Source organism: Gordonibacter sp. 28C, assembly GCF_003339845.1.
In the GTDB taxonomy this organism is placed as follows: domain Bacteria; phylum Actinomycetota; class Coriobacteriia; order Coriobacteriales; family Eggerthellaceae; genus Gordonibacter.
The window spans coordinates 343,687-401,357 of the sequence record NZ_PPTR01000003.1 but is presented as its reverse complement, the minus strand read 5'-3'; the positions used below and the strand labels follow the sequence as shown (position 1 = coordinate 401,357).

At 66.3% G+C, this 57,671-nt stretch carries 50 protein-coding genes (2 of these 50 only partly in view); 37 read left to right on the top strand and 13 right to left on the bottom strand.

Going from position 1 to position 57,671, the window contains the following annotated elements; all coding sequences use genetic code 11:
• From C1878_RS05895 to C1878_RS05870, 5 genes are all read left to right on the top strand, one after another.
• Positions 1-2,169, top strand: partial view of a YhgE/Pip domain-containing protein gene (locus C1878_RS05895; RefSeq protein ID WP_114600751.1) — the 3' portion only. Its footprint begins 375 nt before the window's first position; the window shows 2,169 of its 2,544 coding nt (coding positions 376-2,544); its start codon lies beyond the left edge, outside the window; its stop codon occupies positions 2,167-2,169.
• A gap of 73 nt (positions 2,170-2,242) precedes the next feature.
• Positions 2,243-3,136 carry a TetR/AcrR family transcriptional regulator gene (locus tag C1878_RS05890; protein WP_241963629.1) on the top strand — a complete coding sequence of 298 codons (894 nt, stop codon included), beginning with the start codon at positions 2,243-2,245 and terminating at the stop codon, positions 3,134-3,136.
• Between the two features lie 80 nt (positions 3,137-3,216).
• Positions 3,217-5,043, top strand: coding sequence for a glutamine--fructose-6-phosphate transaminase (isomerizing) (gene glmS, locus C1878_RS05885; RefSeq protein ID WP_114600750.1), 1,827 nt, complete (start codon positions 3,217-3,219; stop codon positions 5,041-5,043).
• A gap of 262 nt (positions 5,044-5,305) precedes the next feature.
• Positions 5,306-5,887: a holo-ACP synthase gene (acpS, locus tag C1878_RS05875; protein ID WP_241963628.1), complete on the top strand. Its 582-nt coding sequence runs from the start codon at positions 5,306-5,308 to the stop codon at positions 5,885-5,887.
• A gap of 189 nt (positions 5,888-6,076) precedes the next feature.
• Positions 6,077-7,675 (top strand): L,D-transpeptidase family protein, encoded by a 1,599-nt coding sequence (locus C1878_RS05870; protein WP_241963627.1) that lies wholly within the window; start codon positions 6,077-6,079, stop codon positions 7,673-7,675.
• A gap of 389 nt (positions 7,676-8,064) precedes the next feature.
• Here C1878_RS05870 and C1878_RS05865 read toward each other — a convergent pair whose 3' ends face one another.
• Positions 8,065-9,087: a hypothetical protein gene (locus C1878_RS05865; RefSeq protein ID WP_114600748.1), complete on the bottom strand. Its 1,023-nt coding sequence runs from the start codon at positions 9,085-9,087 to the stop codon at positions 8,065-8,067.
• A gap of 447 nt (positions 9,088-9,534) precedes the next feature.
• On the opposite strand from C1878_RS05865, the gene C1878_RS05860 reads away from it, so the two are divergent.
• The 13 genes from C1878_RS05860 to moaC all read left to right on the top strand — a co-directional run bounded on the left by C1878_RS05860 (position 9,535) and on the right by moaC (position 25,369).
• Positions 9,535-10,410 carry an NAD(P)H-hydrate dehydratase gene (locus C1878_RS05860; RefSeq protein WP_241963626.1) on the top strand — a complete coding sequence of 292 codons (876 nt, stop codon included), beginning with the start codon at positions 9,535-9,537 and terminating at the stop codon, positions 10,408-10,410.
• Positions 10,411-10,596: 186 nt separating this feature from the next.
• The gene (locus C1878_RS05855) at positions 10,597-11,121 is read left to right on the top strand and encodes an HdeD family acid-resistance protein (protein WP_114600747.1); all 525 of its coding nucleotides are present in this window, start codon (positions 10,597-10,599) and stop codon (positions 11,119-11,121) included.
• A 187-nt stretch (positions 11,122-11,308) separates the two neighbouring features.
• Positions 11,309-13,441 (top strand): NAD-dependent DNA ligase LigA, encoded by a 2,133-nt coding sequence (gene ligA, locus C1878_RS05850; protein ID WP_114600746.1) that lies wholly within the window; start codon positions 11,309-11,311, stop codon positions 13,439-13,441.
• 443 nt (positions 13,442-13,884) lie between these two features.
• Positions 13,885-15,531: an ABC transporter substrate-binding protein gene (locus C1878_RS05845; protein WP_114600745.1), complete on the top strand. Its 1,647-nt coding sequence runs from the start codon at positions 13,885-13,887 to the stop codon at positions 15,529-15,531.
• 413 nt (positions 15,532-15,944) lie between these two features.
• Positions 15,945-16,928 (top strand): ABC transporter permease, encoded by a 984-nt coding sequence (locus C1878_RS05840; RefSeq protein WP_114600744.1) that lies wholly within the window; start codon positions 15,945-15,947, stop codon positions 16,926-16,928.
• Positions 16,921-17,808, top strand: a complete 888-nt coding sequence (locus tag C1878_RS05835) for an ABC transporter permease (protein WP_114600743.1) — start codon at positions 16,921-16,923, stop codon at positions 17,806-17,808. The genes C1878_RS05840 and C1878_RS05835 overlap by 8 nt, the downstream gene beginning before the upstream one ends.
• 9 nt (positions 17,809-17,817) lie before the next feature.
• Complete coding sequence (locus C1878_RS05830) at positions 17,818-19,050, top strand: ATP-binding cassette domain-containing protein (protein WP_241963625.1); 1,233 nt, start codon at positions 17,818-17,820, stop codon at positions 19,048-19,050.
• Entirely contained in the window at positions 19,043-19,669 is a 627-nt protein-coding gene (locus tag C1878_RS05825) for an ABC transporter ATP-binding protein (protein WP_114600742.1), read from the top strand. Before C1878_RS05830 ends, C1878_RS05825 begins: the two co-directional genes overlap by 8 nt.
• A 235-nt stretch (positions 19,670-19,904) precedes the next feature.
• Entirely contained in the window at positions 19,905-20,834 is a 930-nt protein-coding gene (locus C1878_RS05820) for an extracellular solute-binding protein (protein WP_114600741.1), read from the top strand.
• A gap of 77 nt (positions 20,835-20,911) precedes the next feature.
• Positions 20,912-22,441 (top strand): molybdate ABC transporter permease subunit, encoded by a 1,530-nt coding sequence (gene modB / locus C1878_RS05815; protein WP_241963624.1) that lies wholly within the window; start codon positions 20,912-20,914, stop codon positions 22,439-22,441.
• A 205-nt stretch (positions 22,442-22,646) separates the two neighbouring features.
• Positions 22,647-23,759, top strand: a complete 1,113-nt coding sequence (locus C1878_RS05810) for a sulfate/molybdate ABC transporter ATP-binding protein (protein ID WP_114600739.1) — start codon at positions 22,647-22,649, stop codon at positions 23,757-23,759.
• Positions 23,760-23,868: 109 nt separating this feature from the next.
• A complete protein-coding gene (gene moaA / locus C1878_RS05805) occupies positions 23,869-24,870 on the top strand; it encodes a GTP 3',8-cyclase MoaA (protein ID WP_114600738.1) in 1,002 nt (333 codons plus the stop codon).
• 1 nt (position 24,871) lies between these two features.
• Positions 24,872-25,369, top strand: coding sequence for a cyclic pyranopterin monophosphate synthase MoaC (gene moaC / locus C1878_RS05800; RefSeq protein WP_080144795.1), 498 nt, complete (start codon positions 24,872-24,874; stop codon positions 25,367-25,369).
• Between the two features lie 196 nt (positions 25,370-25,565).
• Here moaC and C1878_RS05795 read toward each other — a convergent pair whose 3' ends face one another.
• Positions 25,566-27,380, bottom strand: coding sequence for an FAD-binding protein (locus C1878_RS05795; RefSeq protein WP_114600737.1), 1,815 nt, complete (start codon positions 27,378-27,380; stop codon positions 25,566-25,568).
• Positions 27,381-27,650: 270 nt separating this feature from the next.
• Between C1878_RS05795 and C1878_RS05790 the strand changes: the two genes are divergently transcribed.
• Positions 27,651-29,117 carry a LuxR family transcriptional regulator gene (locus C1878_RS05790; RefSeq protein ID WP_114600736.1) on the top strand — a complete coding sequence of 489 codons (1,467 nt, stop codon included), beginning with the start codon at positions 27,651-27,653 and terminating at the stop codon, positions 29,115-29,117.
• Between the two features lie 167 nt (positions 29,118-29,284).
• On the opposite strand, the gene C1878_RS05785 is transcribed toward C1878_RS05790, so the two are convergent.
• The gene (locus C1878_RS05785; protein WP_114600735.1) at positions 29,285-30,208 is read right to left on the bottom strand and encodes a hypothetical protein; all 924 of its coding nucleotides are present in this window, start codon (positions 30,206-30,208) and stop codon (positions 29,285-29,287) included.
• A gap of 218 nt (positions 30,209-30,426) precedes the next feature.
• Positions 30,427-33,279, bottom strand: a complete 2,853-nt coding sequence (locus C1878_RS05780) for a LamG-like jellyroll fold domain-containing protein (RefSeq protein ID WP_114600734.1) — start codon at positions 33,277-33,279, stop codon at positions 30,427-30,429.
• A 222-nt stretch (positions 33,280-33,501) separates the two neighbouring features.
• On the opposite strand from C1878_RS05780, the gene C1878_RS05775 reads away from it, so the two are divergent.
• Together C1878_RS05775 and C1878_RS05770 are read left to right on the top strand one after the other, a co-directional pair.
• Positions 33,502-33,729, top strand: coding sequence for a type II toxin-antitoxin system Phd/YefM family antitoxin (locus tag C1878_RS05775; RefSeq protein ID WP_114600733.1), 228 nt, complete (start codon positions 33,502-33,504; stop codon positions 33,727-33,729).
• Entirely contained in the window at positions 33,714-34,133 is a 420-nt protein-coding gene (locus C1878_RS05770; RefSeq protein WP_114600732.1) for a PIN domain-containing protein, read from the top strand. The genes C1878_RS05775 and C1878_RS05770 overlap by 16 nt, the downstream gene beginning before the upstream one ends.
• Positions 34,134-34,266: 133 nt before the next feature.
• Here the strand turns inward: C1878_RS05770 and bfr are convergent, their stop codons facing one another.
• Positions 34,267-34,731 (bottom strand): bacterioferritin, encoded by a 465-nt coding sequence (bfr, locus tag C1878_RS05765; RefSeq protein WP_080144799.1) that lies wholly within the window; start codon positions 34,729-34,731, stop codon positions 34,267-34,269.
• A 71-nt stretch (positions 34,732-34,802) separates the two neighbouring features.
• Positions 34,803-36,554: a LuxR C-terminal-related transcriptional regulator gene (locus C1878_RS05760; RefSeq protein ID WP_158539739.1), complete on the bottom strand. Its 1,752-nt coding sequence runs from the start codon at positions 36,552-36,554 to the stop codon at positions 34,803-34,805.
• A 329-nt stretch (positions 36,555-36,883) separates the two neighbouring features.
• On the opposite strand from C1878_RS05760, the gene C1878_RS16550 reads away from it, so the two are divergent.
• The 16 genes from C1878_RS16550 (at position 36,884) to C1878_RS05685 (ending at position 51,856) form a co-directional block, all read left to right on the top strand.
• Entirely contained in the window at positions 36,884-37,252 is a 369-nt protein-coding gene (locus C1878_RS16550; RefSeq protein WP_158539738.1) for a hypothetical protein, read from the top strand.
• An 80-nt stretch (positions 37,253-37,332) separates the two neighbouring features.
• Positions 37,333-38,472, top strand: a complete 1,140-nt coding sequence (locus C1878_RS16545) for a hypothetical protein (protein ID WP_158539737.1) — start codon at positions 37,333-37,335, stop codon at positions 38,470-38,472.
• A 390-nt stretch (positions 38,473-38,862) separates the two neighbouring features.
• Complete coding sequence (locus C1878_RS05750) at positions 38,863-41,202, top strand: molybdopterin-dependent oxidoreductase (RefSeq protein WP_114600729.1); 2,340 nt, start codon at positions 38,863-38,865, stop codon at positions 41,200-41,202.
• Positions 41,203-41,217: 15 nt separating this feature from the next.
• A complete protein-coding gene (locus C1878_RS05745; protein WP_114600728.1) occupies positions 41,218-41,577 on the top strand; it encodes an oxidoreductase in 360 nt (119 codons plus the stop codon).
• A 61-nt stretch (positions 41,578-41,638) separates the two neighbouring features.
• Positions 41,639-41,857, top strand: coding sequence for a hypothetical protein (locus tag C1878_RS05740; protein WP_080144805.1), 219 nt, complete (start codon positions 41,639-41,641; stop codon positions 41,855-41,857).
• A gap of 65 nt (positions 41,858-41,922) precedes the next feature.
• Complete coding sequence (locus C1878_RS05735; protein ID WP_114600727.1) at positions 41,923-42,147, top strand: hypothetical protein; 225 nt, start codon at positions 41,923-41,925, stop codon at positions 42,145-42,147.
• Between the two features lie 158 nt (positions 42,148-42,305).
• The gene (locus tag C1878_RS05730) at positions 42,306-43,583 is read left to right on the top strand and encodes a CynX/NimT family MFS transporter (protein WP_158539736.1); all 1,278 of its coding nucleotides are present in this window, start codon (positions 42,306-42,308) and stop codon (positions 43,581-43,583) included.
• Between the two features lie 349 nt (positions 43,584-43,932).
• Complete coding sequence (locus C1878_RS05725; protein ID WP_114600725.1) at positions 43,933-44,733, top strand: YebC/PmpR family DNA-binding transcriptional regulator; 801 nt, start codon at positions 43,933-43,935, stop codon at positions 44,731-44,733.
• A gap of 187 nt (positions 44,734-44,920) precedes the next feature.
• Positions 44,921-45,451, top strand: coding sequence for a crossover junction endodeoxyribonuclease RuvC (gene ruvC, locus C1878_RS05720; RefSeq protein ID WP_114600724.1), 531 nt, complete (start codon positions 44,921-44,923; stop codon positions 45,449-45,451).
• Entirely contained in the window at positions 45,448-46,047 is a 600-nt protein-coding gene (ruvA, locus tag C1878_RS05715; protein WP_114600723.1) for a Holliday junction branch migration protein RuvA, read from the top strand. The genes ruvC and ruvA overlap by 4 nt, the downstream gene beginning before the upstream one ends.
• Positions 46,048-46,106: 59 nt before the next feature.
• Positions 46,107-47,174, top strand: a complete 1,068-nt coding sequence (ruvB, locus tag C1878_RS05710) for a Holliday junction branch migration DNA helicase RuvB (RefSeq protein WP_114600722.1) — start codon at positions 46,107-46,109, stop codon at positions 47,172-47,174.
• Between the two features lie 49 nt (positions 47,175-47,223).
• Positions 47,224-47,703, top strand: coding sequence for a hypothetical protein (locus C1878_RS05705; protein ID WP_114600721.1), 480 nt, complete (start codon positions 47,224-47,226; stop codon positions 47,701-47,703).
• Positions 47,704-47,831: 128 nt separating this feature from the next.
• Positions 47,832-49,127, top strand: a complete 1,296-nt coding sequence (locus tag C1878_RS05700; protein ID WP_114600720.1) for a Bcr/CflA family efflux MFS transporter — start codon at positions 47,832-47,834, stop codon at positions 49,125-49,127.
• Positions 49,128-49,320: 193 nt separating this feature from the next.
• On the top strand, positions 49,321-49,524 hold the full coding sequence (locus tag C1878_RS05695; protein WP_102375198.1) for a cold-shock protein: 204 nt from the start codon (positions 49,321-49,323) through the stop codon (positions 49,522-49,524).
• A 182-nt stretch (positions 49,525-49,706) separates the two neighbouring features.
• Complete coding sequence (locus C1878_RS05690; RefSeq protein WP_158539735.1) at positions 49,707-51,065, top strand: sensor histidine kinase; 1,359 nt, start codon at positions 49,707-49,709, stop codon at positions 51,063-51,065.
• Positions 51,062-51,856: a response regulator gene (locus C1878_RS05685; protein ID WP_114600718.1), complete on the top strand. Its 795-nt coding sequence runs from the start codon at positions 51,062-51,064 to the stop codon at positions 51,854-51,856. The genes C1878_RS05690 and C1878_RS05685 overlap by 4 nt, the downstream gene beginning before the upstream one ends.
• Here the strand turns inward: C1878_RS05685 and queA are convergent.
• The 7 genes from queA to C1878_RS05650 all read right to left on the bottom strand — a co-directional run.
• Entirely contained in the window at positions 51,853-52,932 is a 1,080-nt protein-coding gene (queA, locus tag C1878_RS05680; RefSeq protein ID WP_114600717.1) for a tRNA preQ1(34) S-adenosylmethionine ribosyltransferase-isomerase QueA, read from the bottom strand. The genes C1878_RS05685 and queA overlap by 4 nt on opposite strands.
• 83 nt (positions 52,933-53,015) lie before the next feature.
• Complete coding sequence (locus C1878_RS05675) at positions 53,016-53,429, bottom strand: type II toxin-antitoxin system VapC family toxin (RefSeq protein WP_114600785.1); 414 nt, start codon at positions 53,427-53,429, stop codon at positions 53,016-53,018.
• A 9-nt stretch (positions 53,430-53,438) separates the two neighbouring features.
• A complete protein-coding gene (locus C1878_RS05670) occupies positions 53,439-53,672 on the bottom strand; it encodes an antitoxin (RefSeq protein ID WP_114600716.1) in 234 nt (77 codons plus the stop codon).
• Positions 53,673-53,741: 69 nt separating this feature from the next.
• A complete protein-coding gene (locus C1878_RS05665; RefSeq protein ID WP_147272914.1) occupies positions 53,742-55,367 on the bottom strand; it encodes a hypothetical protein in 1,626 nt (541 codons plus the stop codon).
• 241 nt (positions 55,368-55,608) lie between these two features.
• Entirely contained in the window at positions 55,609-56,121 is a 513-nt protein-coding gene (locus tag C1878_RS05660; protein WP_114600714.1) for an RNA polymerase sigma factor, read from the bottom strand.
• A gap of 40 nt (positions 56,122-56,161) precedes the next feature.
• Entirely contained in the window at positions 56,162-56,722 is a 561-nt protein-coding gene (locus tag C1878_RS05655; RefSeq protein WP_147272913.1) for a hypothetical protein, read from the bottom strand.
• Positions 56,723-57,092: 370 nt separating this feature from the next.
• Positions 57,093-57,671, bottom strand: the 3' portion of a protein-coding gene (locus C1878_RS05650) for an epoxyqueuosine reductase QueH (RefSeq protein ID WP_114600712.1). The gene runs 192 nt beyond the window's last position; only the last 579 of its 771 coding nucleotides appear in the window; the start codon falls outside the window, past its right edge — the gene reads right to left on this strand; the stop codon is at positions 57,093-57,095.

Genomic DNA, 57,671 nt, shown 5'->3' with positions numbered 1-57,671 from the left:
GATTCGAGCGCGCCCGAGAAGGCGCAGCTGAACATCGAGTACAACCAAAGCGAGAACATGCTGGCCTCGCAGATCGGCGAAACGGTGTGGAAAGAGGTGCGCCAGCGCGTGAGCGACTCGGTGGCCGCCGAGTACTGGACCACGGTGCTCGACCGCGTGGCCGACTCCGGCAAGGACATCCAGACGGCGGCCGACGGCGCCGGCACGCTCAAGGACGGCCTGGTTACGGCCCAGGACGGCAGCCAAACCATCACGGCTAACCTCGGCACGCTGGCCGACGGCGCCACGGCGCTCGACAGCGGCCTGGGCGCTCTGGAGAGCGGCGCGTTCACGCTCAGGCAGGGCACGCTCTCGCTTGCGTCGGGCGCGAACCAGCTGAAGGCCGGCGCGGGCCAGGTGGCGGGCGGCGCCGGCAGCGTGGCCTCCGGCGCGGCGCAGCTGAAGTCCGAGGGCACGAGCGCTCTGGCCGCGGGCGCGGGCGAGCTGAAAGATCAGACGGCTACGCTGCCCGACCAGGCGAGCCAGATGGCAAGCGGATCCAGTCAGATCACGAGCGGCCTCGCAACGGCAGCGGCGAGCATCGGCTCCTCAGACGTTCCGGGTCAGACGCTCGCGTACACGTCGAACACCGTAACGAGCGGGCTCGGCACGTTGGGAGCGCAGCTGGGATCAGCCCAGACGGGCGCCGCGGCGGTCAACGGCGGCCTGGTTGGCATGAAGAGCGGGCTTTCGATGGCGCAGGTCGGCGCCCAGGGGTACGAGCAGGCCCTCGTGACAGCCATTCCGGCGATGCAGAACAGCACCGATCCCGCGACGAAGTCCCTCGGCGACCAACTTGCCGCCAGCGTGCTGGAGCAGGCGCAGTCCGGCGCCGTTTCGAACGGGCTGGACGGCGCCCTCGCGAGCTTGGGCGACGATGCGAGTCCGCTCACGCTTATCGGCGGATCGAAGGCCGTCGCCGTCGGCTTATCGGAAGCCGTCAACAGCATCGGGGATGCAGGCACTCCCGGCAACACGCTCGCGTACGGTTCGGCTTCCGTCACCGGCGGTCTCGAAACGCTCGGCAGCAGCTTGGCTGTCGCCCAGGCGGGCTCGCAGAAAATCACCGACGGTGCAGGCCAGCTTGCCGCCTCAGCACCGAAGCTCGTGGATGGAGTTCAGAAGCTCGACGCCGGCGCCAACCAGGTGAACGGCAAGATGTCCGAGCTCGCCTCGGGCGCCTCGCAGGTGGCCGACGGCGCATCGCAGGTCGATGCGGGCGCCTCGTCGGCCGTCTCCGGCGCGAACCAGCTGAACGACGGCGCCGCGCAGCTGGTTTCGGGCGCGGCGAGCGCCAAGGACGGCTCCGCGCAGATCGCGTCCGGTGCGGGCCAGCTCAAGGACGGCAGCGCCGCGCTCACGTCGGGGCTGACCGACGCCGTGGACGGCTCGGGCGAGCTTTCCGCCAGGCTGGCCGAAGGCGCGCGGACGGCGGCCGACCAGACCTCGAACATCGCGGGCAAGTCCGAGGTCATGAGCGATCCCGTCGAGCTGGTGAACGAGTACTACACCACCGTGAAGAACTACGGCACCGGCTTCGCCCCGTACTTCATGGCGCTGGGCCTGTGGGTGGGCGGCCTGGTGGCGGGCTTCGTGTTCAAGCCGCTCAACAACCGCCTTATCATGTCGGGCGGAAGCCCCCTCACGGTGGCGTTCGCGAACTACCTGCCGGTGGCGTTCTTCTCGCTCATCCAGGCCACGCTGCTCATGGTGGTCCTGCAGTTCGGCTTGCAGCTGCAAATCGACAACGTGCCCGCGTTCTACGCCATGGGGTACCTCACGGCGCTCGTGTTCGCGGCCATCATGCAGATGCTCATGGCGGCGTTCGGGTTCCCCGGCAAGTTCGTGGCCATCATCCTGCTCATGCTGCAGCTCACGGCCTGCGCCGGCACGTTCCCCATCCAAACGACGCCGGACTTCTTCCAGGTCATCAACCCGTACATGCCCATGACGTACGTGGTGCAGGGCATGCGCCAGATCATGACGGGCCTTGATTACGGCATCGTGGGATTCGACTGCTTCGTGCTGTTCGCCATAGGGGCGGTGTGCTTCGCGCTCACGTGCCTCGTGGCCTGGCGCAAGCGCACGGTGCGCATGGACGACCTGCATCCGGTGCTGCAGCTGGGTTGACGCGCGCGGGGTGCCGGTGACGTATAATGGAGCGGCCCGCCGCGCGAAGCGCCGGGCCGCGGAGGTGATGATCATGGGGAAGAAAAAGGCAGGTGCGGGTTCCGCGGCGAGGGCCGCAAGGGCGGAATCGCCGACGGGTCGCGCGCGCGACGATGAGACGGCGTCGCGCGCGGAGCGGGCGGGAAAGCCGTCCAAGCGCGGCGGCAAGGCGGACGCGACGCGGAAGCTGCTGCTCGAGGCGGCGCTGGGCGTCATCGGCGAGAAGGGGTACTCGGCCGCCACGGTCGACGAGATCGTGGAGGCGGCCGGCGTGTCGAAGGGCGTGGCGTACTACCACTTCAAAAGCAAGGCCGCCATGGCCGAGAGCATCTTGGAAGAGGGCATCAACGAGCTCATCGAGGATTTCGAGGCCATCGCGGCCAAGGCTTCCAACGCCCCCGAGGCGCTCACGGGCATGATCGAGCGGTTCGCCACGCGCATCTTCGAGAACAAGGCGTTCGGGCGCTTCTTCGTATCGGAGCTGTGGCGCGAGGGGCGCGCCTGGTCCGACGCCATGCGCGGTTTCGAGGACCGGCTGCTGCACCTGCTGGAAGGCCAGCTGAAGCGCGGCCAGGACGAGGGCTTCATCCGCCTCGAGATCGACCCGGCGTTCGAGGCCGTGGCGCTGGTGGGGCTCGTGCTCACCACCGCGCTGTACTATCTGGGCGGCTCGATGAGCGGCGCGCTCGCCGACGGCGCGCGCGGGGTAGCGGGAGGTCCCGTTGCCGACGGCGCACGCGGAACGACGGAGGGGTCCGGCCCGGCCGGCTCCCCCGCGAACGCGTCGGGCGCCCACGGCGACGGCGAACCGTGCTCGGTGGCCGAGGCCTTCTCCCATGCCGACCAACAGCGCGCCAAAGATGCGTTTATTGAGCGAATTTGCGACTTCGTCCGCCATGCGAACGCCCGTCCGGGGCTGTTGCCTTAAAATTTTGGCGAAAGCAACCCCGGTCGCTCCGGTTCTTCGTGCCGCGCGACGCGGCGGCAAAGCGGAGAAGGAGCGATCGTATGTGCGGAATCGTCGGATACACCGGAGGGCGCCCTGCCCAGGACATCCTCATCGAGGGCCTGCGACGGCTCGAGTACCGCGGCTACGACTCGGCGGGCATCGCCGTCGAGCAGGGCGGCAAGCTCGAGGTCGTGCACCGCAAAGGCAAGGTGGGCGGGCTCGCCGAGACCGTCGCCAACCTTGATATCGCGGGCACCTGCGGAATCGGGCACACGCGCTGGGCCACGCACGGCAAGCCGAGCGAGCGCAACGCGCACCCCCATACGTCCTGCGGCGGCCATATCGCCGTCGTCCACAACGGCATCATCGAGAACTACGCCGAGCTGCGCGACGAGCTGACGGCGCGCGGTCACGAGTTCACGAGCGACACCGACACCGAAGTGGTGGCCCACCTGGTGGAGGAAGCGTATGTGGACGACCTGCTGCAGGCCGTCCACGAGGCCGCCGCGCGCCTTGTCGGCGCCTACGCGCTGGCCGTGGTGTGCGATTCCGAGCCGGGCGTCATCGTGGCCATGCGCAAGGATTCCCCGCTTGTGGTGGGGCAGGGGGCCGACGGTGCCTACGTGGCCTCGGACATGATCGCGCTCATCGACGCCACGCGCGACGTGGTGGTGCTGGGCGACGGCGAGGCCGCCAAGCTCGCGCCCGAGGGCATCCGCTACTTCAGCGCGTTCGGCGAGGAGATCTACGAGCCCAAGGTCACGCATGTGGATTGGGACGTCGACCTGGCGGAAAAAGGCGGCTATCCCGACTTCATGATGAAGGAGATCCACGAGCAGCCCCGCGTCATCCGCGACACGCTGGCAGGCCGTCTGGTGGACGGGCATCTGGCCATCGACGAGCTGGACCTGTCGCACGAGGAGCTCAACCTCATCGACCGCGTGTACGTCATCGCCTGCGGCACGTCGTACCACGCCGGCCTCATCGCGAAGAATCTCATCGAGGGCTGGGCGCGCATTCCCACGGAAGTGGAAGTGGCCAGCGAGTTCCGCTATCGCAATCCCATCATAACGCCGTCGACCCTGGTGGTGGCGGTGTCGCAGTCGGGTGAGACGGCCGACACGCTTGCCGCCATCCGCGACGCGCGCGTGAAAGGCGCCAAGGTGTTCGGCATCACGAACGTGGTGGGCTCGCCCGTGGCGCGCGAGAGCGACGGCGTTATCTACACGAAGGCCAACAAGGAGATCGCCGTGGCCTCCACGAAGTCGTTCTTGGGCCAGGTGGTGAGCCTCACGCTGCTAGCCATGCTGTTGGCGCAATCGAAGGGCAAGCTCACCACGAACCAGGTGCGCCTGCTGTTTCGCGAGCTGGCCGACACGGCCGAGCAGGTGGAGGTGATCCTGTCCGACACCGCCGCCATCGACGAGGCGGCGCTCGCCTGCAAGGACGCGCGCAGCGCGCTGTTCATCGGGCGCGGCATGGGTTCGGCCATCAGCAAGGAGGGCGCGCTCAAGCTCAAGGAGATCAGCTACCTGCACGCGGAAGCCTACCCGGCCGGCGAGATGAAGCACGGCCCCATCGCGCTTCTGGACGACGGGTTCCCGGTCATCGCCATCGCCACGCAGAGCCCCGTGTACGACAAGCTGGTGTCGAACCTGCAGGAGAGCAAGGCCCGCGGCGCCATGGTGGTGGCCGTCGCCACCGAGGGCGACGAGGACATCAAGCAGCACGCCGACCATGTGATATACATCCCGAAGGTGCGCGACGCGTTCTCCGCCATCACGGCCAGCGTGCCGCTGCAGCTGTTCGCGCGGTCGATCGCCGTGGCGCGCGGCTGCGACGTGGACCAACCGCGCAACCTGGCCAAGTCGGTGACGGTGGAATAGCGCTCGTTCGACCCGCGAGTCCGCGCAAGACGCCGGCGGCGTTCGGGCGTGCGACCTGCGGGACCGCGAAAGGGGCCGGCGGTGTCCAGTCGCTCGGACAGTCCTCGCTGCGCTGCGGAACTCGCTTGGTGAACGCCGCCGGCCCCTTTCGCTCCAAGGTGGGAGCGGGCGACGGTGAATCCGGCCGGTTCGAGGCGGGTGGAGGCGTGGCCATCGGGCCGGAGCGCCAGGTTTCGGCGAGGAGAGAAGAGAGGGACAACCGGTGAGTGAAGATATTGCTGAGACGTTTGGCGACGCTCTTGAAGGCCAGGTGGGACTGGGCGTGGATATCGTGGAGATCGCGCGGATGAAGGCCATCCTCGCGCGCACGCCCAGCTTCGCGACGCGGGTGTTCTCCGACGATGAGCGGGCGTACTGCGAAAGCACGACGTCGCCCGAGGTTCACTTCGCCACGCGCTTCGCGGCGAAGGAAGCCGTGGTGAAGGCGCTCGGCACCGGGTTCTCGCGCGGGATCGGGGTGCGCGACATCGAGGTGCGGCGCAACGCCAAGGGGCGCCCCTACGTGGTGCTGTCGGGCCGCGCGAAGGAGATCGCCCGTGAGCAGGGCGTGCGTGAGCTGCCGGTCTCCCTGTCGTTCACGCACACGGAGGCCGTGGCCTGCGCCATGGCCATCACCGAGGACTCCCTGCGTGCCGCCGAGAAGCGCGTCGACCCCATGGAAGAGCTGTCGAAGCAGTTCAAGGAAGCTCGCAGCATGCTCGACGAGATCGGCGAGCAGCCCGCGCCTTCTGCTGACGAGGTGCCCGCGAAGACTTCCTCCGACGAAGAGGTTGCCGCGCGCTGACGCCTGCGGGTTCTTCGTCGGGTTTTCCGCTTCGACTCGACGCTTTTCGGCGATCCGGGCACTCGGGCTTCCTTTCGGCGTCTCCGGTTGACCGTTTCTTTCGGTTAATTAACGCAAAGCGTTGAACTTCGCGACGGAACCGTCTAAGTTGGGTTGAAGCATAACGCATGGTGAGAGGCGAGGAGGCGCATGGTGACGCCAGAACACGATACGCGCGGCGAGCACGGATCCCATCGGAGCGCTGCGCGCCCGGAGCGCCCTGCGGGCACCGTCGATCCCGGTGCTACCGACGGTTACGCATCCTTCGTGCCGGCCGCTCAGAAGGCCCGCCACGGGCGCGTCGACCAGCACGGCCCGTCTGCCAAGAGCCCGAAGCTGCCGCCGAAGAAGGCGGCCCTCGTGTTCGGCGGAGCCCTCGCCGCCGTCCTGCTGATCGTCTACGTGGCAGGTGCGGTCGTGTTCATGGACCGCTTCATGCCCAACACCACCGTCATGGGCAAGGACGTGTCGCTTAAAACGTCCGCCGAGGTGCAGGACATGCTGGTGGATGTGGCCAAGAGCTACACGCTCGACGTGTCCGGCCAGGGCTTTTCGCTGAAGCTCACGGCTGCGGACATGGGCACGGGGGTCAACAGCGAGGGCGTGACGGACGCTATGCATGCCGACATGAACCCGTGGGCCTGGCCGGTCGAGGTGTTCGGCACGCACGACGAGACCGACAAGTTCGCCACCTCGAACGGCAAGCTCGACGACGCGGTGCGCAAGGCCGTGGAAGCGTTCAACGAGACCGCCGAACCGCCGCGCAACGCCGGGCTCGATTACGACGGGAGCGGCAAGAAGTTCGTGGTGCGCACCGAAACCGTCGGGCAGGCGCTCGACGCCGACCGCGTGGTCGAGACGGTCAACGCTGCCGTCTCGAAGCTGGAGCCCGCTGCGACACTCGCCGAAGACGCGCTGCAAAAGCCCACCCTGCTCTCCACCGACGAGCGCTTGGCGAAGGCGGCCGACGACGCGAACGCGCTGCTCAAAGCCGACTTCTCTCTGAAGCTGGCCGACGCGACCGTCGCCCAGGTGAACGCCGACCAAATAGCCGACTGGATGCGCTTGAAGGAGGACGTGTCGGTGGGCGTCGACGACGATCTGCTGGCAGCCTGGGTGCAGGACATCGCCTCCCAATGCAACACGTACCAAGCGCGGCGCACCTTCACGCGCGCCGACGGCAAGGAGGTCACCGTGTCGGGCGGCGTGTACGGCTGGATCGTCGACAAGGACAAGCTGAAGGACGCGGTGGCGAGCGGCGTGCAGTCGGCCCAGACCGGCGACGTGCCCATCCCCTGCGAGCAGAAGGCGGGTGCCTTCAACGGCCTGCACGGCCGCGATTGGGGCAACCGCTACATCGACATCGACCTGACCGAGCAGCACGCGCGCTTCTACGACGACAACGGCAATTTGGCGTGGGAGTCCGACGTGGTCACGGGCACGCCCGACGGCGAGCACGACACGCCCGAGGGCGTCTACGTCATCAACAGCAAGGAGAGCCCCTCCAAGCTGATCGGCCAGATGGAGCCCGAGACGGGCAAGCCGGCGTACGAGACGGAGGTGAAGACGTGGATGCCGTTCGTTGAGAACTACATCGGCCTGCACGACGCCGAATGGCAGTCGGCCTTCGGCGGCTCGCGCTACTCGTCGGGCAACGGCAGCCATGGCTGCGTGAACTTGCCGGTGGACAAGGCTACGGCGCTGTACGACCTCATCGCCATCGGCGACGTGGTGGTGTGCCACTGGTAGATCGCCGCGCCCGCGCGGCCGTCGATTCCGCAGGGGACGCGCCAAGCGGGCCGCCTGCGCCGCTTCGCGCGCCGACCTCCGTGCGATCCGCGACGAGTCGGTGCACCCTGCCTGCGAGCCGATAGGGGAGGCGTTTGGCACGCTCTCATCGCGGACATGATTCGACGCGTCGCCCATGCATGAGCGTCGGCGGGTCGAGTGCATGCGGAGTGCCAATTCCCGAGCAAAATTGACGGTTGGGTACGGACTCCGCAGGTCCAAAACCCTCCGAACGGCGTTTTCGAATGCTGTTTGCTCGCTTCGTTGATGCGTGAATTTCGCGATCTGGGAAAACGCGCCTCGATGCGCTGCGATTCCTCCCGCCTCGCGTTCCCAACCGTCAATTCTGCTCAAAAACCGGGGTCCGATTTACCTTGCGGCGAAATTGGCGCGGCGTTGCCTCGAGTGGCTGGCACGCTCGTGGGGCGGACGAGCTCCGACAGCAGAACCGATCGCAACTCGAGTTGGCGCGTCGCGAAGTTGTCGTTGCGCGGCTGAATGCGTTCGCCGAGGCGCTTCGCTATTGTTTGGGCCGTCTTGTTGAACTCTTGGAAGTTGAACAGCTGGCCCGACGTGACCGTGACCACGGTCACGCCCAATTCCAAAAGCTCGTCTCGGCGCTTCGAGTCGTGTGCGATCCTTCCGGCCCCCGTGTGGCAGAGGTTGCTGTCGTACTCGATGGCGAGATCGGCCTTATCCCAGAAAAGGTCACATCGATAATAGTTCTGGCTCACGTTCTTGCGGGCGTGTTTTCCGGGGTCGATGCGATAGTTGAGCTGCGGATGCGACAGCGAGCATCCTCCTTGCTGGTATGGCAAGGTGAGTAGCATTGAAAGGACCGTCTCCGCGGGAGAAGCCGAATTTGGTAGCACGTGCCGGAGCGCCCTCCTTGCTTGGGCGACGCCGCGCATGGTGCCGGCTTTCTCAAGGTAGGAGCTCAGCCTTGCCGGGTTTGTTTGGGGAAGCTGGTCGAAATCCCTTTCCGAGGGCGTCTCTGAGGGTGTGTACGTTCCGCATAACTCGTATCCTACGTCGACAAGTTCCACGAATCCTTCGTTGGCTTTTTGCAAGAAAGCAAGGTCGGGCGAGACGAGGAAGAGCCCGTCGTCGACAATGGCGAGTGAACCCTGCGGCAAAAGCTCGTCGCGTGCGTGGTAGACGACGTTGGGCGTGCGGAACCTCCGCTCGCTTTTCGGAACCAGCAGGTGGAGGGGGAGGCTCAGGGCGTGCGCTTGGCACAGCGCGAGAACCTCGGTATTGGGGATGCGGTCGCCCGGCGTGCGGGCGCGCGTGGGCTTGGGGCGGGGCAGGCGAAGCGTGCTGACCGACCTCCAATATTCCAAGGCGCTCCTATGGCTGAGGACGAGTTTCATGCGGGGAGTTTACCATGCGATTGAACAGGATAAACGAAGAATTTTTTCGCGTTGGATCCGTGCAAGTTCCAGGCGGTTCGCGCACGGTTTTGCGACGGCGCTCCCGCAAGGTCCGCGCTGCGTTCGTGCAAGGTTCGCACGGCGCTCCCGCAAGGTTCTCGCGACGATTGCGCAGGTTCTGCGCGGCGCTTTCACGCGTCTGCCGACATTCCCCCTCGGCTCCTGTTTGGCTCGTGCCGGGATCGTTTCGCGGCGTGACCGCTTTCGCGACGGGTTGCGTTTAGCACGGCGCGCTGCGACGCGTGCGGTGCAGACGACGCTATAATGGACGCGGGAGCTGCATTCCGCGACTCCGGCTTGGGCAGTGCGCTTCGGTATGGCGAAGCGGCGCGCCCGCGCAGCCGGCCGAGCGGGCGCGCTGCGGCATCGATGGGAAGAGGTGCGGTTATGGACGTTCGCGAATACACGGCCGACGAGCTGGTGGCTTTGCTGCCGCTCCCCGACGAGGATGCGAACAAGTACACGCGCGGCACGCTCGTGCTCGTGGCGGGTAGCGCCCGCTATCCTGGCGCCGCGTGCTTGGCGGCTGCGGCGGGCCAGCGCATGGGCGCAGGCTATACCGAGGTCGTCTGCGCGCCCGACGCCGTGCCGCTCGTGCGCGGATTCCGCCCCTCGTTGGTCGTGCGGTCCTGGGAGGGGTTCCAAAGCTCCGACATCGCGCCCGCGCGCGTCGGCAAGCCGGTCGCCTACGCCGTGGGATCGGGCTTCGATGCCGGCGATGCCGCATCGGCCCGCCTCGTCCACCTGGTGCTGAAGCACGCGCAGGTTCCCGTGCTCGTGGACGGCGGGGGTTTGGCGGCGCTCGCTTCGAAGAAGGGGCAGCGCCTGCTCAAGCGCCGCTTCATCCACGGATGGCCCACCGTCGTCACGCCGCACGGAGGCGAGGCGGCTCGGCTCGCGCGCGCCTTCGAGCTGCCGGAGGAGGAACCGGCGCGCTTGTCGCAGCTGCTGGCGCAGGCGTACGGAACGACGGTGGTTCTCAAGGGCCCCGACACGTTCGTGTCCGACGGCGACGAAACCGTGCGCATGGGCGAGGGCACGGCGGCGCTCGCCAAGGCCGGCACGGGCGACGTGCTCGCCGGCATGGTGGGCGCGCTGCTGGCCCAGGGCATGGAGCCGGTGGACGCCGCCGTGCTCGGGGCGACCTTGCACGCGCGCGCCGGCGCGGCCGCGGCGGAGCGCCTCACGTCCATCTCCGTGGCGGCCGAGGACGTGGTCGACGCGATTCCCTGCGCCATCGCATCGTTGGCGGCGGAGGCCTAGCTCGCCCGGCCCGTGCCGTTCAAGGGGTCTTCTGGCGCGAAAACCCGTAACCATGCGTAAACGGATCATAGGGCGGCTCGACGCGGGCGTTCGGTGCGCTAGAATGGAGGCAACCATGACGGCGCCACGCACCGCTCGCTTTTCGGGGATGCGCCGAGCCGTCCGACCGACCAAGGAGCGTGAAGCGTGGATTCGACGAAAAAGCATGACTGGGGTTTGATCGTTGCGGGCGTCCTGCTCGTTCTATGTGCGTTCTTCTTTCTGGTGGCGCCGGGACTCACGCTCGTAACCATCACGGCCATCGCGGGCGCGGCCTTCCTTGTGTCCGGCGTCTTCGACATCATCAACTACGCACGGTTCCACAAGGTCATGAACCTTTCGGGCTGGGCCATCGCCTATGCGGTGCTCGACATCATCATCGGCCTCATGTTCCTGGTGCATCCGCTGGCGTTCGCCGCCGTTATCCCGTGGGTCATCGGCGCGTTCTTCATCGTGTTCGGCGTGTTCGAGATCATCGGTGCGTTCCGCGTGCGCAAGACGGGCATTTCGATGTGGGGCTGGATGCTGTTCTCGGGCATCGTGGGCGCGCTGTGCGGCCTGACGTTCTTCGTTTCGCCGGCGTCGTTCAGCATCTTCCTGTCCGTGTTCATCCTCATGCGCGGCGTGTCGCTCGTGTTCTACGGCTGGAACACGAACAAGGCGCTCATCTAGCGAGCGCGGCGCCCGGTGCGGCGTGCGAGCCTCAACCGCTTGCATGCGCAAACCTTGGGCATTCGGCGCGGTGCGGCCGCGACGTGATAAAATCGCTTCGAACCCACGAGAAGGCCCCGGTAGCGGGGCCTTCTTCCCGATAGGCACTCCGCGATGGGCGCCACGTTTCAGAGGACGGCGGAACTTTATGGCAGACGAACAGCGAACCTTGCTCGACGAACGCGCGCTGGCCGAGGCGACGAGCGACCCGGCGGCGCGCATTGAGGCGCTTCGGCGCGAGATCGAGCACCACACCTACCTCTACTACGCCCAGGACGCGCCCGAGATATCCGACGGCGCGTTCGACTCCCTCATGCGCGAGCTGCGCGAGCTGGAGGCGGCCCACCCCGAGCTCATCGATCCGGCCAGCCCCACGCAGCGCGTGGGCGGCTACGTGGGCGAGCAGTTCTCGGCCGTGCGGCATGCCCGGCGCATGTACTCGCTGGACAACGCCATGGATCTGGGCGAGCTGGACGCGTGGATCGACCGCGTGACGGAGGCGTTCGGACGCATGGTGCCCGTGGTGTGCGAGCTGAAGATCGACGGCTCGTCCATCGCGCTCACGTACGAGAACGGCCGCTTGGTCCGGGCCGCCACGCGCGGCGACGGCACGACGGGCGAGGACGTGACGGCGAACATGCGCACGGTGAAGGACGTGCCCCTGCGCCTGCGCGCGGAGGCCCTGGCGGGACTGCGGGACGCGGAGGCGCCGGTCGAGCTGCGCGGCGAGGTGTACATGCCGAAGGCGAGCTTCGACGCGCTCAACGCCTCCGCCGAGGCCAACGGAAAGGCCGCGTTCGCGAACCCGCGCAACGCCGCCGCCGGCAGCCTGCGGCAGAAGGACCCGTCCATCACGGCGATGCGCGACCTGTCCACGTTCCTGTATGCCGTGGCCGACGAGCGCGCCCTCGCCGCCGACGGCCAGTGGGAGCTTTTGCGGTGGCTGCGCGAGGCGGGCTTCCACGTGAACCCCGACGTGGAGCTGTGCGAGACGCGCGAGGCCGTCCACGCGTTCTGCGAGCGCGCCATCGAGCGACGCGACAGCCTGCCCTACGAGATAGACGGCGTGGTGGTGAAGGTGAACTCGTTTTCGCAGCAGGAGTCGATGGGCTACACGGCCCGCGCGCCGCGCTGGGCCGTCGCGTTCAAGTTCCCGCCCGAGGAGAAGACCACGCTTCTGCGCGACATCACCGTGCAGGTGGGGCGCACCGGCAAGCTCACGCCCGTGGCCGAGATGGATCCCGTGGTGGTGGCCGGCTCCACCGTGGCGCGCGCGACGCTGCACAACGAGGACGAGGTGCAGCGCAAGGACGTGCGCGTGGGCGACACCGTCATCGTGCGCAAGGCCGGCGACGTGATCCCCGAGGTGCTGGGGCCGGTGCTGGCGCTGCGTCCCGCCGACGCGCAGGTGTGGCACATGCCGAAGGAGTGCCCGAGCTGCGGCAGCCCCGTCATCCGCGAGGAGGGCGAGGTGGACTTCCGCTGCATCTCCATCGACTGCCCGGCGCAGGCGCTGGAGCGCTTGCTGCACTGGGCCAGCCGCGGTGCCATGGACATCGACGGCATGGGCGAGGAGATCGTGTCGCGCCTGGTGGAAAGTGGGCGCCTTGCCGACGTGGCCGACTACTACACGCTCGACGAGGTGGAGCTGTCGCTGTTGGACATGGGCCGCGTGAACAAGGAGGGCGAGCCCATCCGCCTGGGTCAGACGATGGCGAAGAAGCTCGTTGCCGCCATCGACGCGAGCCGCGGCCGCCCGTTCGCGCGCGCGTTGTTCGGGCTGGGCATCCGCCACGTGGGCAAGACCATCGCCGAGCTTTTGGCGGCGGCGTATCCGAGTATCGACGAGCTGCGCGCGGCCGACGAGGAGGCCCTGGCCGCCGTCGACGGCGTCGGCCCGAAGATCGCGCACAGCGTGTTCCTGTTCCTGCGCACGCCCGACAACGTGGCCGTCATCGAACGGCTGCAAAAGCGCGGCGTGGCGCTGGCCGACGAGGCGGCCGACGCGGGCGAGCAGCTGCCCCAGACGCTCGAGGGCCTCACGTTCGTGCTCACGGGAAGCCTGGTGGAGAGCGGCATGACGCGCGACGAGGCCGGGGCCGCGCTCAAGGCGATGGGCGCGAAGGTGTCCGGCAGCGTGTCGAAAAAGACGAGCTTCGTGGTGGCCGGCGAGGCCGCCGGGTCCAAGTACGACAAGGCCGTCGCCCTGGGCGTGCCCGTGCTGGACGAGGCCGCCCTCATGCGCATCCTGGAAACCGGCGAGGCGCCGGAAATGTCCTGAAAGGGGACTGTTCCCTTTCAGGACATTCCTCGTTTTGATGCCGAACGATGCCTTCGGCGGCTTTGATCGGCACGGTTTTCACCGATTCTGTGCAAGCTGGGGGCGGAAGGCGCTTTCGCCCTCTCGCGTCGACGGTGTGCGGCGGTTGTTTATGCAGGTCGCGAGTTTTGGAAAAGACCCGCGCGTCCCTGCGGGAAGCAGGTTGTGTCGGGAATCGGTGAAAACCGTGCCATAAGAAGTGCATATACCGTTGATGCACGTCAATGTGCAATGCGCGCCGCTCGCCCTTGCCCCCTCGTCAACGCCGTTCGCCGATGGGGTTACGAAAAATCTCATCGTAACATCCTTTGCGCCTTCCTTCTGCTATAGTGTGTTACGCAATTTAAGTACGTAACACCATCGGCGCGACAACGATGTCGGTGCGAGGGAAGGGAATCAACGGCATGACGGTATTGACGCGTCGCGATTTCGCGAAACTGACGGGTGCGACGGCTGCCACGTTGTCGCTGGGCGGTCTGCTGGCAGGCTGCGCGAGCGACGAGGCGAGCAAGCCCGCCGAAGGCGAGGCGAACGGGAGCGGAGAGGCTCCCTCGCAGGTCATCGTGTCCATGACGACCGGCTCCGAGCCGGCGGCCGGCTTCGACCCGATGGTGTCGTGGGGCTGCGGCGAGCACGTGCACGAGCCGCTCATCCAGTCCACGCTCATCACCACCACGACCGAGCTCGAGTTCGCGAACGATCTGGCCACGTCGTACGAGTGCTCCGAGGACGGCATGACGTGGACCTTCACCGTCCGCGACGACGTCAAGTTCACCGACGGCGTGCCCCTCACGGCGCGCGACGTGGCGTTCACCATCAACGGCATCTTGAACTCCGAGGCGTCCGAGTGCGATATGTCCATGGTGAGGGAGGCCGTGGCCACCGACGACGCCACCGTCGTCGTGCACATGGAGAAGCCGTTCAACGCCCTTTTGTACACGTTGGCCGTGGTGGGCATCGTGCCCGAGCACGCTTACGGGGATGCGTACGGCGACAACCCCATCGGCTCGGGCCGCTACCTGCTGGAGCAGTGGGACAAGGGGCAGCAGGTCATCCTCAAGGCCAACCCCGACTATTACGGGCCGGCTCCGAAGATCGAGCGCGTGGTGGCGGTGTTCATGGAGGAAGACGCGTCGCTCGCCGCGGCCCAGTCCGGCCAGGTGGACGTTGCCTACACCTCCGCGACGTTCGCCGACAAGCTTCCGGGCGGCTACGATCTGCTGAACTGCGCGTCCGTCGACTCGCGCGGCATCTCGCTGCCGGTCATCCCGTCGGGCGGCACGAAGACCGACGAGAAGGGCGAGGCGGCCGCCGGCAACGACGTGACCTGCGATTTGGCCGTGCGCCAGGCCATCAACTACGGCGTCGACCGCGACAAGATGATCGACAACGTGTTGAACGGTTACGGCACCGTCGCCTACAGCGTGGGCGACGGCATGCCGTGGTCCTCGCCCGACATGAAATGCTCGACTGACGGCGCGTTGGCGAAGAAGCTGCTCGACGACGGCGGCTGGGCGGTCGGTTCGGACGGCATCCGCGAGAAGGACGGCAAGCGCGCCGCGTTCAACCTGTACTACTCGGCCAGCGACACCGTGCGCCAGGCCATCGCGTCCGAGTTCGCCAACCAGATGAAGGAGCTCGGCATCGAGGTTGCCATCAAGGGCGCCAGCTGGGACGACCTGTACCCGCACCAGTTCACCGATCCGGTGGTGTGGGGTTGGGGTACGAACGCCCCTACCGAGACGTACAACCTGTTCTACTCCAAGGGCACGGGCAACTACGCCTGCTATGAGAACGCGACGACCGACGCGTACCTGGACGAGGCGCTGGCCCAGCCCAAGGTGGAGGATTCGTTCGAGCTGTGGCAGAAGGCCCAGTGGGACGGCCAGACCGGCATCGCCCCGCAGGGCGCGGCGCCGTGGGTGTGGTTCGCTAACATCGACCACTTGTACTTCGCGAAGGAGAACCTGAAGGTCGCGGAGCAGAAGCCGCATCCGCACGGGCACGGCTGGTCGCTCGTGAACAACGTCGACCAGTGGTCGTGGGCGTAGTCTGACGTTGCCGACGCGGGAGGGGCGGGCTGTGCCCAGTCGCTCGGCGGTTCGACCTGCTCGGCGGGGCTCCGAAGGGGGCCTGCTGCTCGGGCAGTCCTGGGCTCGCGCGAACAGCCCGCTGGGCTGTTCGGCTCGTGCGGAACTCGCAGCAGGCCCCCTTTGGAGCCCCGCCTGCTTGTAGGGCGCTTGGTGGGCACAGCCCGCCCCTCCCGCTGACCGTCACGGGAACGCGGCGGGGCTGGTCGGCGTTTTCCCTCGTTGGGGAAAGGGCGGGGTGCTGGTGGGTTGTGTTTTGTAGGGGCGCTCTCCAGAGCGCCCGGTCGCGCGAAGCGCGAGAACGTGAATTCTGGTAGAGTTATCCGGCTTCGCCGGATTGGGCGATGGACGGGAGGGGCGGTCGAGGAAACAGGGTGGCAAACTTCATCCTTCGAAACATAGCGAAGTTCGTGCTGCTCATGATCGCCGTGAGCATGGTGACGTTCGTGCTGGTGAGCATCTCGCCGGTCGACCCGGTGCAGGCCAACGTGGGACAGACGGCCTACATCAACATGAGCGAAGCGAAGCGCGCGCAGCTGGCCGAGTACTGGGGCGTGAACACTCCTTTGTGGGAGCGTTACGCCAACTGGTTCGGCGACCTGCTGCACGGCGATCTGGGCACGTCGCTGCGGTTCAACGCGCCGGTGGCCGACGTCATCGCCACGCGGGCGGTGAACTCGCTCGCGCTCATGGCCACGGCTTGGGTGGTGAGCGGCGTCCTGGGCTTCGCGCTGGGCATCCTGGCGGGCGCGAACCGCGGGCGGCCGGTCGACCGCGTTGTGAAGGGGTACTGTTTCCTGTTGGCGTCCGTGCCCACGTTCTGGCTGGGTCTGGTGTTCCTCATCGTGTTCTCGGTGTGGCTGGGATGGTTCCCGTTCGGCTTCTCAGTGCCCATCGGGGTGTCGGCGGCCGACGTGACCTTGGCCGACGCGCTGCACCATCTGGCTTTGCCGGCGCTCACGCTGTCGGTGGTGGGCGTGGCCAACATCGCGCTGCACACGCGCGAGAAGACCATCGACGTGCTGGAGAGCGACTACGTGCGCTTTGCCCGCGCTCGCGGGCTTTCCACCTGGGGCGCGCTGCGCCACCACGGGCTGCGGAACCTGGCGCTGCCGGCGCTCACGCTGCAGTTCGCGTCCATTTCGGAGATATTCGGCGGATCGGTGCTGGTGGAGCAGGTGTTCTCGTATCCCGGCCTGGGGCAGGCGGCCGTCACGGCGGGCCTCGGCGGCGACGTGGCGCTGCTGGCGGGCATCGCCCTGTTCTCGGCGGCGTTCGTGTTCGGCGGCAACCTGATCGCGAACGTGCTGTACGGCGTCGTGGACCCGCGCATACGGAAAGGGGAGGCCCATGCGTAGCAAGGATGCTGCGGCGTTGGCGGGCGGCCTTGCCCCCGTGCTGTATCGTCCGCGCAAGGCGCGCGTGGCCAACCGCAAGCTGACGCTCGCCGCGTTCGTGGCGGCCGTGGCCGCGCTGGCCGTTGTGGTGGTGGCCGGTATCGCCGTGACCGACGCGGCCACGGCGACCGACTTCTCCATCAAGAACCTCGCTCCCAGCCTGCAGCATCCGTTCGGCACGGACTGGATGGGCCGCGACATGATGCTGCGCACGCTGGCGGGTCTGTCCACCAGCGTGCTGGTGGGGCTGTTGGCCGCCGGCGTGTCGTCGATCATCGCCCTGGTCATGGGCGCGGTGGCGGCGCTCGGCGGCAAAAAGGCCGACGCGGTGGTCACGTGGCTCATCGACCTCATGATGGGCGTTCCGCACATCGTGCTGCTCATCCTTATATCGTTCGCCCTGGGAAAGGGCTTCTGGGGCGTGACCATCGGCGTGGCCGTGACGCACTGGCCGAGCCTCGCCCGCGTCGTGCGCGCCGAGATACTGCAGTGCAAGCAGTCCGCGTTCGTGGCGGCCGCGCGCAAACTGGGCCAGGGGCCGGCCAGCGTCGCCGCGAAGCACATGATGCCCTACGTGCTGCCGCAGTTCCTCGTGGGCCTTATCCTGTTGTTCCCGCACGCCATCCTGCACGAGGCGGCCGTCACGTTCCTGGGCTTCGGCCTGCCGCCCGAGCAGCCGGCCATCGGCGTCATCTTAAGCGAGTCGATGGGCTACCTGTCGGCCGGCATGTGGTGGCTCGCGGTGTTCCCGGGCCTGGCGCTTATCGCCACGGTGCTGCTGTTCGACGCGGCGGGCTCGAACCTGCGCAAGCTCATCGACCCGCACAGCTCGCAGGAGTAGGGGGCAGACGTGGAAGACGGCAGCATGACGCAAGGCGAATCGCAGGCATTCCGTGCGACCGAGTCCGACGCGGCGCCGGACGCGCGCCTCGACGCGCGCGACCATGAGCGCACGAGCCATGCCGACGTCCAAAAGCACCACCACCACACGCATGCCCCGGTATCGCATCACGAGCACGGGCACCATCTGCTGCAAGTGGAGGACTTGAGCGTGGGCTTCCGCATGTACGACGAGGGCGCCCCGTTCTTTCGCGCGCGGCAGCGCGTGGTGGAGGTCATCCACCGCTTGAGCATCTCGGTGCACGTGGGCGAGATCGTGGCCGTGGTGGGCGCGTCGGGTTCGGGCAAAACGCTTCTAGCCGACGCCATTTTGGGACTGTTCGAGCCGAACGCCACCGTGACCGGCCGCATCTGGTACGACGGCGAGCTCCAGGACGCCGGGTCGCTCGCGGAGCGCCGCGGCAACGGCATCTCGCTCGTGCCCCAGAGCGTGAACCATTTGGACCCGCTCATGAAGGTGGGGCGGCAGGTGGAGGGTTTCGCGCGCTCGGACGTTCCGCGCGCCGAGCGAAGCCTGCGCCGCGAGAGGCTGTTCGCGCGCTACGGGCTTTCGGAAGACGTGGCGGACTTCTACCCGTTCGAACTGTCGGGCGGCATGGCGCGCCGCGTGCTGCTGTGCTGCGCGCTCATGGACGACCCCCGGCTCGTCATCGCCGACGAGCCCACGCCGGGCCTCGACCTCGATCTGGCCGTGCGCGCCCTCGGCGATTTCCGCGACTTCGCGGACGCGGGCGGCGGCGTGCTGCTCATCACGCACGACATCGAGCTGGCTTTGCGCGTGGCCGACCGCGTGGCGGTGTTCAAGGAAGGCACCGTGGTGGAGGAGACCGCCGTGGCGAACTTCGCGTCGCCGGACACGCTGGAGCATCCGTTCTCGCGCGAGCTGTGGCATGCGTTGCCGGAACACGACTTCGCTGTTCCACCTGCGAGTCCGCTCGCCGGGGGCGGGGTCGCCCAGTCGCTCGGGCAGTCCTGCTCGCACGAAACGCCCACTGGTCGTTTCGGCTCGTGTGGAACTCGCTTGGTGGGCGGCCCCGCCCCCGGCGAGCTCCAAGGGGAGTCGAAGCTTTCCGAGCACGAAGGCCTCCTCGGGGAAACCCTTGAACCTGCACGTGAGAGGTGCGAAGTTCGCGTCGAGGCTGGAGGAGAAAAGGGCGGCGGCAAGGAGGAGGATCGTGCTTGAGGCTCGTGACATAACCTATGCTCATTCGGGGGCTGCGGCCTTGTACCGGGGATTTAGCTTGTCGGTGGCGTCTGACGAGCGGGTGGCTGTCAGCGCGCCTTCGGGGTTCGGGAAGACGACGCTGTGCCGGTTGTTGGCCGGTTACGAGCGGCCGCAGAAGGGCGAGATCCTCGTGGACGGGCAGCCCCTGCCGAAGCGCGGCGCGTGCCCCGTGCAGATGATATGGCAGCATCCCGAGACGGCCGTCGATCCGCGCATGCGCATGGCGAACACGCTGGCCGAGGCGGGCGACGTTCCCGACCAATTGCTCGACGACCTGGGCATCCAGCGCAAGTGGCTCACCCGCTACCCCCACGAGCTTTCCGGCGGCGAACTGCAGCGCTTCTGCATCGCCCGCGCGCTGGCCGTGCGTCCGCGCTATCTGGTGGCCGACGAGGTGTCCACCATGCTCGACGCCGTCACCCAAGCCCAGATATGGCGCTTCCTGGTGGCGGAGACCGAGCGGCGGGGCATCGGGCTGGTGTTCGTGTCCCATTCCCCGGCCCTCACCGAGCGCGTGGCCACCCGCGTGGTAAGGCTCGACGCGGAGGGCGTCTCGTCTCCTTCGCCCCATTCGTAGGGCTCGGCTTCTCGAAGGCCGCGCCTACTCGGCGGAAGGCGCGCGGCGGCGCGTCCCCGGCTCCGATGTTGATTTTTTTGCCGTCCTTTCTGCTCCAATGATGATATTTGTATTTGACTATATACTATAAAAAGAATAGTATAAGTGCATCAAAGCGCGGATCGGCCGAGTTCAGGGGGCTGGTCGATCGGTGCTGTTGGGACGATGTCAAAAAGAGAACCAGGGAAGGGTACCAATGAAGAAGCACATTCGCATTGCGGTGGCGGCAGCTTGCGCGTTCGCCATGGTGGGCGCGTTCGCGATGTTCGGCTGCTCGTCGAACGACCAGAAGGCCGACGAGTCCAAAGCCGACGAGCCCAAGACCGAGCAGCACGAGGCCGTGGAGCTGCAGCTGTTCGCGGCCAACTCGCTGTCGAAGGCCATGGACGCCGTTCAGGAGCTTTACACGCAGGATCACGATTGGGTCACGTTCAAGGACACGCAGTACCTGTCCTCGGGCGAGCTCAACGAGCAGCTGGCCGGCGGCGCGTACGCCGACGTGCTGATCTCCGCGTCGAAAGGCAAGATGGACGACGCCGTGAGCGCGGGCTACGTCGACGAGGCCACGCGCTTCGACATGTTCAAGAACGACTTGGTCATGGTCACGGGCGAGAGCTCCGAGCTGGCTGCCAAGTACGGTGCCGACCAGAGCTTCACGCTTGAGGACGTGGCTTCCGGCGACTACGCCGTGGCCGTGGGCGACGACTCCGTGCCCGCAGGCAACTACGCCAACCAGGCGCTCTCCACGGTGAACTGCTTCGTCGATCCCGACGGCAAGACCGGCTCCGACAGCGCCGGCAAGGCCAACGGCACCGACGCCTACGCGGGCACCCCGCTCGCCGGCAAGGTGAACGCGCAGACCTCCGTGGGCAACGTGTGCAAGCAGGCCGAGTCCGGCGCCGTGGACGTGGCGTTCGTGTACAGCTCCGACGTGTTCCGCTTCGGCGGCGTGAAGGTCATCGGCGTCGTGCCGAACGACACGCACAAGAAGATCATCTACCCGGCCGCCATCTGCAAGGATTCCAAGCAGGCCGAAGCCGCCCAGGAGTTCCTCGACTGGGCAACCACCAACGCCGATGCCAAGAAGCTGTGGCAGGAGTGGGGCTTCGAGCTCGTTACCGAGTAACGATTCCCGCACATACGGTATCATGACCAGGAGAGGATGGGCAAAGCGCCCATCCTCTCCGTGCGATAAGGAAAGCCATGAGAATCTTCCAAACAGACGCTTCTGCGGGCGGACGGGACAGGCTGGCTCGCGAAGCGGCGGACGCTGCGCGCCCTGGCGCGGCCGCGCCAATGGGCGCGAAGGGCAGGGGGAAGCGGGTCTCGGCCCTCTTCTTCGCGCTCGCCTTCGCATGTATGCTCGCGCTCGCCCCTGCTCTCGCCTTCGCGGGCACCGACGACGAGGGCGACCTCGACGCGCCGAATCCGGCTGCCGGGGCGGGTTCCGACGCCGCGCAGAACGCCACGGCGGCCGACGACGCCGTGAGCCTGGCCGCCGACGGAACGGCCGCCTCCCTCGACGGAAGCCCCTTCGCGCTCAAGGACTTCTCGCGCTCCCAGGTGGGCAGCAACAGCGACATCGGCGGAACGTACGCCGGCTACCGCTACTTCGTGTCCGACGAGCCCGGCAGCCTGGTGGTCATAGCGGTCGAGGGCCTCACCGTGGTGTACGTGCCCGCGGACACGGCGCAGCGGGTGGGCTTCGACGCCGGGTCCTCCGAGAGCCGCTCCTACCTCAAGCGCCTGCTGGTCGCGCTGGACGCCCAGAACTCGAAGGGCGGCGCGACGCTGTCCGTGGAAGGCGAATGGCTGTTCACGGGCGCGACCGAGTTCGAACAGGACGGCGTGGCGTACAGGTTCGACCAGGAGCTCAAGCCGGGCGAGTACTACGCCTGCGTCGTCGGCTCGGACGGCTCGGACGTCACCGAGGCCTCGAACCCCGCCCACGTGCGGCTCACGCACGCCGACTTCGCCACGCTCGCCCCGGCGGGCGACGTCGAGGTGGTGGGCGCCGCCACCGGCTTCGCCGCGCTGGCGGAGTTCCTGGGCGGCATCGACCTGAGCCCCTTGTGGGTGACGCTCAAGACCACCCTCACGGCCATCGTGTTCATCTTCGTGCTGGGCTTGGCGGCCGCGTACTTCAGCCTGCGCATCCCCGCGCGAGCGCAGGACATCGCAGACTCCATCTTCACCATCCCCATGGTGCTGCCGCCCACGGTGTGCGGCTTCTTGCTGCTGCTGGCGTTCGGCAAGAACACGGCGGTGGGGCAGTGGTTCATCGACATCGGCTTCCCGCTCATATTCAGCTGGCAGGCAACCGTGCTGGCGGCCGTGGTGGTGGCGTTCCCGCTCATGTACCGCAACGCGCGCGGCGCGTTCGAGAACCTCGATCCCAACATGCTCGACGCGGCGCGAACGCTGGGTTGGAGCAACGCGAAGATATTCTTCAAGCTCATGCTGCCGCTGTCGTGGTCGTCCATCGCGGCAGGCACGGTGCTGTCGTTCGCGCGCGCCCTGGGCGAGTTCGGCGCCACGCTCTTCCTGGCCGGCAACTACCTCGGCATCACGCGCACCATCCCCATCGCCATCTACTTCGAGTGGATGAACGGCAACACCGACGTGGCCATCTTCTGGACCATCGTCATCATGATATTCAGCTTCGTGGTCATCCTGTTCATCAACCTGTGGAGCAGGCGCACGACGAAGTACCGCAGGAAGGCCGAAGCATGATGGGCGGCTTTGCAGCGCGGACGGGCGGCGATGCCCGGTTGCCCGTGGAAGCGGCCTTATGCGAACCTGCCCGCAGGCGGAGGCGTCGCAAAACGATGACGCGCAGCGCGCCACCCTCTGTCATCCTGAGCGGAGCGCGTAGCGCGAAGTCGAAGGATCCCGTGCGGCGCCAGCTGAAAACCTTTGGGAAGGAGCCGATGCCGGCATGAGCCTTGAAGTCAACATCAAGAAGCGGTTCTCGTCGTTCACGCTGGACGTGGCGTTCGAGGCGGGGGACGAGACGCTGGGGTTCCTCGGCGCGTCGGGGTGCGGCAAGAGCCTCACCATGCGCTGCATCGCCGGCATCGAGACTCCCGACGAGGGGCGCATCGTAGTGAACGGGCAGGTGTTCTTCGACTCCGCGCGGAAGATCAACCTGAAGCCGCAGCAGCGCAAGACGGCGCTGCTGTTCCAGAGCTACATGCTGTTCCCGAACCTTACCGTGGCCGAGAACGTGGGCGCGGGCATCGGGCGCGACGTGCCGAAGGGCGAGCGCGCCGCCGTGGTGGCGGCCGAGCTCAAGCGGTTCGGCCTCGAGGGCTTCGACAAGCGCTACCCGGCGCAGCTCTCGGGCGGCCAGCAGCAGCGCGTGGCGCTCGCCCGCATGCTGGCGGCGCGCCCCGGCATCCTCATGCTGGACGAGCCGTTCTCGGCGCTCGACTCGCATCTGAAGAGCGTGCTCGAGCAGAACCTGGTGAGCCTGTTCGACGCGTTCCACGGCACGGTGCTGTACGTGAGCCACGACATCGACGAGGCGCTGCGCTTCTGCGACCGCATCGCCGTGGTGGAAGCCGGGCGCATCATGGAGACGGGCACGGGCGACGACCTGGTGAACAGCCCCCAGTCGCTCGCCGGCATCAAGCTGTCGGGTTGCAAGAACGCCACGCCGGCCGAGCGCCGCGGCAAGCATCTGGTGCGCCTGCCCAAGTGGGGCGTGGAGGTGGCCACGGAGGAGTTCGTCCCCGAGGACGTCAAGCACCTGGGCGTGCGCGCCTTCTTCCTCGAACGCGCCGACGGGCCCGGCGAAAACGTTTACCGCGTGCGCGTGGACCGCGTGAGCGATTCGCGCTTCGAGCGCACGGTGCTCTTGGGCTTCCTCGATCGCGACGAGACGGAGGTGCCCACGGTGGAGCGCACGGAAGACGAGATGAAGTACCTGCACCAGCACCTGTTCTGGCGCATCGACAAGCTCTCGACGCCTGCGGACCGCCTGCCCTACGAAGGCGAGGAGCTGTGGATCCGCATCCCGCCCGACAAGGTGTACCTGGTTTCGCGATAAAGGCCCGGCCGCGCGGGTGGCGGTCCTTTCGCCTGTTGGGCCAGATTGCGCCCCGCGATCATAGGATCATGTCCTATAATATTCTCCCATGAGAAGGGAAGGGGCCCCTATGAAAGACAGCCATGGTCGCACCATCGACTATTTGAGAATATCGCTTACCGACCGCTGCAACTTCCGGTGCATCTACTGCATGCCGGAAGAAGGCGTGAAGTCGCTTGCCCACGAGGACATCCTGAGCATCGAGGAGATGGAGGAGGCGGTGCGCGTCGCCGCCGGCATGGGCATACGCAGCATCCGCCTGACGGGCGGCGAGCCGCTCGTGCGCCTGGGCGTGGTCGACCTGGTGCGCGCCATCGCGCACACGCCCGGCATAGAGAACGTGTCCATGACCACGAACGGCGTGCTGCTGCCGAAGATGGCCGCCGAGCTCAAGCAGGCGGGGCTCTCGCGCGTGAACATCTCGCTCGACACGCTCGATCCCGAGCAGTTCAAGCAGATCACGCGCCGCGGCGAGCTGCAGCAGACGCTCGACGGCATCGACGCCGCGCTCGAGGCGGGCTTCAACCCCGTCAAGATCAACGCCGTGGCCGTGCGCAGCCTGAACCAGGACTATCTGGCGTTCGCGAAGCTGTCCATCGACCGTCCGCTGCACGTGCGCTTCATCGAGTACATGCCCGTGGGCGAGAGCTCGGGCAGCCATGGCTGCGGCTGGGGCAAGGAGGACGTCGTCCCCAGCGAGGAGCTGCACGACATCATCAACGAGCGCGCCCGCGCCGCCGGTATGGACGAGCTGGTGCCCGCCGGAGACGACAAGCCGCTCGGCTGGGGACCGGCGCGCTACTTCGAGTTTCCGAACGCGCAGGGCACGGTGGGCTTCATCTCGCCGCTGTCGCGCCACTTCTGCAGCGAGTGCAACCGCCTGCGCCTCACGGCCGACGGCAAGCTGCGCCCGTGCCTGTTCTCGGACGACGAGTACGACCTGCGCACCGCGCTGCGCGCCGGCGACGACGACGCGGCGCGCGCCGTGTTTGCCGAGGCCCTGGGCGCCAAGCCCGACGAGCACCACGACAAGGTAGGAACCGAACGCGGCATGAGCCAAATTGGAGGATAGCATGACCGAGCAGCAACTCACCCATATCGACGAGCACGGCGACGTGCGCATGGTGGACGTGTCGCAGAAGGCCGACACCGAGCGCGTGGCCGTGGCCGAGGGCTTCATCAGCATGAAGCCGGAAACGCTCGCGCTCATCGTGGAGGGCAAGGCCGCCAAGGGCGACGTGCTGGCCTGCGCCCGCGTGGCGGGCGTCATGGCGTCGAAGCGCACGAGCGACCTCATTCCCATGTGCCATCCGCTGAACATCACGAAGGCCAAGGTGGAGTGCGCGCCCGTGGAGGCCGGCGAGCGCGAGGACGGCCTCGTGGGCATCCATGTGACCACCACCTGCGGCGTCACCGGAAAGACCGGCATCGAGATGGAGGCGCTCACCGCCGCAAGCGTGGCGTGCCTCACCGTGTACGACATGTGCAAAGCCGTCGATCGCGGTATGGAGATCATGGACGTGCGCCTTCTGAAGAAAGACGGCGGCAAGACGGGCCTCTGGGAGCGCTAGGGCCCCCTCCGCTTCGCGATCGTCGGAGCCCCTCCGCCGCGCTCCGCGGGCTTCGCCGTTTGGGCGATCCGCTCGCTCGCGGACACGCGGGAGCGGATCGCTTCCGTGCACGAAAAACCGCCGTCCGGGAGGGGTGGACGGCGGTTTTGAAGGGGATGCAGGCGTCGCCGAGAGGCGGCGCCTGCAAGGGATATGCTTAGATGTCGAGGCTGGGGATCTTCGTCTCGGCATCGCCGCCGGCGGCGTTGATGCCGGCGATGCGGCCGAAGGTGACGCAGCGGCCGTGGCCGATGCCCGGCACGTAGGTGGGGTAGTCGCCCGCGCCGAAGAACTCGCCGGCGGCCGAGCCGCACACGTACAGACCCTCGATCGGCTGGTCCTCGGCGTCGAGCACCTGCGCGTCGACGTTGGTGCGCAGGCCGCCGCACATAGTGAGGAGGCTGGCCACCAGCTTGCCCGCGTAGAACGGCGGGTCCTGCACCTTGCCCATAACTTCGGGGCGCTTGCCGTAGTCGAGATCCTTGCCCAAATCGCACAGCTCGTTGTAGCGATCGACCGTGGCCTTCAGGTTCGCGGCCGGCACGCCCATCTTCTCGGCAAGCTCATCCAGAGAGTCGGCCTTCACCGTCTGGCCCTTTTCGATCTCGCCTTCCAGCACGAGCTTCTGGGCTTCCAGGTTATACTCGCCGCCCACAGGCTGCGTGAGCTGGCCCCACTGCAGGCCGCCGCCGAGGCCGGCGTCCATCTGCGCCTTCACCTGCTCCAGGCCATGCGAGTCGTAGATGGTCCAGGCGTCCTTCTGCGTCTGCAACGCCTTCGTGACGCTCTTCGACTGGGTGTTCACGTCCTCGTTCTTGAAGCGCTTGCCGTCCCAGTTCACGTGCAGGAAGCCGTAGCTGGCCGCGCCGAAGTCAAGGTGCATGACGGCCGCGTGCGGCTCGGACTTCTGCATGGCCGCGCCGGCCCAGATGGCCTGCTTGTGCATGTCGCCGGTATCGCAGTCGGGCGGGTTGTAGAAGCGGCCGTCCATGGCGTAGGCGGTCATGGGCGAATAGTACTGGAACATCTCGTCGTCGGCCGCGTAGTCGCCCGAGGCGATGATGACCGATTTCGCGTTGATTTGCGTGTACTCGTCCTTGCCGGTGGAGATGATGGCGCCGGTCACCGGGCCGTCGCCATCGCGGACGAGGCGCTCGCTCTTCGTTTCCCAGCGGATCTCGCCGCCCTTGTCGGCGATGGTCTCGTACAGAGCCGGCACGAGCACCGCGTTGCCGTACACGTCGCCCACGCCCGAGCCCTCGTAGAACGTGAAGTTGATGGTTTCCTCGTACTTGTCGGCCTTGTAGAAGATGTGCGTGACCGGATATTCGGTGTAATCGGGACCCTTGTAGTAGCCGTCCCACAAAAGCGCCTCGAGGCCCTTCTTCGTGGCCAGATCGTACAGCCAATCGAAGCACGCCCCGCTCTTGTGCGCGAACTCCCACAGCAGCGGCTCCTTGACGCGGCCCTGCGCCCAGTTGATCCAGCGGCGCACGACGTTGTTGTAGTTCGGTTCCTCGACGAGGCCCTGGTCCACAAGACCCTGCTGCACCTTGGTATGGAAACCGGCGATGTGCACGCCGCGCGCGACCACCGTCTCGGGGTTCTTGTCGATGGTGATGACCTTCTTCGCGCCCTCCTCGAGCGCGGCGATGGTGGCGCAGCAGCCGCCCAGGCCCGCGCCGATGACGAGCACGTCGCAGTCTTCGGTGCTGGCGATCTTGTTGCCGTCGATGGCATCGGGAGCGATCTCCCAGCTGTGCTTGCCCGCCACGTCGGGGCCGGCAGAAGCGCCGCTTTCGGCCACGGGCATCCCACCCGCCGCGTCGGACCCGTTTGCCGTCGATGCCTTGTCGCTGCTGCTCTGCGGAGCGCACCCCGCCAGCCCGGCAACCGCCGCGCCCGCGAGCGCGGTGCCGCCCAGACCCAAGAACGCCCGCCGCGAAAGGCCCTGCTTCTTTTCTTCCTCCATGTTCGATTCCCTCCTCCGTTGTTTAGCTTGCGGCCCCTTGCTGCCGCGTTGCCCCGACCATACGCCTGACCCCGCGCGTCATCATCCCGTCGGCCGGGGGAACTTTGGCTCCGTGCGTGATTTCCCCCTACCTGGGGGAGGCTATTTGCACGGCCAGCTCGGCACGATATGAGTCCCTCGCGTATACTCTTGCATGGGGATAGCTGTCGGATTCACTCGTGCGCCGCGGCGCGAAGCGAGGGCTTCCGGTGCACGCAAGGGGAGGGACGCATGACATCATCGTTGCGCAAGGAACTATGGCGCACGCCCGACGTGCTCGGGTTCGCGGCGCATTGGACGTGGATCTGGTGCGTGTTTTGGAGCTCGCTGTTCTACGCCGAGGGAACGCTGCTCGGCTCGTCGGTTCCCGCCGGCGCCGCGGCGGGACTTGCGGCCATCGCGCTGGAGCCGCTGTGGGTGACGTCGCTGCTGGCGAACGTGGTGACCATCGCGTTTTTGCTGCTGCTCTCCTATGCGAGGAACCCGCTGTCCGACGTGAAGAGCCTCCCCGTCCTTGCCGCCGCGTTCACCGCGCTGGGGACGCTGGCCATCTCCCATCCGTCGCTCGTTTTAACGGACGGCGGCGCCTGGGCCGTCTATCTGGCCGGCTCGCTGCTCACGGGCGTGGGCAGCGGCATCGTCGTGGTGCTGTGGGCCGAGCTGTTGGCGTCTCTGGGATCTCAGCGCACGGTGAACTACAGTGTGGTGTCTTTGCTGATCGCCGCCGTGGCGTACCTGGTCATCAGCCTGCTGCCTATCGACATGGCGCAGCTGACGGTGGTTTTGCTGCCCCTCGTCAGCATGGGGTGCTTCGTCCATTTCAAGCGCAGCGTGCCGCGGCCGCCCCGGGCCATGCGCAACGTGCGCGTGCGCGAGAAGCCGCCCGTGCGCATGATGGTGATAGCCGTGTTCTTCGGCGTGTCGTTCGGCGCCATGAAGGGGCTGATCGCTCCGGTGGACAGCGAATGGATCGGCGTGCGCGACCAGTTGAACATCATCGCCATCGCGGGCGGCGCGCTGGCCGTGTTCGTCACCATGAGCGTGTACAAGATGGACTTCGACCATCTGACATACCAGATCGCGCTGCCGCTCATGGCGGCGGGGTTCTTGTTCCTGCCGCTGCACGAGCCGTGGAACGTCATCGGCACCGCCGTGCACCAGTTCGGCTATCAGTACTTCTACATCGTGCTGTGGGCGCTGTGGCCTGTGCTGGCCGCACGGGGAAGGGTGCCCACCGGCTGGGTGGTTGGATGGGGTCTGCTGTCCATCCAACTGGGGCAATTCGTCGGATCGATCGCCGCTTCGAGCGCCCTCGCGTTCGTTCAAGATGATTTGGGACTTGCCATGCTGTCGGCTGGCATCGTCTTCGTGATCCTTCTCATCGCGCTGTTCGCCATGGGAAGCGGTTCGGCCAACACGGGATGGGGCTTCGTGAAGCCTATGGAGGAGGCCGACGCCACGTCCGATTTCGAGAAAGCCGGCACGCGCCTGGCGCGTCGCTGCCGCCTTTCGCCGCGCGAGATCGAGGTGTTCTTCCTGCTGGCGAAGGGACGCAACCGGGCCTATATCCACGAGGAGCTGGTCATAGGCGACGAGACGGTGAAAAGCCACATCAAGAGCATTTACCGAAAAACCGATGTGCATTCGCAGCAAGAGCTGATCGATCTGCTGGAACGCGAAAGCGGCGTCGAAGAATAGGGTGCTTCAAGCCTCTTCGAAGGCGACCCGCCGTTTGCAGGGCGATGGGAAGGCGAGTCGCTCTCGAGGAGGGTTTGGGGACGACGAGCATGCGGCAGCGGTTTGCCGGGCAAACGCCGGTATCGGTTTAGCGATGGAATTGCCGAAAGCGGATCTGTCGTCGAAGGCTAGCCGAGAGGTATCGCGTCCCTCCCGGCGACCGGATCCACCGGGTCGCCGTACTCGTCGATCGTTCCGTTCTCGCGGCCCTCGAGGTACTTCTGCCGCGCTTTGCCGCGTCGGAACGCGACCGGCGCCTTGCCGCTGCTCAACTGGTAGCAGTACCAGAACACGAACGGGATTCCGATGATGCCGTTCACCATGCCCCACCAGTACATGACCTCGGGGTTGAACCATGCGGCGCTGTTCATGATGGTGGGGAACAGCAGCGGGAAGCAGCTGCGCAGCAAGAGATGCGCGCCCAGCGTGTAGATGCGCCCGGTGATGTACAGCTCGGGGCGGCGCATGATGATGGGGTAGAGCTCGGCCGCGGCCAGGATGCAGCAGGTGGACGCGAAGAACTCGTGGCCCTCGGCGTACACGAAGCAGGCGTTCCACGTGGTGTACAGGAAGTTCCACATGGGCACGGTGTAGGACAGGATCTCGCCGTGGCTGGACGTGTCGTACTTCCAGTACTTGTCGCCGAACGGCATGGTGACGCACAATATGAAGCCGGCCAGCGCGTTCATCATGTTGCCCATCTGCACATCGCGCAGCGTGGCCTCGGCGATATTGCAGAACACGATGCCGTACAGTGCCCAACGCACCCAGCGTTTGCGCATGGTGCGCCAGAACGGCGTGTCCTTCTGCTCGACGGCGGCGATGCGGCCCACGCCCGCGAAGATGAGCGGCAGGATGACGGAGAGGTTCTTCGCCCACCGGAACCAGTCGTCGCCGGGGATGTTCGCGATCCAAAGCGGTATGGTGACCAGGGACACCACCCACACCCACATGGACGTGCGGCAGTGCCGTCGCATGAATTCGGTGAGCAGCATCAAGAGCACGATGTAGACGACCATGGAAACGGGCGTGACCCAAACCGGAACCGTCATGGCGACCTCCTTGGACGCGGGCTCGCGCGCATCCCCCGCGCTGCGAGCCGCAGGCGCCGCGCTTCGGCGGCGACCTCCCCATACGTTGCCGCGAGTGTAGCATCGTCGCAGGTCCGTTGTCTTTCACATCGAAGGCCGATGCGTAAAAACAGATGCCCCGCTCCTCGAAGCGCCGAGGGGCGGGGCATCTGGGGCCCTGCGGTCGAAGCACGCCGGACTTACAGGGAGTCCTCGTCGTGGAACTCGCCCTTGAGGAAGCTGCGCGCCACGCAGACGGCCGCGCCGGCAGCTGCCGCCATGCCCACCAGCGCGCCCCCGAGGTCGAGGGGGTCGCCCGTCTTCGCCAGCTTCGAGCCGCCGGACGAGATGGGGAATACCTCGGGCTTGCCCGAACCGCCGCCGGTGCCCGAACCGCCGCCGGTGCCCGTGCCGCCGGGGTTGGGCGTCGGCGTGGGCACGGGGTCGGGCGTGGGGTCCGGATCGGGGTCCGGGTCCGGGTCGGGCTTGGGGTCGGGGTCCGGGTCAGGGTCGGGATCGGGGCCCGGGTCGACGATGGCGGCCCCGACCGGCACGGCCATCGAGGCTTGCGAGTAGCCGGCGCGGTAGGCCACCGTGTAGTCGCCCTCTTCGGCGGGGATGAAAGAGTACAGCGTGGCGCCTGCCGCGGCTGCGAGCATCTGGGCCCCCTCGGGCACCGAGGTGATGTAGAGGCCCACGGGGTTGCCGGCGGGATCGGTGACGCTCGGCACGACCTCGAGGGAGGCGCCGTTCGCGGCGGTGGCGGTTGCCAGCGCGATGATGCAAACCGCCCCTGCCGTGGGCGAGCCGAACTCTTCCACGTCGGGAAGCTCGATGGCGGCGGGGGCGCATGCCAGGTAGCTCGTCGCAACGTCTTCGGCGGTTGCCACGGTGCCGTGCGTCAGCTTGGCGAACGCCACCTTCGCGGCGCTGAACGCCTGGGGATTGCCGTAGCCGTCGATGTCGGCGCCGATGAACCAGCGGTAGGGCGACGAGCTCGGCGGGGCTATGGGCCCCGAGGCGGCCGTTTCTCCGGCCAGCACGCCGTCCTGGTATATCTTGATGGCGGTGCCGTCGTACGTGGCGGTGATGTGCGTCCACGTGCCCGGCTCGACCGGGGCCGACACGCTCGTCGTGCCGTCGGTGAAGTAGTAATGCAGGAGTCCGTCGGGATAGTACTCGAGCCACTGGCCGCCGCCCTGCCCGCACGAGAAGACGTCGTTGTAGCCCGAGCTGGGCTTCCTGGTGAACTGCAGCAGTATCTCGGCGGTGGTGGAGGTGGCCAGCTTGGTGAAGTCCGCGGATGCGAAATCGTAGCCGAACGCGTCGGTGGATCCGTTGAACACGGCGACCTGCTTGCCGAAGTCCTCCACCAACTCGAACGCGGGGCTGCCGAACGCGGTGACGGCGTGGGGCTCGTCGGACGAGTCCTCGGCCGAGCCCGTCGAGAAGTCGACCGACAGAAGGGGCGTGGCCGGCGCGACCTCCTGGCCCGCAGTGGTGAAGATGACCTCGCCCACGAGCGTCTCCTTCTCCCAGGGGTTGCGGGCGTAGGCCTTCAGGCTGTAGGCGCTTTCAGGGGCGAGCTTCGCGCCGAACAGCGGCCGCGTGAACTCGGCGGGCTGGTTGACCGGCGCCTTGTAGTAATCGGACATGTAGCAGGCGTTGTACACCTCGGCGCCCTGCGCGTCCACCACGACGATGCGGTAGGCCATCACCACGTCGTCGGCCAGCCCCGAGGCGTCGGGCTTCACCTTGTCGGCGGTGATGGTGAACGACGCGCCGGTCTGCGTGATGGAATCGGTCGGGATGCGCACGGCGGCGCCCTGCTCCAGCACGGGCGGCTTGCTGGCGGCCCCCATGGCCTCGTGCGTGTAGGTCCACGTGGACTTGTCGGACACCTTGAACGTCCAGGGGCGGCCGAGGTAGGATCCGCGGCGGAAGTCCATGCGGCGGATGGTGACCTCGTGCCCGTTGGCCGGGTCGACCTCCACGAGAAGGCACTGGCTCGCGTCGTAGCCGCTGGCCGGGTGCCCGCCGGTGGATCCGTTCTCGTCGTAGCCGTCGGCCTTCGCGCCGCCGCGCATCCAGAAGTTGTTGCCGAACGTCGCGGTCTGCACGAGCGTGAACCCGTCGAGGTCCTGGAAGATGGAGCGCGGGTCCTCCTCGGGAATGTGCGTGTGCCCCGAGAAGTGGATGAGCTGCGGGTAGCTGGCCTTGAGCTCGTTGTAGAACGTCTTGGAGTTGCGGTCGTCGGAGGGTCCGAAGTCGCCTATCCAGCCGGCGTTGAACGACGTGGGAGAGTACCACACGGTGTCGGGGAAGGGATGGTGCGTCATGAAGAAGATGGGCTTGGTGCCGGTGGGGTCGTCGGCCGCCGCCGCGGCTATCTCTCGTTTCATCCAGTCGAGGCGCGAGATCTGGGTGGATCCGTCGTCGTCGTACATGGTGTCGCCGTACCAGTAACCGTGCCCGCAGCTGGCGGCGATCACGTGGTAGCCGCCGACGGTCGTGTGCACGTTGAACTTGCCCTCCTTGTCGCCGCCCGGCTTCTGCGGGGCTCCCTCGCAGGTCAGTTGCGACAGAAAGCTTTTGAAGTTCGTCACCGCGTTGCCGCCGAGTGCGTTGCCGCCCACGCCGTACTCGTGGTTGCCCATGACGAACAGCGCCGGCTTCTTGATGGCGGCGTTGGCGCCGGCCAACAGCGCGGCGTACTCGCCGGTGGTGCCCGCGTTCACCGAGTCGCCGTCGAACACGTGGGCGGCGCAGTCGGGCACGGCCTGGTAGATGGTGTCGAAGGCGTAGGGCAGCTTCTGCTCGACGTCGCAGCCGGTGTAGTGCGTGTCGCTGTGCACCGTGAAGCGCACCTTGTTGCCGGAGAGCGTCGGCCACTGCGGCTGGTCGGGCCGCGTGAACGTGGCGTTCGCCTCTTGGTCGGGGAACACGAGCATGCCGCCCGCCACGCTCACGCCCGCCACGGCGGCCAGTTTGAGGAACGCGCGGCGCGTCACGCCGAACGTTCCTCGATCGTATGCGGTTTCGAGGGGTTCCATGATGTCCTTTCGGTCGATTGCGCGCCTATCGTATGCGTGCAAGGTAAAGGACGGGCAAGGCGGAGGTCATGCGCGCGCAAGGATCGTGTAAGGATTGCGGCAGGCGTGCGGCGTGGCGTCGAGCGCCCGCCGAGACGCCCGCACCCTGGCGCGGTTGTTGTTCGATACCTACTATGATATTGTACGATAAAGAAAAAGGAATCGTACGAAAGAGGAAAAGCCATGATGGTAACCGCGACGGAATTGAAGTCGAACCTGGGGCATTACCTCGACGCAGCGCAGCACGAGGATGTCCTCATCAGCAAGAACGGTCGTACGATCGCGAAGCTGACCAGCCCCTACGCAGAACGCTCGGACGCGATGAAGTCGCTGTTCGGCATACTTCCCCCTACCGCCTCCGTGGACGAGGCGCGTGCGATACGGGCGGAGGAGAAATGGGCGCTCTCGTAGACACCAACGTGGTGATCGACGCCCTCGCCGACCGAGGAGAATGGGCGGACGATGCGAAGAGCTTGCTTTTTCTGGCATCCCAGGGAAAGGCCCACCTTGCCGTTTCGGGGAGCACCCTCACCGACATCTACTACCTGGTGAACCGCTATGTCTACCACGACAAGGCGCGCAGTCTGCAAGTGGTGAGCATCCTGCTCGACTCCCTTTCGGTGGCGGACGTGGGTTTTGGCGAATGCCTGCGAGGAGCGCATTCGGGCATCCGCGATTTCGAGGATGCCGTGGTGGCGGAAGCCGCCCGCCGAGCAGGCCTCGACTACATCGTCACGCGAAACGAGCGCGACTATCGGGGGAGCGAGGTGCCCGTCATCTCGCCGGGGGCTTACCTGAAGAAGCTTTTGGGATAGGGATCCTTCGGGCTGGAGGATCCAAGGCGGTTGCCGTGTCCCGCTCGCGAAAAAGGCCGGTGCCGGACGGGGTTCTCCCGACCGGCACCGGCCTTCGATTCGCCGAGTTTGCGGGCGCGCGAACTCGTTGCCGCTAGTTCTGCGTGGAGAGGAACGTGGGCAGCGTCATCTGCTCGATCTGGTCCTGCAGCTCCTCCAGCTCGTCGAGGTGCTTGTCCTCGTCGCGCAGGATGCCTTCGAGCACGTCGCGCGTGGCGTAGTCCAGCACCTTGCCTGCCAGCACGATGGCCTCGTTGTACATCTTGATGGCGGTTAGCTCGGAGGCGTGGTCGTTGTCCACCTGCTGCGGGATGGTGGAGCCGATATGGATGTCGTCCAGGTTCGACACGATGGGCGTGCCTTCCAAAAACAGGATGCGCTCGATGAGGCGCTCCGCATGCTTCATCTCGGTGATCGAACGCGTCTTGAAGTTCTTGCTCAGGCGCTCGTAGCCCCAATCCTCGGCCATTTCCGCGTGCACCATGTACTGGTTGATGGCGGCTAGCTCGCTGGCCAGCAGGTCGTTCAGCGAGTCGATGAGTTCGGGATTTCCTTTCACGGTGGTGCTCCTTCCATTGGAGGTTCTCGTCTTGCAAGATTGTAGGGCGCTGCGTTCGAGGCGACGCCGTTTTATCGATACCGTAGGCGTTCCGTGGCCGTTTCGACATCTGCGACCTGCGCCTCGCCGATCGCGTCGGTCGGGCGTGCCCGTGTCGGGTCGCCGGCGCCGCGCGCATTGTTCCCGCCGTCGGTTTTCGGCGCCTGGTCAAGCAGGGTCGCCTTGCTTCGCGGGGGCGCACCCGCCGCGCGTATCTCTTCGGGCGACACCGACTCCACCAGGTCGATGAGCTCCTGTTTGGAGTGTATGTCCAGCCTGCAGTAGATGTTGTAGATATGCGTCTTGGTGGTGGCTTTGGAGATGCAGAACGTCTCCTCGATGAACTTGGCGTCGCGCCCCTTCGCCAGCAGCTCGAAGATCTCGGTCTGCCGGGGGGACAGGTCGTACTTCTTGCATACGTAGGCTACTTTGAAGCGCCATGCGCCCCCGCGGCCGCCCGGTTCCCCGACCGGGCCGGTCTGCCGGTCCGGTCGCCCTTCGTCGGAGGGTTTCTCGTCGGCGGCGGCGAGGGGCTCGCGGTCTCCGGCGGGGCTCGTCTCGTCCTCTATGCACAGGATGCGGTCGAACAGATCCGACGTGGGGTAGGCGCCCTTGTTCATGAACGTTTGGGCGAACACGTTGAACAGGACCACCAGGATGCAGACCGCGAGCAGCACCGGGGAGTCCAGCCCGTTCGAAACGCCTCCGAAGGCGCAGATCAGCCCTGCCGCCACGCCTCCGCCGACGAACGCCTCCTCGCCCATGTACCAGGCGGGGTTCAGCTCCTCGAAGCGGATGAACTCGACGCTTGCGTTTATCACGATGATGATCTGTATGGAGGCTATGAGCATCAGGAACATCAAGCAAGCGTACTTTCCCACGGTGGGCAGGGGGAACAGCGGCAGGGCTCCGAGCGCGACCGTGAGGGCCAAATGGTCCTTCGAGTAGCGCTCGAGCGCGTAGTCCCGTTTCTCGTGGAACGCGAGCAAGACGAAGCCGGCCAGCGCCACGGGCACGACGAAGAGGGCGGCGGGGGCAAGGGTGCCCAACGCGCCGTACTCCATGAGGTCGTGGCGCTGCGTGCACACGAGGCCGAGCGCGAAGCCGAAGTCCAGGCCGATGGTCGTGTACGTCCATCGGTCCGCGCTGGCCGTCATCGCCCGCTTCCTGGACTCCGCCCCGCTGACGGACATGAGCTCCTCGTTGACGCCCGTCTTGTTGGCCCTAAGCAGAATCCACGACAGGATGGCCAGGCTGCTGGAAACCGCCGTCACCTCGAGGTTCGAAAGCTTCATCATCGAGAACAGGCCCGTGGCTATGATGGCGCACACGAACGCCATCGAGATGAGCGACACCAGCAGGATGTGCGAGAACTCGCACATCCGCAGGCACCACCGAAAGCTCGTGCAGACGATGCCGACGGCGACGAGGGGCAGGGCCCACGTCGCGCCGATCCCGAAGAGCAAAGGGCAGGCGCACGTTCCCACGACGGAGGCGACGACGATGATCAGCTTGCCGCGGGACGACATGAAGAACGTGCACTTCCACTTCAGCACCAGCAGCGAGGCGAAGGCCGACAGCGCGAGCACGACCAGGTAGGGCACCTCGATGCCGAGCAGCGCGAAGCGCCCGTCGGAAAGCGACGAGTCGAACAGCAGAAGGAAAACCGCCAGTATCATCAGCGACAGGCTGACGAAGCCGCCGAGAAACGACAGCAATCCCTCTTCCCTTTTCTGGATGTCTCCTACGATGGTCGCGCTCCCGCCCTTGCCCTCGGCATTCATCGTTCTTCCTCCCCCCGATAAAAGAACAATCATGTAAAGAGAAGCTATCGCAAACAAGCCTCGGGCGTGTAAGGCATGCGGTATGAATCTCGACGGTTTGAAGCCTGCCGCCGGGCGCATTCAACCTTCGTGCCCGATGGAAAAATCTACGCAAAGAGGACACGCTGGTATTGTATCGGCGGGCTCGCTATGCGTAGGTGGCCCGGCTCGCAACGGTGCCCGATCGTTACCATCGCACCGGCCGCGGCGACGCCCGAGGCGTCCGCGGCTGCGGGAAGCGCGCGAGAGGGCCGTTCGCTGCCGTTTCGTTCGGAGGAAGGGGACTGGCCATGTGCATGCACTGCAGCCAGATGTGCGACAAGTGCAAGCCGGCGGAAAGGAAGGCCTTCGTGTGCGGCGCGTGCGGGAAGGCGACGATCCTTTCCCGCGGCGACTGCCTGTACGCCCTGGGGTATTGGAAGGCGCCGAAGCCGAAGGCCGGACACGCTCCGGACGACGGGGCGGCCAGCCGCTTCTCCTGCCGGCACTGCGGGGCCGATCTGGCCGACGCCGTGCGCGAGGTCGTCCGCCCTCAGCCGTGCCGGTACAGCGGAATCGTGTGCGCCTATCCGTGCGGCAGGCGCGACAGGCCGCGCGGCGGCGCGGACGCGCCTTGCAGGAAGCAGGTTCTGGCGAAGAGGCACGAGGGGGCGGGCTAGCGCCTCGATCGGGCCGGTGCCGGCTTGCATCGGCTCTGAAGGTTCGAAAAAACCGTTTTTCGTCGAGGAGAGGAAGGGCTATGATTCAGGAAAAGTACGGAGACTACGAGCTGCGCTCCTACGATCGAGTGACGCTGACGCTGCCGGATTTCACGGTGTCGGAGCAGGACGTGGCTGCGGAGATGGAGCGCATCGCCGCCCGGCACGCCACCAACGTCACCGTCGACCCGCATCCCGTGCGCGCGGACGACCTGGTTCTCATGAACATCAAGACCATGGAGGGGGACAACCCGTTTCCCGGGCTGACCCACGACAACGTGGACGTGCAGCTCGGCGTGGGGTCGCTGCCCGAGGAGGCCGAGGTCGCCCTGCTGGGGCACGAGGTGGGCGACGTCGTGGAGGCGCGGTTCCCGTACGTCGACTACTCCCAGGTCGCCTCCGAGCGAGAGGCGCCGGCCGACGGCGGTTGCGGCGCGGGCGAGGCGGGCGAGCCCGAGACGGTGGAGCTGGTGGCCCGGATGGAGGTGCTGGCGCTTCGCCGGTTCGTCACGCCCGAGATCACCGACGCGTGGGTGGCGAAGAACATCGCCCTTTCCAACACGGTGGACGAGTTCCGCGAGAAGACCGCGAGCAGGCTGCTCAAAGAGCGTCGCCGCGAATACGCCAACAACGTCGAGTACCTCGTCATGGGCGAGATCGGGAAACGCCTCAAGGGGGAGCTTCCCGCCGAGGTCGTGAGCCAGGTGACCAAGCAGATGATGCGCGAGTTCGACCGCTTCCTCGAGCAGTACGAGCTGGACCGCGCGGCGTACCTGGCCATCCAGGGGCTCGACGACGTCGCCTTCGCCGAGCAGATCGACCGGGACGCCCGCGACCGCGTGACGCAGGACATAGCGCTCGCCTCGTGGGCCACTCGCTTCGGCATCGAACTCAACGACGACGACATCGACTTCATGTTCGGCGAGCCCACGCCCGAAAGGACGTACGAGGCCCGGGTGGAGGCCGAGCAGTCGGGCCGCATCGACACGTTCAAGGATCTGGCGCTGCGTGCGAAAGTAGCCGAGATCGTCACCCGCGACGCGCTCTTCCTGACCCCCGACGGGGCGGAGGACAAGGGCTTCAAGCACGAGATCGAGGCGAAGTACCGCAAGCAGCAGATGGTTCGCGCCCACGCGACGTCCGACCCCATGTTGAAGCCGCCCCTGGTGCCCATGCGGTGAGCCGGCGGCCTCCCTTCCGCCTTCGGGGCGCTTCGCCCCGCACCGTTTGTAAAGAGCCGGAGCCCACAGCGGGCTTCGGCTCTTTTTCATGCCCACACACGCCGTGCCGCCCCATCGCGTCCCCGGCGGCCGCCCGCTCGACCTGCGAGGGCGCGCCTTGTTGAGGGGCGGTGCAAGCCCCGCCCCTACGGGGAGGCCACGGCCCGAAAGCGCCGCACCGGTCTCATACCAGCGGTTTTAGACAAGGGTATGACCAGATAAATTACTACTTTTTACTTGATGGGTAAACGACGCCCAGCAGTATATGGTGAGCGAAATCGACCCGGACGATCAGGGCCGAAAGCATGCGGATGACCGCATGGAGGGAATGACGAGGAAGAGGAGTGTGAGATGGAGAAGCAGTTTGACCATGAGTGGCAAACGCCGCAGCCTGATGGCTCGACTATCTTCAGGACCTGTGCTTGGTCCCCTCCGGGAGACCACCCGGTTGGATGCGGTGTCGAGCTGCACGTGAAGGACGGCAAGCTCGTCCACGTGGAGGGCGACGAGACCCACCCGATCACGCAGGGCCGCCTGTGCCCCCGGTGCCTGGCCCTGAAAGACTACACCTACGATCCCAAGCGCATCGTCCACCCGATGAAGCGCGACCCCGCGAAGCGCGGCCAGTCCGACGCCTGGGAGCAGATCACGTGGGACGAAGCCTACGAGATCATCCAGGAGAAGGTCGCCGACATCGAGCAGAAGTACGGGCGCGAGGCCATCGTCGTGTACGGCGGCACCGGCCGCGAAGCGTGCATGTTCTACTACCCGGTGGCCTTCTCGGTGCTGAACACCCCGAACCTGTGCTACGCGCAGTCCGGCTGGTCCTGCTACGGCCCGCGTTCCTCCGTGGCCGACTACATCCTGGGCGCCGGCTATCCCGAGATCGACACGGGCTACTTCCCCGACCGCATGGACAACCCGGAGTACGAGCTCACCGAGGTGGCCGTGTGCTGGGGCAAGATGCCCCTCTGGTCCAACGGCGACGGCTTCTTCGGCCACTCGCTCATCGACATGATGAAGCGCGGCACGAAGATCATCTGCATCGACCCGCGCGTCACCTGGCTCGGCTCCCGCAAGGGCAACATGACCCTGCAGCTGAAGCCCGGCACCGACGCCTCGCTGGCGCTCGGCATCCTGAACGTCATCATCAACGAGGACCTCTACGACCACGACTTCGTCGATAACTGGTGCTACGGCTTCGACGAGCTGGCCGAGCGCGTGAACGAGTACCCCCTGGAGCTCGTGGAGAAGCAGACGTGGGTCCCTGCCGAGGAGATCCGCACCGCCGCCCGCGTCATGGCGAACGCGCACCCCATGTGCATCCTGTGGGGCCTGGCCATCGACCAGAACAAGAACGGCGTGCAGGCCGGCCACGCCATCCTGTCCATCATGGCCATCACCGGCAACATCGACGTGCCCGGCGGCCTGACGGTGGGCGATCCCTCCGTGCGCCTGGGCCACTGGTGCACCGACTCCCGCCAGTACCTGTCCGACGAGATCTGGGAGAAGCGCATCGGCGTGGACAAGTGGCCGGCGTTCGCCGCGACCATGGCGTCCACCCATCCGGACGAGACGCTCGAGACGCTCGAGACGGGCATCCCCTACGCCCCGAAGATGGCTTGGATCAACTCCTCCAACTTCGTGTCCGCCACCTGCTCCGATCAGAACCAGCGCTGGTACAAGGCGCTTCTGCCCATGGAGTTCACGGTCGCAAGCGATCTGTACATGAACCCCACCATCGAGGGTTTGGCCGACCTGTTCCTTCCCATGAGCACGTTCGCCGAGCATGACGGTTTCGTCATCCCGTACTACATGTCGAACAACGTGTGGCTGGGCTGCATGGCCAAGGCGTTCAGCACGGGCGACACGAAGTCCGACCTCGAGATCTGCTACGAGGTGGGTCGCCGCGTCACGCCGCATGCCAACTGGTCCAAGTACAACGACGTCACGGAGTGGCTGGACGAGCAGCTCGACGACGAGCCGCTGCTGCCGTTCACGTGGGACGAGTTCAAGGAAATGGGCGTGTACTTCCCGCCGATGACCTATCGCAAGTACGAGAAGGGCATGCTCCGCAACGACGGCGAGCCCGGCTTCAACACCGTCTCCGGCAAGTTCGAACTCTACTCGGTGCTCTACGACGCCTGGGGCGAGGATCCCATGCCGTACTACGAGGAGCCCACGTACTCCCAGGTGTCCAAGCCCGAGCTGGCCGAGGAGTACCCGCTCATGGCCACCTCCGGCGCCCGCGTGTCCGCGTTCTTCCACTCCGAACATCGCCAGATCGCCAAGCTGCGCGCGCTGAACCCCGATCCGGAGGTCGAGATCAACCCCGTCACCGCCGCCAAGTACGGTATTCAGAGCGGCGACTGGGTGCAGGTGTACAACATGTTCGGCAAGGGCAACTGGCGCGCCCGCGTCACCCCGACGATCGATGAGCGCACCATCCACTGCCAGCACGGTTGGTGGTTCCCCGAGGAGGACGGCGACGCCCCGAACCTCTACGGCGTGTTCAAGTCGAACTTCAACCTGCTCGTTCCCCACTTCAACGTCGGCAACCTCGGCTTCGGCTGCCCGGCGAAGGGCATCATGGCCAACATCCGCAAGGTCGCCAGCCTGGAGGACCAGAACGAGGAGAACTACAAGCAGGTTCCCCCGGTTCTCATCGAGAACCACGGCCGCATTTACTAGAAAGGGGTGGGAAAGATGGCTGATTACAGCAACTACGGTCTTCTGATCGATTACAAGTACTGCGACAACTGCGGCTCGTGCGTGGTCGCCTGTCAGGAAGAGAAGGGCCTCGCCGCCGACCAGTACGGCATCAAGGTCTTCGAGAAGGGCCCGTGGAAGAAAGACGACGCCACGATGGAGGACGGTTGGGACTGGGACTACATCCCCGTGCCCACGGACCGCTGCGACCTGTGCGCCAGCCGTCTCGACGCCGGCAAGAAGCCGATGTGCGTGAAGCACTGCCTGACGTTCTGCATGGACTACGGCCCGCTCGACGAACTCGCCAAGAAGGCCGCCGGTCTGGGCGAGAAGGTCGCCATCTTCAAGGTTCACTAGCAGTTGCCCGGCTGCGCCTGAAAAACGGGCGCAGCCCCACTTCAGACCAAGGGGGTATCACATGGATCGCGACGCTATTTTCAACATGTCGATGCAAGAGCGCATCGAGTACTTTAACGGCCGTCTGGCCGGCGGCGAGTCCTACGAGGACATCCTCGCCAGCGTGGGCCTGACGAAGAAGGAAGCCGGCCAGTCCGAGCCTTACGGCCTCGGGTTGATCAAGCTCGGCAACGAGGTGAAGCCCAAGCCCGGTCGCGGCGAGAACGGGTTCGCCTGGTAGGCAGGTGTCGTCTAGGTGAGGCCGGGCCATCGCGCTTTCGGCCCGGCCCGTGAAAGGATGTGCGTATGTGTTTCAGACCAGCAGCGGCAGAATCGGTGCCCGTATGCCCGCATTGCGGCGAGAAGGTGCCCATCATGGGCGGCGTGGTGCTGAAGAAGTGCCCGCATTGCAAGGGGGACATGCCCGAGATCTCCGCCGCAGGCGCTCCGTCGGGGGCTCCGGGCGCGCCCAAGGCGCCGGGGGCGCCCCAAGCGCCCGGCGCTCCGAAGGCTCCGGGCGCGCCGAAGTAGTTTTTTAGGGCGGCGCGGGCTCCAGGGGGGAGCCGGGCCCGCACCGCGATCCGTCAAAGTGGCAGATGCCGCTGTATCCCGCACACGAAGGACTTCGCCCGCCGCGAGCCGGCGGCGCGCGGACGCGTGCGTCTGCCATTCACTTGAGAGGGGTTGAAATGGTAGAAGATAGCAAGGGAAAGGCGAAAACGCCGAAGGGAGCTTGGGTGGTCATGCTCTCGGTGTTCCTGGCCGGTATCGTGATGGCCTTCGCGCAGTACAAGGTAACCGGCGTCTTGGCCTCGCCCGATCCCACCGCTCCTTCGATCGCCCGCGACCTGGCGCTCGACAACGCCACGGCGGGCTGGCTCATGAGCCTGTTCACGCTGGTGGGCATATTCCTGGCCTTCCCGGCGGTGGCCATCATCAAGAAGTGGGGCATCAAGGTGGGCGGCCTGGTGGCGCTCGTGTTCGCCGTCGTGGGCGGCGTCATCGGCGTGTTCGCCGACAGCGCCACGGCCATCATCATCGCCCGCATCATCGAGGGCTTCGGCCTGGGCTTCATCGGCGTCATCGCCCCCTCGGCGATCGCCATGTGGTTTCCCATCGAGAAGCGCGGCGCTCCCATGGGCATCTGGAGCTCGTGGCAGATGTGGGGCATCTGCGCCTCGTTCTTCTTCGGCATTCCCATCACGAACGCCTTCGGCGACGCGTTCGGCTACGCGTGGAAGAACCTGTGGATCGTCGGCATCGTGCTGCTGATCATCTCCATCGTCATCTACGCGTTGTTCGTGAAGGTGCCGCCTGCGGGCGAGAACCACGCCGACCTCAACGACGAGACCGGCGGCAAGGTGAGCATCTTCGCCGCCTGCAAGTACAAGAACGCCTGGATCATGGCCCTGGCCGGCTTCGCGTTCGGCATCTCCAACTCCACGGTCATCGCTTGGATCTCGCCGTTCTGGCAGGCGTCCGGCACGGCCGACGCCATCATGGCCAACAACATGACCGGCGCGATGTACCTCATCGAATGCATCGGCTGCATCGTTTTCGGTTTCATATTGAATGCCATCACGAAGCGCCGTAAGTTCATGGTCATCAACTCGCTCATCTGGGCCGTGGCGTTCTTCCTCATGTTCCGCGTGTCCGGCATACCCGGCGCGATCATCATGCTGGTGGTGTACTCGGTCGTGGAGTCGGGCTATTGCGCGGCCATGTGGACGCTCTGTCCCCAGGCCGTGCCCGATGCCCGCGCCGGCGCCTCGATGGTTGCCATGTTCACCGTGGCGGTCGACCTGGGCATGATGCTGGGCTCGCCGCTGGGCGGCATGTTCATCGACGCGTTCGCCGGCGAGTTCGGCGCTTTGGCCTACATGGTGTGCGGTGCCCAGCTCGTGGCCACGGTTTGCTACGCCTTGGTGAAGATGTACGACGCCAAGGGGGTCGCACAGAACATCTAGCCCTTTCCGTGCAGCCTGTGCAGGGCCCCGTGCGCCGGGACCCTGCACGGAGCGGGAGGCCGGCGGGGCGGGGCCGCGTCCGCGGCAGGGCGTTTCCATCCCTTGCCGACGGCATCCCGCGGCGCGCGCAATCCGCGTACAGGATGCTCCCGCATTGGGCCGCCTACCCCCTGAGGCGGTCCAATGCGGGAGCATTCGCGCGCAGCCCCTTCGTTGCCTCTCGCCGGGCGGCGACGGGGGTCTCCGCCCGCCCCTGCGTTTTTTGAAGACCGTGAGATGAGGGAACGGGGCGTTTGACGGGTGTGCTAGAATACACCGTTGGTATTGCTGTATTTGGAAGGGACCGCATATGTCTGGGCATTCAAAGTGGGCTACAACGAAACACCGCAAGGCGGCGCAGGACGCGAAGCGCTCCGCCTTGTTCTCTAAGCTGTCGCGCATCATCACGGTGGCGGCGAAGGAGGGCGGCGACCCGAACCCCGAGAACAACGCGTCGCTTGCGGCCGCCATCGAGAAGGCCAAGGGCTACTCCCTGCCTAAAGACAAGATCAAAACCGCCATCGACAAGGCGTTCGGCTCCGGCAAGGACGCCGCGAACTACGAGACGGTCGTCTACGAGGGCTACGGCCCGGCCGGCATCGCCGTGTACTGCGAGGCGCTGACCGACAACCGCAACCGCACCGCGGCCGACGTGCGCAGCGCGTTCTCGCATGCGGGCGGCAGCTTGGGCACGTCCGGCTCCGTGGCGTTCCAGTTCGAGCGCAAGGGCCAGATCATGGTGCCCAAGGAGGTCGAGACCGGCGACAAGAAGAACCCCGTGAAGCCGAACGGCGCCGCGGCCGACGAGGAGGAGTTCATGCTCGCCGTGGCCGAGGCCGGCGGCGACGACTACGAGGACGCCGAGGACGAGTGGATCGTCTACACCGGCCCCACCGACCTCATGGCCGTGAAGAAGGCTCTCGAGGATGCCGGCACCGAGACGAAGGGCGCCGAGCTCACCATGATCCCCACCACGCCCACCCAGGTGAGCGTGTCCGATGCGAAGAAGGTCATGCGCCTGATCGACAACCTCGAGGAGCTCGAGGACCTGCAGAACGTCTACCACGTCATGGACATCACCGACGAGATCGCCGAGGCGCTCGACGAGTAACGGGCCCGCCCTTCCGCCGCGCTTCTGAAGCCGCCGTCGAGCATCGCGCTCGCGGGCTCGGCAAACGGCACGCGGCGAGTTTGCAAAGACAATAGAGAAGACGCGCTTTCGAGCGCGTCTTTTTTCGTGGGCCCTCAGTTTTGTGATACTATACAAGCGAACATTCGTTTGCGAAGAAATGAGGACGATGGCGCGCACCGAACGAACGATACTCGGCATCGACCCGGGGCTGGCGAACACGGGCTGGGGCATCGTGACCCAGAGCGGACCGCGCCTGTCCTGCGTGGCCTACGGGTGCATCTCCACGCCGGCCTCCGCGCCGCTGGCGCGCCGGCTGGGCAAGATCCACGAGCAGATGGCCGCCGTCATCGCGCGCTTCGAGCCCACCTGCGTGGGCATCGAGACGGTGTGGTTCGGCGTGAACACGCAGAGCGCCTTCGCCACCGGCCAGGCGCGCGGCGCCGCGCTCGTGGCATGCGCCGAGGGCGACCTGGACGTGGGGGAGTTCTCGCCGAGCCAGATCAAGCTCGCGGTGGTGGGCGCCGGCTCCGCCGACAAGGACCAGGTGCAGTACATGGTGCGCCAGCTGCTGGCGCTGGAGGCCGTGCCGAGCCCCGACCACGCGGCCGACGCGCTCGCGGCCGCCATATGCTATACGACCCACGAGGGCTTCGCGGCCGCGGCCGCCGCAGCCGCAACGCAAGGAGGCGCGCGATGATCGCGTTTTTGAAGGGAAGGCTCGCGGGCAAGACCGCCACCGCCGCGTTCGTCGACGTGAACGGCGTGGGCTACGCCGTGGGCATGTCGCAGGCGAGCCTGGCGAAGCTGCCGGAAGCGGGCGCGCCCGTGGAGGTCCACACCTACCTGCAGGTGCGCGAGGATGCCGTCGCGCTGTACGGATTCCTGTCGATCGAGGAGAAGGCCCTGTTCGAGAGGCTCATCGGCGTGAGCGGAGTGGGGCCGAAGGTGGCGTTGGCCGCGCTTTCGGTGTTCACGCCGCAGGCGCTCGTGTCGGCCATCGCCGCGCAGGACGTGACCGGCGTGTCGAAGATCCCCGGCGTGGGCAAGAAGACGGCCTCGCGCATCATCTTGGAGTTGAAGGGGTCGCTCGACCAGGGCCTCGCGGGGCTGTTCGACGAGGCGGAAGCCCCGTCCGCGCAGGCCGACGAGCGGCTTCGGGGCGCGCGCGAGGCGCTGCTGTCCATGGGGTTCACGTCGGCGGAGGCCGACCTGGCCCTCAAGGGCGCGCCCGAAGGCGCGGCGGAGGGCGCCCTTTTGCAGTACGCCCTCAAACGGTTGGGAGGCGAACGCTGATGCGCGCGGGAACCTGTGGTACCTTGGTAGGCGACGGCAACGCGCGAGGATAGGCGGCTATGGAACGCAGCGACATAGAGATCGAGGGCTTGGGCTACGTTGCCGACGGTGTGGATGCGGCGGTCGAGCGGCCGCGCGTCGTGGCGGCCGAGCTCACGGAGGACGATCTCGCCCTCGACCGAAGCCTGCGCCCGAAGCGCCTGGGCGACTACCTGGGCCAGACGAAGGTGAAGGAGTCGCTCGCCATCCTCATCGAGGCGGCCCGGGCGCGCGGCGACGTGGTGGACCACATCCTGTTCTCGGGCCCCCCCGGCCTGGGCAAGACGACGCTCGCCACCGTGGTGGCCAACGAGCTGGGCGCGAGCATCCGCACCACGAGCGGCCCCGCCATCGAGCGCACGGGAGATTTGGCCGCCATCCTCACGAACCTCGAGGAAGGCGACGTGCTGTTCATCGACGAGATACACCGTTTGAACCGCATGGTGGAAGAGGTGCTCTACCCCGCGCTCGAGGACTTCGCGCTCGACATCGTGGTGGGGAAGGGGCCGGCCGCGCGCTCCATCAGGCTCGACCTGCCGCACTTCACGCTCGTCGGCGCCACGACCCGCACGGGGCTGCTCACGGGCCCCCTGCGCGACCGCTTCGGCATCTCGTTCCGCTTGGCGTACTACACGCCCGAGGAACTGGCCTCCATCGTGCGGCGCTCGGCGTCCATCTTGGGCATCGACATCGCCGAGGACGGCGCGCTGGAGATAGCGCGCCGCAGCCGCGGCACCCCGCGTCTGGCGAACCGCCTGCTCAAGCGCGTGCGAGACTGGGCCCAGGTGCGCGGCGACGGACGCATCGACGAGGATGTGGCCGCGCAGGCTCTGAGCTTCTTCGAGGTGGACGCGCTCGGGCTAGACGCCGTGGACAACCGCATCCTGGAGCTTTTGGCCGTGCAGTTCGGCGGCCGCCCCGTGGGGCTCACGACGCTCGCCTCGGCTCTGTCGGAAGACCCCGACTCGCTCGAGGACGTTTACGAGCCGTTTCTCATGCAGCAGGGCCTCATGGTTCGCACGCCGAAGGGCCGCCAGGCGACGCCCCGGGCCTACGAGCATTTGGGCATGCAGGCGCCGTCGGCCTGAAAACGAACGCTTCGTGCGGCAAGCGCACGGAAGAGATTGGAGCCGGAACATGCTCGAACAGGATTACCTCATGCGCATACTGCTGCAATTCGCGGAGATACTGCGGCGCAGCTGGATCAGGGCACGGGACGATCGCGATCCGAAGGCTGCGGCGGACATGCTGGAGGACGCCGTGGGCGAGGCCACCGACATCGACGGCGGCACGCTGCTGTCCCTGGCACCGGAGTCCATGGCCTCCATCCTGCAGGTTTCGGGCACCGACCCGCGCGTCATCGAGTACGTGGCGCGCAGCCTCATGCTGGCGTCCCTGTACCTGCGCGAAGCGGGCGAGGACGCCCTTTCCGACCTGCGCCTCGCGCAGGCGCGCTCGCTGGGCGATGCCTACGGGCTCGACCTGCCCGACGACCCGGCCGACATGCCCGGCCTGCTGGACGAGTTCGAAGGTGCCGAGGAGGCCATCATCGACATAGCTTCCGCCGATGCTCCCGCCGGCCCCGACGCAAGGGTTTCGGAGCGCTCGGCCGAGTAGCGTTTTGTTAGATGATGGTGACTATATGGTGATCGGCGGATTGCGGCCCCATTCGAATTCATTCCGCTAGAGTAATCGCCTCGTAATCCCGTTTCGGGTCGCCTTCGGAACCTAGAAGGAATCTGGCAATGAAAAAGAATATGCAGCAATGGCTCGTCCGGCCTCAAAGCAAGCTCGGACCGATGGGACTCGTCGTCCTCCTCGTCACTGCGAGTCTGGTGACGCCCCTCTCGCTCGACATGTACACGCCTGCCGTGCCCCATATGACGGAGCACTTCAACGCCACCGCCGGCGCCGTGAACCTCACGCTTGTGGGTTACTTCCTGTTCTTCGCCGTGGGCCTGTTGGTGTTCGGCCCTCTGAGCGACCGCTACGGCCGCCGTCCCGTGCTGTTGGCGGGTGTGGCGGTGTACACGGCCGCCAGCGGGCTGTGCGCGTTGGCGCTCGACATAGAGATGCTCATCGCGTTCCGCATCGTGCAGGCGCTGGGCGCGGGCGCCGCGAGCGCCGTGTCCACCGCCGTGGTGAAAGACGCCTTCAAGGCGGAGAAACGCGAGGCCATCCTGTCTGTCGTGCAGGTCATGTTCGTGGTAGGGCCCGTGCTGTCCCCGGTGCTGGGCGCCCTCATCTTGCAGGTGTTCGATTGGCGCATGACGTTCTGCGCCCTGGGCGCCGTGGGCGTGTTCTGCTGCGCGCTCGCGGTTCTGTTCGACGAGACGCTCCCGCAGGAGGAGCGCTACCGCGGCACCGTGCTCGGCAGCGTCGGGCAGCTGGGGGCCGTGGCGCGCAACAAGGGCTTCTCTTCGTTCTTGGGCATCGTGGGGCTGTACAACCTGCCCTTCATGGCCTATATCGCCGTGGGGTCTTACGTCTACATCTCGTTCTTCGGCCTGAGCGAACTCGAGTACAGCGCGTTCTTCGCGGTGGCCGCTCTGCTGACCGCCGCCGGTCCCTTCATCTGGCTCAAAGCGTCCAAGCATGTGAGCGCCCGCCGCTTCACCGGCATCCTTCTGGCCGCAGCCCTGCTCTCGGGCGTTGCGATGCTCGTCGTGGGCGAGCTCTCGCCGGTGCTGTTCTGCGTCACGTTCCTCGTGTTCGCCCTCACGGAGGCATGCGTGCGCCCCTACAGCACGAACATCCTGCTGTCCCAGCAGGAAGGGGACACCGGCGCGGCGTCGTCGCTCATCAACTTCACCCACACCGCCATCGGTTGCGTGGGCATGCTGTTGGCGGTTCTACCGTGGTCGAGCTACGTTTTCGGCATCGGCGTGCTCATCGTGGCGTCCATGGCGGCGGCTGTCGTCGGCTGGGCGGTTTTGCTGAAATCGCGCGTCCCGCTCAAGGGCATCAAGGACGGATCGCCGTCGGCGCGGCTGCAAGCTCAGGCTCCCGTGGGGGCCGAGCCCCAGCGTTCGGCTCGTTAGCGCGTCTCCCTCGAAGTTGAACCGGCCAACCTAACGAAACGGTAAAAAAACCGGCTAAACCGGGAATCCCGACTCTTTTCGGCTTTGGATAGCGTATAGTAGTCATGTGCTCTCGAGGTGAGGGCGAGTGCTGCCGCCATGCAGCATGCAGTGTTGCCTCCCTGAGGATCAGGGAGAGGAAAGAGGATTTAAAATGGCAGAAGGTACCGTGAAGTGGTTCAACCCCGAAAAAGGCTATGGGTTCATCTCCCAGAACGACGGCGAGGATCTCTTCGTCCACTTCTCTGAGATCAAGATGGACGGGTTCAAGACGCTCGACGAAGGCGCTGCGGTGCAGTTCGACGTGACGACTGGCCAGAACGGCAAGCTCCAGGCCAGCAACGTGACGAAGGCGTAAGCAAACCTCACAAAAACATGCCGAAATGGCCCCGCGAGCGCGGGGTCATTTTTTTGTCTTCGACCTGCGCAGCGGGGAAAGCGCCGAGGGGACGGCAGCCAGCGCGTTGCCGTGTCTTGCGCGAACCCGTCGGGTCAGCCCTTTGCTATAATCGCGCTGTCGTGGACCGGAGGAGGCGGCGGATGGCGCTGGGCACGGTTAGCTACATCAACGTGATGCTCGAGACGTTCGGCGGCGTGCTGTCGCTCGTGCTGGCCGTGTGCCTGCTGGTGGTGCGGCGGCCGGAAAGCCGGCTGCATCTGCTGGCGGTGGCGGCGTTCGCGTGCGGAGGCTGCGCGCAATTGGCCGACGCGGTCGCCTGGCTCGTGGAGGGCAACCCCGATCCTGTCATAGGCGCCGTCATGCGCGTGGCAGTGTTCCTCTCGTTCGCGTTCGACTTCGCCCAGCTCGCGGTGCTCGCCCAGTACATCGCCACGTATCTGATGCAGCGCGATCGGCGCGTGCCGCCGTTCATGGCGTGGCTCGGTTGGGGGGCCGCGGCCGTCATGATGGGCCTCATGGTGCTCAACGCGTTCGTCCCCGTTTTCTACACGTTCGATGCGAGCAACGTCTACCTTGAGGGCGGGTTGTGGGCCGTGCTCTCGGAGGGCGTCATGGTGGTGTTCCTGGCGGTGGGCGTGGCATGCATAGTGCGCAGCCGCAAGAGCCTGGAATCATACGCGCTCGCCGTGCTGTCGACCAGCTTGGGCGTCATGCTGGCAGCCTACGCGGCGCAGCTGTTCGCGGGCGGCATCATGCTGACCTATCTGGCGGTCACGCTCGCCACGGTGTTGCTGTACTTGGGCGTGCAGATGGAGCAGGCGCATGCGTTCCAAGAGCAACGGCTGGCGCTCGAGCGCAGCCGCACCGATCTCATGGTCAGCCAGATCCAGCCCCACTTCCTGTACAATGTGCTCACGGTCATCCACGATCTCGTGGACGTGGACGCCCATGAGGCGCAGAAGGCCATCCGCGAGTTCTCCGCGTACCTGCGGGCGAACATGGACGCGCTGGCCCAGGCCGAGCCCGTTCCCTTCGCGCAGGAACTCGACCACGTGCGCACGTACGTGGCGTTGGAGCAGCGGCGCTTCGGCGACCGTTTGCGCTGGAACGAGGACGTGCGCACGACGGCGTTCTCGGTGCCGGCGCTCACGGTGCAGCCGCTCGTGGAGAACGCGGTGCGCCACGGCGTGACGAAGCTCAAGGGCGGCGGGACGGTTCGCCTTTCGGCGCGTGCGACGCCCGACGGCTTCGAGGTGAGCGTGGCCGACGACGGCCCGGGTTTCGATGCGGACGCGCCGCAGGCCGACGACGGGCGCTCGCACGTGGGCTTGGCGAGCGTGCGCGAGCGCATCGACCGCATGTGCGGCGGGACGTTGGACGTGCGAAGCGCGCCCGGTTCGGGCACGACGGTGACGGTGCGCGTGCCGAAGGATGCTCGCGGACCCTGCGGTGGCAGCCCCGCGGCGGGGCCGGTTGGAAGCGAAAGGGCGGACGGATGAGGATACTGGCGGTCGACGACGAGCAGCCCGCGCTGCGTGCCCTCGAGAAGGCCATTCGCGAAGCGGCGCCGACGGCGCAGGTCGTGTGCTGCCTCGATCCCGACGAGGCCCTCGACGTCGCGCGGGCGGAACCCTTCGACGCGGCGTTCCTCGATGTGGAAACCGGTTCGTTCGGCGGCATCGAGCTCGCGCGCCGCCTGAAGGAGGCAGACGCCCGCATGGGCATCGTGTTCGCCACGGCCTATTCGCAGTACGCGGTTGAGGCGTTCTCGTTGCATGCGTCGGGCTACGTGCTGAAGCCCGTGTCCTCGGAGGACGTTGCCTGCGAGCTGAGGAACCTGCGTGCGGCACCGCAACCGCCCGCTTGCGGGCGCGTGGTCGTCAAGACGTTCGGCAACTTCGAGGTGCTCTGCGACGGGCGTCCGGTTACGTTTCCGCGCAGCAAGGCCAAGGAGCTCATGGCCTACCTCGTTCACAAGCGGGGCAGCAGCTGCGCCGTGCGCGAGCTGGCGTCGGTGCTGTTCGAGGACCGCCCCTACACGCTGTCCGTGCAGCGCCAGATGCAGACGATCATCGCCGCCATGATGAAGGCCCTGCGGGCCGTGGGCGCCGAGCACGTGGTGGTGAAGAACTACAACAGCCTGTCCGTGGACGTCGACGCCGTCGACTGCGATTACTACCGCTTCCTTGCGGGCGACGCCTCGGCGGTGAACGCCTACACGGGCGAGTACCTGGCGAACTACAGCTGGGCCGAGTTCGTGGTGGGCTACTTGGATCGGAAGGCGCGCTAGGCGATGAACATGGCGTCGCCGAACGAGAGCAGGCGGTAGCGCTCGGCGATGGCGTGCCGGTAGGCGGCCATGATGTGCTCGCGCGACGAGAACGCGCTCACCAGCATCATGAGCGTGGATCGCGGCACGTGGAAGTTCGTGACAAGCGCGTCCACCACGTGGAACTCCGATCCCGGCAGCAGGTAGAGCGACGTGGCCTCGCGCTCGCGCGGCGTGACGGCGCCGACCTCGGCGTCCCAGGCGCTCTCCAGGCTGCGCACGCTCGTGGTGCCAACGGCCACCACGCGGCCGCCGCGCTCGCGCGTCTCGGCGATGGCGTCCACCGTGCGCTCGGGCACCGTGTAGAGCTCGGTGTGGATGGTGTGCTGCGCAGGATCGTCCTCGTCCACGATGCGGAACGTGTCCAGGCCCACTTCCAGCTCCACGGTTTCCCAGCGCACGCCCTGCTCGCGCAGGCGCTCGATGAGCTGGGGGGTGAAGTGCAGGCCCGCCGTGGGCGCGGCGGCCGAGCTCTCGCGGCGGGAGTACACCGTCTGGTACAGCTCCTCGTCGCCGGCGTAGTCCTTGATGTAGGGCGGAAGCGGCGTGTGGCCCACGGCGTGCAACGCCTCGTCGAGCGAGGGCAGCTCGGTGGTGAGGCGCGCCAGGCGCTCGCCTCTCTGGGCGTCCTCCGCCCAGTCGACGATCTCGGCCGACAGCGCCACGTTGCCCGCGGCGTCCGCAAAATCGACCACGGCGCCGGTGCCGGGCTTGAGGCGCTTGCCGGGGCGCACGAGCACTTCCCACAGCGCGCTTCGGTTCTCGGTGGGCGTGCCGTGCTGGCGCAGCAGGAACACTTCGGCCGCACCGCCGGTGCCGCGCTTCGCACCCAGCAGGCGCGCGGGCATGACGCGCGTCTCGTTCGCCACCAGCAGGTCGCCCGGGCGCAGGTAGTCGGCGATATCGCGGAAGACGCGATCCTCCAGCGCGCCGGTTGCGCGGTCCATGACCAGCAGGCGGCACCCGTCGCGCTCGGCGGCGGGCTCCTGCGCGATCAGTTCGGGGGGAAGGTCGTAGTCGAAGTCTGAGGTTTTCATGCGTGCGCGTCCTTTGGGCGGTTTGTTCGAGGGATGTCGAGCCATCTATTATAGGCGTTGGCGCCATCCGGCGGAACCTGCGCTCATGCTTCCCACTCCATTTCGTACCAGCATTCCAAGGAAAGCCCTGGCACGCGCTTGAACTCGGCCACGTTGTTGGTCACGAGCACCGCATTGTTCGCCAGCGCGGTGGCGGCGATGATGAGGTCGTTCGGCCCGATCTTCTTACCTGTCTTTTCAAGTTCGCCGCGTATGCGCGCATAGACTTGCGCGCATTTCGAATCGAACGGCACCACTTCAAACGGCAGCGTGAATTCGTCGACGAGCCACCGGGTCTTTTCCGGCCGTTTACTTTTTTCGATGCCGAGTCTCAACTCGCCTTCCACGATAGCGGGAATTTTGAAGAGCTTTGGGCTGCTGTTGCGCATCATGCCGTAGGCGTAGGGGAGTTCCCCGCGCATAAAATCAATGCAGATATTGGAGTCGAGAAGATACACGGCCTTCACCTACAACCATTTCCGAGGTGCGTCGAATTCCCAAGGAATCTCCGGTGGTTCGACGAACGTGTCGTCATCGCAGGCCCCGTACAAGTCGAAGAACCCTTGCGGCCAAAGGTTGTTCTCCGCATGATCTCGCAGCACGCCCGCCACGAACTTCGAGAGCGTTTTGTCCTCGCGCGCGGCGTTGGCGCGCAGGCTTTCCATCGTGGGATCGTCCAAGTACAAAGAAAGCTGCGGCATGGCGCCTCCTCGGTTCGCTGAATAACATACTTGCAAGTATACTTGCAATTCAAGCGCCTTGCAAGATCCTCAGCCTAAACCGCCGATGGCGAACGCATGGTAATTCTCGTTTTGCGGAACGGATGTGAACGAGTCGTACACCACGAACAGGAGGCCGGAATCGTGCAGGCATCCCGCCGGCGCGGCGAACACCTGCGTCATCCTGCGCTTCTCGCCGGCGGCAAGAGCGGTGCGGGTTTCAAACCCCTCGCTTGCGCGATCATGGCCCCACCAGTCGCTGTACAGCAAAGGTGCGTTGAGGATGAGGCAGCGGCCGTCCTCGTTTCTCAGGACGAGTTTCGAGAACTGCGACGTGTTCTTGAACGCCTGCGCGTCGTCGGTGTTCGCGACATCCATCGAAACGGCTACGAACGCGTATGCGCCTTCGATGCGACCGTCCTCGGTCACGGCGAAGCCGCGCTCTTCCCGTTGGCACTTGTTGAAGTAAGCCAGGTCGCCGTACTTGACGACGTTGGTGTCAAGTACGGACACGCCCTCGGGAAGTTGCGCCAGCCGCTTGGCATGCACGTTCGTTATCTCGAACGTGCCGTTGCCGTCGGCGCAATACGTTGTGCCGTTGCCGCGCTCGAACGTCTGGTTCGCCTCGGCGAGGAGGGCCTTCCCCTGCGAGTCGAGCACGTTGGACGCCTGAAGCGCGAAATCGTTTCCGTCTTGGTCTTTCTCCGGTATCGCGGAGGGCTCGCTGCTGAGCGCCGCAGGGGGTTCGGGTGCGTCCTCGAGCTCGTTTGCCTGTTCGAGCGAGCCGGGGAACGGTCCGTCGTTCTCGTCGGTCACGACGCCGTAGAGCGTGTGAACGTACGATTCCCCCTCTTGCAGCGCGTTGCGGTCCGCCGTTTCAGGCAACACTTCCCAGCCTTGCGCGCTGCCCATGCCCGAGTCCGTCCACGCCGCTTTCATATCGGCTGCGTGCAGCGCTATGACCTTCGTGGCGGTGCTGCCGTCTTCGAACTCCACCGTTACAGTCAGGGTTTCCCCGTCGAACAGGTCGATGGCGGCTTCGCCTGGGTCGCGCCCTGTTTCGTAAGGGTCGTTCGTCCATAGCCCGAAGTAATAGTCGCCCGAAGTCCCGGGTGCCATGTCCACGTCGATGGTGCTGCCGAGCTTCTTCGCCAGACGCACCTGGACGACGCTGTCGGGGTCGTCGCTGCCCTGGCTGGAATCCGTTCTCGCAGGTTGCACGTTGTCGTACGCTCCGTAGTACGCGCCCCGGCCTCGCCTCGTGGGATCCCACGAAAGGGCCTCGCGCCACTTCTCTGGTTCGTCGCCGACCTTGAACTCTTCGTACGTGTAGCGGTAGAGCTGCCCGCGACTCGTTGAGGCCTGGACGCCCACGATGCCGTCGCCCTGCACGCCGAACAGGCAGCCGGTGTAGCATCCGTCCTGGTCGTAGTAGTCACTAGAGGCAGAGTACCCCATGTCGCGGCTGAATACGACGGTGCCGTCCTCCCCAGGTTCAAGGAGCGTGTTGCTCGTTGCCGCATAGGCTTGCAGGACGAACCCGTCGGCCTTCGTGCTCGCCGTCGTGCCTGGCTGTTCGTTCGGGTCCGGTTGGCCGAAGGGGTTCGCCAACGTGAGCCCCGTCGCGAGCGCCGCGAGTGCGAGACAGGCCGCCGCGGCGAGGCCCCAGCGACGCACGATGCGCGGTTCGGGGGAGCGAGCCCTTTTTCCCTCCCGCTTTGCAGCATGCGGCGGCTTTTCCGCCGACGTCCGGCTGCGATTCGCGCCGCCGGTCTGTCCGGCCGAGGCTTCGGCAGGCTGAACGGCGTTCGCGCGGTTGGGCGCCTCTTTCGCGACTAACGCGAGGGTCCTTTCCCTTAAATCGTCGGAAACGTCGATGCCCTCGTGGGCTTTCCGATAGGCGTTCCGGAACTCCGACTCAAGCATCGCGGCCTCCTTCCAGCGTGATCTTCAGGGCCTTGCGAGCGCGGTGCAGGTACGACCGGACCGTTGCGGGGCTTTCGTCCATGATGCTCGCTATCTCGTCGGTTTTGTATCCTTCGAAATAGAAAAGATGGAGCGCCACCTGTTGCTTTTCCGACAGCTTTCCCATGGCGCGCTTCAGAGAGTCGACGTCTTCGTCGGGAAGGCCGCTCGCCGCTTCCACGGCAATCGCTTCGTCAAGGGCCACCTGTCGGTGCTTTCGAGCGTTTCGGTAAAGGTCGTTGCAACAGTTCACGGTCACCCTCAGAAGCCACGCCTTGAGGTGCTCGTCGCTTTCCAATGCGGGGGCTTTCTGGTACAAGCGCAGGAACACGGTTTGGAACACGTCCTCCGCGCCGGCTCGGCAACCTGTCCTGCAGAGCGCCAGGTGCAGAACGGCGCTGCCGCAGGCATCGATGGCCGCCGCTATGTCCACGAGGCTAGAGGCGTCTTCGGCCGCATCGTCCATGATCGGGTCTCTTCCTTCGGCGTAGCGCGCTTCCGCGAGGCTAGCGCAAAGTCACGTACGCCGCGTACGTTTCGGTTTCGTCGGGAACGCGGTTCTGGTCGCCGTCGACCTGCGCCTGGCAAAGGTAGACGTTCGCGCCGTCGGTCGCCGAAGCCGGCCCGAGCAGCTTGGCGTAGAGCATCCCCTGCGGGCCCCAATCGTTCGAGAAACAGGCAACGAAGAACACGGCGCGGCCCGTTTCGTCGGATATCACGTTCACGTTGTCGCCAACCCATGTCTTGCCGGGGGACGGGCTTTCTTCTCCGATGGCGAACGAGCAGTCGGATGCGAGCGGCTCGGGAAGCGTCACCGAGTAGTTCTGCATGTCGATCGTTTTGCCCGAGACGGTTGCGGGTTCGTTCGGGGCCGATTCGGTTGGTTCCGCAGCGTCGCCGCTCCCGATGGCTTCGGGGGCCGTTTGCGCGTTGTGCGTTGCGTCCGGTTCGTCGTCGCGCGCAGCGGTTCCACAGCCGGCGGCCGCCAGGCAAGCTGCCAGTGCGGCCGCGACGAGCAGGGCGGGTATCTGCGTTCGAGCTTTCGGCCGTGCTTCGGTGTGCATCACGATCGTCAACCTCCTTACCTGATGATACGGGATTCGGAGGGGAATTGTTGCATGCGGCTAGAATATTCTACTCTGGGCTCGGCACGGTTGCGCGTCTTGCTGCTGGGCCATGGCCCATCGGAGGAGTGTTTTAATGGGCGATGGGAGCGTTGTCGGGCGAGGGTTCTCGGCACATTTTTGACCGATTCTCTGCAAACTCTCGAACGTTTGGGCGCGAGCGTCTTGTTTTCGAAACGTATGAGCAGGGCAAACGGTGGGCCCGGGCGATCGACGCAAGTTCGCAAGGTGGTTTTCGGCTTCGGATTTGCAGGTAATCGGTGATTATTGTGCCGAAAGGCGAGCATGGGGCGCCTGATGGGGGCGGTTCGCCTTATTGCTCGCGCTGCTGCTCTCGCAGGGCCTTCAGCGCGGCGCGTTTGCGCGCCTGCTTCTCGGCGTAGGCTTGCCGCTCGGCCTTCTTCGCGGCGCGGGCGGTTTCCTCGGCGGCGCGCTCCTCGGCGTGCAAAGCGGCCTGGGCCTCGCGCTCGGCGGCTCGGAGGCGCTTGCGCTCCGCGCGCTCGGCGGCGGCCTCGGCCTCGGAGAAGCGGCAGCCGCAGAAGTTCTGTCGGTACATGCCCGCCTCGCGGCTTCTGCGCGTGGCCTCGTCGTAGAAAGGGCGGTAGTCTTCGAACAGGGCGTTCACGCCCGCTTGCGCGGCGGCGCGCTCCAGCTCTTCGCGGATGACGTCGGTGAACTGGTAGGGGCTCACCGAAAGCGTGGTGCCCACGGCGTCGAAGCCCCGTTCGGCCGCGAGGCGCGCGGCCTCCTCGAAGCGCAGGCGGTAGCAGGCGCGGCAGCGGGCCTCGCGCAGCGGCGCCTCCGTCGCGCAGCGGAGCACGTCGCCTCCTGCGGCCGCCAGCGCCGCCTCGCCCACGCGTCCGACCGAAGCCTCCCAGGCTTCGGGCTCGTA

Coding starts and splice junctions, on each gene's coding strand:
- C1878_RS05890 (WP_241963629.1), top strand. CDS start 2,243: ATGGGGAAGAAAAAGGCAGGTGCGGGTTCCGCGGCGAGGGCCGCAAGG.
- glmS (WP_114600750.1), top strand. CDS start 3,217: ATGTGCGGAATCGTCGGATACACCGGAGGGCGCCCTGCCCAGGACATC.
- C1878_RS05870 (WP_241963627.1), top strand. CDS start 6,077: ATGGTGACGCCAGAACACGATACGCGCGGCGAGCACGGATCCCATCGG.
- C1878_RS05865 (WP_114600748.1), bottom strand. CDS start 9,087: ATGAAACTCGTCCTCAGCCATAGGAGCGCCTTGGAATATTGGAGGTCG.
- C1878_RS05860 (WP_241963626.1), top strand. CDS start 9,535: ATGGACGTTCGCGAATACACGGCCGACGAGCTGGTGGCTTTGCTGCCG.
- ligA (WP_114600746.1), top strand. CDS start 11,309: ATGGCAGACGAACAGCGAACCTTGCTCGACGAACGCGCGCTGGCCGAG.
- C1878_RS05845 (WP_114600745.1), top strand. CDS start 13,885: ATGACGGTATTGACGCGTCGCGATTTCGCGAAACTGACGGGTGCGACG.
- C1878_RS05835 (WP_114600743.1), top strand. CDS start 16,921: ATGCGTAGCAAGGATGCTGCGGCGTTGGCGGGCGGCCTTGCCCCCGTG.
- C1878_RS05820 (WP_114600741.1), top strand. CDS start 19,905: ATGAAGAAGCACATTCGCATTGCGGTGGCGGCAGCTTGCGCGTTCGCC.
- modB (WP_241963624.1), top strand. CDS start 20,912: ATGAGAATCTTCCAAACAGACGCTTCTGCGGGCGGACGGGACAGGCTG.
- C1878_RS05810 (WP_114600739.1), top strand. CDS start 22,647: ATGAGCCTTGAAGTCAACATCAAGAAGCGGTTCTCGTCGTTCACGCTG.
- moaA (WP_114600738.1), top strand. CDS start 23,869: ATGAAAGACAGCCATGGTCGCACCATCGACTATTTGAGAATATCGCTT.
- moaC (WP_080144795.1), top strand. CDS start 24,872: ATGACCGAGCAGCAACTCACCCATATCGACGAGCACGGCGACGTGCGC.
- C1878_RS05795 (WP_114600737.1), bottom strand. CDS start 27,380: ATGGAGGAAGAAAAGAAGCAGGGCCTTTCGCGGCGGGCGTTCTTGGGT.
- C1878_RS05790 (WP_114600736.1), top strand. CDS start 27,651: ATGACATCATCGTTGCGCAAGGAACTATGGCGCACGCCCGACGTGCTC.
- C1878_RS05785 (WP_114600735.1), bottom strand. CDS start 30,208: ATGACGGTTCCGGTTTGGGTCACGCCCGTTTCCATGGTCGTCTACATC.
- C1878_RS05780 (WP_114600734.1), bottom strand. CDS start 33,279: ATGGAACCCCTCGAAACCGCATACGATCGAGGAACGTTCGGCGTGACG.
- C1878_RS05775 (WP_114600733.1), top strand. CDS start 33,502: ATGATGGTAACCGCGACGGAATTGAAGTCGAACCTGGGGCATTACCTC.
- C1878_RS05770 (WP_114600732.1), top strand. CDS start 33,714: ATGGGCGCTCTCGTAGACACCAACGTGGTGATCGACGCCCTCGCCGAC.
- C1878_RS05760 (WP_158539739.1), bottom strand. CDS start 36,554: ATGAATGCCGAGGGCAAGGGCGGGAGCGCGACCATCGTAGGAGACATC.
- C1878_RS16550 (WP_158539738.1), top strand. CDS start 36,884: ATGTGCATGCACTGCAGCCAGATGTGCGACAAGTGCAAGCCGGCGGAA.
- C1878_RS16545 (WP_158539737.1), top strand. CDS start 37,333: ATGATTCAGGAAAAGTACGGAGACTACGAGCTGCGCTCCTACGATCGA.
- C1878_RS05750 (WP_114600729.1), top strand. CDS start 38,863: ATGGAGAAGCAGTTTGACCATGAGTGGCAAACGCCGCAGCCTGATGGC.
- C1878_RS05745 (WP_114600728.1), top strand. CDS start 41,218: ATGGCTGATTACAGCAACTACGGTCTTCTGATCGATTACAAGTACTGC.
- C1878_RS05740 (WP_080144805.1), top strand. CDS start 41,639: ATGGATCGCGACGCTATTTTCAACATGTCGATGCAAGAGCGCATCGAG.
- C1878_RS05735 (WP_114600727.1), top strand. CDS start 41,923: ATGTGTTTCAGACCAGCAGCGGCAGAATCGGTGCCCGTATGCCCGCAT.
- C1878_RS05730 (WP_158539736.1), top strand. CDS start 42,306: ATGGTAGAAGATAGCAAGGGAAAGGCGAAAACGCCGAAGGGAGCTTGG.
- C1878_RS05725 (WP_114600725.1), top strand. CDS start 43,933: ATGTCTGGGCATTCAAAGTGGGCTACAACGAAACACCGCAAGGCGGCG.
- ruvC (WP_114600724.1), top strand. CDS start 44,921: ATGGCGCGCACCGAACGAACGATACTCGGCATCGACCCGGGGCTGGCG.
- ruvA (WP_114600723.1), top strand. CDS start 45,448: ATGATCGCGTTTTTGAAGGGAAGGCTCGCGGGCAAGACCGCCACCGCC.
- ruvB (WP_114600722.1), top strand. CDS start 46,107: ATGGAACGCAGCGACATAGAGATCGAGGGCTTGGGCTACGTTGCCGAC.
- C1878_RS05705 (WP_114600721.1), top strand. CDS start 47,224: ATGCTCGAACAGGATTACCTCATGCGCATACTGCTGCAATTCGCGGAG.
- C1878_RS05700 (WP_114600720.1), top strand. CDS start 47,832: ATGAAAAAGAATATGCAGCAATGGCTCGTCCGGCCTCAAAGCAAGCTC.
- C1878_RS05695 (WP_102375198.1), top strand. CDS start 49,321: ATGGCAGAAGGTACCGTGAAGTGGTTCAACCCCGAAAAAGGCTATGGG.
- C1878_RS05690 (WP_158539735.1), top strand. CDS start 49,707: ATGGCGCTGGGCACGGTTAGCTACATCAACGTGATGCTCGAGACGTTC.
- C1878_RS05685 (WP_114600718.1), top strand. CDS start 51,062: ATGAGGATACTGGCGGTCGACGACGAGCAGCCCGCGCTGCGTGCCCTC.
- queA (WP_114600717.1), bottom strand. CDS start 52,932: ATGAAAACCTCAGACTTCGACTACGACCTTCCCCCCGAACTGATCGCG.
- C1878_RS05670 (WP_114600716.1), bottom strand. CDS start 53,672: ATGCCGCAGCTTTCTTTGTACTTGGACGATCCCACGATGGAAAGCCTG.
- C1878_RS05660 (WP_114600714.1), bottom strand. CDS start 56,121: ATGGACGATGCGGCCGAAGACGCCTCTAGCCTCGTGGACATAGCGGCG.